This window comes from Thalassospira sp. UBA4513 (assembly GCF_002388495.1).
GTDB lineage: Bacteria > Pseudomonadota > Alphaproteobacteria > Rhodospirillales > Thalassospiraceae > Thalassospira > Thalassospira tepidiphila.
In genome coordinates this window covers 90,547-146,818 of sequence record NZ_DGMR01000019.1, presented here as the reverse complement: position 1 = coordinate 146,818, position 56,272 = coordinate 90,547, and the positions used below count along the sequence as shown (strand labels likewise).

The window sequence follows — 56,272 nt, the reverse complement described above, 5'->3', positions numbered from 1 at the left end:
TGGTGACGGCACATGGACGTTGAGTTCTGATCAGCTTTCAGGTCTGACCATCACGCCGCCAGAAGACTTCAGCGGTTCGTTTGACCTTGGCGTAACGGCGACCTCGGCAGATGGATCGGATGTTGCCACGACGACTGGCAGCATCACGGTTGATGTTGCGGGCGTTGCAGATGCACCGACGCTGGGTTTGTCTGATGCTTCCGGCAACGAAGACAGCGCCATTGCGCTGGACATCGATGCTGGGCTTACCGATAGCTCAGAAACGCTCACGGTAACGATCTCAGGCGTTCCGGGCGGTGCAACCTTGTCGGCAGGTACCGATAATGGCGACGGTACTTGGACGCTGAGTTCTGATCAGCTTTCAGGTCTGACCATTACGCCCCCAGAGGACTTTAGTGGTTCGTTTGACCTTGGCGTGACGGCGACCTCTGCGGATGGCGAAGACGTCGCGACCACGACTGGTTCGATCACAGTTGACGTGAGCGGCGTTGCAGATGCACCGACGTTGGAGGTCAGGAATGCTGCTGGCAACGAAGATTCGGCGATAGCACTCAATCTTGATGCAGGTCTTACGGACAGTTCTGAAACGCTGACGGTTACGATCTCGGGCGTTCCAAACGGCGGGACCTTGTCAGCTGGTACCGACAACGGTGATGGCACATGGACGCTAAGCTCCGAGCAGCTTGCAGGTTTGACGATCGCGCCACCAGAGGACTTCAGTGGGTCGTTTGACCTTGGCGTGACGGCGACCTCTGCGGATGGCGAAGACGTTGCGACCACGACCGGTTCGATCACGGTTGATGTGACCGGCGTTGCGGATGCACCGACGTTGGACGTCAGCAATGCATCTGGTAACGAAGATTCTGCGATCGCACTCAATCTTGATGCAAGTCTTGCGGACAGTTCTGAAACGCTGACGGTGACGATCTCCGGCGTTCCGGAAGGTGCTGTGTTGTCGGTTGGTACGGATAACGGTGACGGCAGCTGGTCGTTGAGCTCTGAGCAGCTTGCAGGTTTGACGATCACGCCACCCGAGGACTTCAGCGGGTCCTTCGACCTTGGCGTGACGGCAACTTCTGCGGATGGCGAAGACGTTTCGACCACGACCGGTTCGATTACTGTTGATGTGACTGGTGTTGCCGATGCGCCGACGTTGGATGTCAGTAATACATCTGGCAGCGAAGATTCGGCGATCGCGCTCAATCTTGATGCGGGTCTGACGGACAGTTCTGAAACGCTGACGGTGACGATCTCCGGCGTTCCGGAGGGTGCTGCCTTGTCTGCCGGGACCAACAATGGCGACGGCACATGGACGTTGAACCCTGAGCAACTTGACGGTTTGACGGTGACCCCGGCTGAGGATTTCAGCGGGTCGTTCGATTTGAGTGTTACGGCGACTTCCGCCGACGGCGAGGATATTGCCAGTGCGAGTGACACGATCACGGTCGATGTTGCCGGGGTTGCCGATACGCCGACATCGGATGTGTCGGATGCGTCGGGTTCGGAAGACAGTGATATTGCGCTTGATATCGAGGCCGGGCTTTCCGATGCATCGGAAGTGCTGTCGGTGACAATTTCAGGTGTGCCTGAAGGTGCGCGCCTGTCTGCGGGTAACGATAACGGCGATGGGACCTGGAGTTTGGCAGCGGCAGACCTTGCAGGGCTGACATTGACACCGGCAGAGGATTATTCAGGCGCGTTCGATCTGGATGTCACTGTGACCTCGACCGATGGCACAGATACCTCGACGATTACCGATACCATTACAGTGGATGTTGGCGGTGTGGCGGATACGCCGAGCCTTGATGTGTCCGATATTTCTGGCAACGAAGACACGGACATCGCGCTTGCCATTGATGCAGGGCTGAGTGACAGCTCCGAAACCATGACGATTACGGTGTCTGGCGTGCCAGACGGGGCGAGCCTTTCGGCAGGTACCAACAATGGCGATGGTACCTGGACCCTGAGTGCTGGCGACCTTGAGGGGCTGACAATCACGCCGCCAGATGATTATTCCGGCGCGTTCGACCTTGCGGTCACGGTGACCTCGACCGATGGCAGCGATACCAGCAGTGTCAGTGATACGATCACGGTGAATGTCGCGGGCGTGGCAGATACCCCGACCCTTGAAGTCGAAGACGCAAGTGGCGACGAAGGAACTGCCGTTGCGCTTGATATTGATGCGGCAGTCACGGATGCCAGTGAGACCTTGACGGTTACCGTCAGTGGCGTGCCAGACGGCGCAAGTCTGTCGGCCGGTACCAACAATGGCGATGGCACCTGGACGCTGACATCGGCACAACTGTCGGGCCTGACGATTTCGGCGGCCAGCGATTATGCCGGCAAGTTTGAACTGACCGTTTCGGTCCAGTCGCGCGATGGCGACGATACCGCAACCACCACAGCCATTCTTGAAGTGACCTTTGATCCCGTTCAGGACGATGATGAAGTCATCTGGGACCCGAACGATGATGGCGTGATTGAAACCGGATCCGGGAACGACACGGTCGGCGGCAATGACGGGGATGACACCATCAGCACCAATGCCGGGAACGACACGATCTGGGCCGGCAACGGTGATGACGTGATCTATGCCGGAGATGGCGATGACAGTGTTACCGGTGATGGCGGTAACGATACGATCTATGGCGGTGGTGGCGATGATACCCTGCACGGTGGAGAGGGCCGCAACACCATCGATGGCGGTACTGGCAATGACTATATTACGGGCGGCAGCGACCGCGACACGATCAGGTCCAGTGCCGGTGACAACATTGTTTATGCCAGCGAAGGCCAAAACTATATCGAAACCGGTGCCGGGAATGACAGCCTCTATGCCGGAAGTGGTGATGACACCATTCTGGGCGGCGATGGCGACAACTATGTCAGTGCTGGCGAAGGTCGCAACGACATCACGACCGGATCGGGGGATGACAGCATCCTCGCCGGGAGTGGCAATGACACCATCAGTGCCGGGGACGGTGACAACTATATAAATGTCGGCGAAGGCAAAAACACCATCGCATCGGGGGTCGGTGATGACACCATCATGACCGGGTCGGGCGACGATGTGATTGATGCCGGCGATGGCAATAACACCATTACCGCTGGCGAAGGCCGCAATACCATCGATACCGGCAGTGGGGATGACAGCATCACCACCGGCAGCGACAAGGACACCATTTCGGCTGGTGACGGTAACGACAGCATCGATGTCGGGAGTGGCCACAACACCGTCTGGGGCGGTGGTGGCGATGACTCGATCCACGGTGCCTGGGGGGATGACACCTTTTATGGTGGCGATGGCAACGATATCCTTAATGCTGATGGCGGTGACAACGTGTTTGACGGCGGTGCCGGGGACGACAACCTCAGCGCCGGTTGGGGCAAAGACACGTTCACTGGCGGTGCTGGTAACGATACGCTTGATGGCGGCGGTGGTGACGACAGCCTTGATGGTGGTGACGGCAATGACCGCCTTCTGGGTGGTGCTGGCGATGACATGCTGCTTGGTGGGGCTGGCAACGACATCCTGCTGGGAGGTGAGGGGGATGACACCCTGATCGGCGGTATTGGCGATGACAGCCTTTATGGCGGGGGTGGATCGGATCTGTTCATCTTCAACATGGGCGATGGCAATGATCATGTTGATGGCGGTGCCAACGGATGGACCACCGACACCATTGAATTGCACGGGGCCGGTGGTGGCAATATCGACTCGAGCGACTGGACCCTTGTCCTTGATGAGGGCGAGATTACCAAAAGCAAGGGACACTCCCTTGAACTCAGCACCGATTCGTCCGGAACAATCGTGTTTTCTGACGGTTCCGAGTTGACATTCTCCAATGTCGAACGTATCGAGTGGTGACGAATTCGCATTTCGGATGCCGTCGGGACGAAATCCCGGCGGCATTGCCGGTTTTCTGGGGGTAAATGCCGTGTCACGAGTTGACAGCTCTGGTGTGAAGCCCTATACAGCGGACCTCGAATTTTATCGGATTACCTTATTTAGAACGGAGTAAGTGCAGTGAAGCGCACCTACCAGCCAAGCAAACTCGTACGGAAACGCCGCCACGGCTTCCGTTCCCGCAGCGCGACCGTCGGTGGCCGCCGTGTGCTGACCGCACGCCGCGCCAAGGGCCGCAAGCGTCTGTCGGCCTAATGTCGTGACCGTTTCGGTGGAACGCCTTAAAAAGCGGGCGGAGTTTCTCCGTGTTGCGGGCACCCGCCGGAAATGGGTTACACAGGGATTGATCCTGCAGGGCGCACCGCGGCCGGGGATCAAACCGGACACAGAATACGCCGGTGAAGACCGACTCGTACGAGTCGGGTTTACCGTCACCAAAAAGGTGGGAAAGGCCGTCGTCCGCAATCGCGTTCGGCGGCGTTTGCGTGCTGTGGCAGAGCAATTGATGAGCGAACACGCATTGCCCGGTTGGGATTATGTTGTGATCGGTCGTGCGCAGACCATTGATCGGCCTTTTGACAAGCTGATTGATGATATGCGTTTTGCCCTGCGTCGGGTTCCTGATGCCAAGCCGTCTGCGCCTGATGCGCGTCGTCCGAAAAAAGGACGCGCCAACAGCAAGTCAGCCGGTTCGACGAAGGCAGGAGGCCCGGGAAAATGACATTCATGCGTGCTCCCGGTTTTTTTGCCCGTCTTCTTCAAGTCGCAGTTCGCGGCTATCAGCTGTTTTTGTCGCCATATATCGGGTGGTCGTGCCGTTATCAGCCGACCTGTTCGGCTTTTATGCTCGAAGCATTGGCCCGTCATGGTGCATTAAAAGGCGGCTGGATGGGAATTAAACGGATAATGCGTTGCCATCCATGGGGTGGTCATGGTTATGATCCCGTGCCCGGATGTGGCTGTGAACAGAACAAAGCGTCGTCGGATGGTGAAAACCGGTCCCCGGCGCTTTCGTCATGTAAATAGAATATGCGGTCGGCAGCTGCTGGCTGAAAAAAGCGGAAAGAGGCGATGAACGAACAACGTAACCTGTGGGTAGCAATTGCATCAGCAGTTGTGATTCTTATCGGGTGGCAATTCTTCTTTGCGCCCGAGCCTGGTCCTCAGGTTCGTGAAGCGCAGGTTCGCGAACAGCTTAATGCGGACGGAACCAACGCGCCGCAGGTATCCGGTCCGGCCGTACCGGGTGGTCAACCCGCTGTTCCGGCTGTTAAGCGCGAAGACGCGCTAGCCAAATCGCCACGAATCAAGATTGATACCCCGCGCGTCGAAGGTTCGATTCGTCTTGTCGGTGGTGTGATCGACGACATTCAGCTTCAGGATTATCGCGAAACCGAAGAACCTGACAGCCCGCTGATCCACGTTCTGAACCCGACCGGCAGCAACGATGCCTATTTTGCGGAGTTCGGCTGGGTCGGTGCGAAAAGCGGTATGGCGCTGCCAAGCAGCGACACCCAGTGGACCGCTGATAAAGAATTGCTGACACCTGACAGCCCGGTCACCCTGACTTGGGACAATGGTGAAGGCCTGACCTTCAAACGTGAAATCGCGATTGACGAGAACTATCTGTTCACCGTCAACCAGTCGGTGGTCAACAATACTGGCGGCGATGTCGTTCTGTATCCGTATGGCCTGATTTCGCGCAAGAACAAGCCGCAGACTGCCGGGTTCTATATCCTGCACGAAGGTCCGCTTGGTGTGATCGACGGTACGCTTACCGAGATCGATTATGACGATCTGGCTGATGACGGTGCGATCGAACAGAAAACCACCGGTGGCTGGCTTGGCATTACCGACAAATATTGGCTGGTTGCGCTGGCACCTTCCTCGGACGAGGAAATGACCACGCGCTTTAGCCACCATGTTGCGGAAAACGCCGACAAGTATCAGACCGACTACCTTGGTGCCCCGCGCACGATTGCGGCCGGTAGTGAAGGTGCTGCCGAGACGCGCCTGTTTGCCGGTGCCAAGGAAGTGACCCTGCTTGATACCTATGCCGAGGATTACGGTATCACCAACTTCGATCTCGCGATTGACTTTGGCTGGTTCTACTTCCTGACCAAGCCGTTCTTCCTGTTCCTGCAGTATCTCTATCATCTGGTTGGCAACTTTGGCGTCTCGATCCTGATCATCACGGTCATCATCAAGGCGATCATGTTCCCGCTGGCCAACAAGTCGTACAAATCGATGAGTGCGATGAAAAAGCTGCAGCCGCAAATCACCGAGATGCGCGAGAAGTTCAAGGACGACCGTCAGCGTCAGCAGCAGGAAATGATGGCGCTTTACAAGCGTGAGAAGATCAACCCGGCTTCGGGCTGTCTGCCGATCATTGTGCAGATCCCGGTCTTCTTTGCGCTGTATAAAGTTCTGTTTGTCAGCATTGAGATGCGCCATGCGCCGTTCTTTGGCTGGATTCAGGATTTGTCGGCACCCGATCCGACCTCGCTGTTTAACCTGTTTGGTTTGATCCCGTGGGATCCGCCGCAGATGCTGATGATTGGTGTCTGGCCGTTGATCATGGGTGTTACCATGTATCTGCAGCAGAAACTGAACCCGGCGCCGGCTGATCCGACCCAGGCGAAGATCATGATGTTCCTGCCGTTCATCTTTACCTTCATGCTGGCAAGCTTCCCGGCAGGTCTGGTGATTTACTGGGCGTGGAACAACCTGCTGTCCATCGCACAGCAGCGCTACATCATGTACAAGATGGGGATTTAATCCCCATCTACCCTTCACGGGTTGACCTTCCCTTCGGGGAGCATCCCCGACAGATCGGGGAAGGAAAGACGATGACACAAGAAAACCTGCCGTCGGCAACTGCAATACCGACGCATGAAGACTCAGTGATCGAAGCCGGGCGGAAGCTTTTTAGCCGCCCGGTTAACTTCGTTCTTGGCGTCGCACAGCTCGAACAACTGCCACCGGAAGACAAGACAGAAATCTGTTTTGCCGGGCGTTCAAACGTTGGCAAGTCCAGCCTGATCAACGCGATCACCGGCCGTAAGGACATTGCGCGCACGTCAAACACGCCGGGCCGGACCCAGCAGTTGAACTATTTCGATCTTGATGGTGCGTGCTATATCGTGGACTTGCCGGGCTATGGCTTTGCCCAGGCACCCAAGGATATCGTCGATACGTGGCATGCTTTGATCAAACAGTACCTGCGCGGGCGTGTAACGCTGCGCCGTGTGTTTGTTTTGATTGATTCCAGACATGGCTTCAAGAAGGCTGATCTGGATATGATGAAGCTGCTTGATGAGGCTGCTGTGCCTTATCAGGTTGTGCTGACCAAGGCAGACAAGTTAAAAAAGGGACAGCTTGAAAAACGCATCAAGGAAGTGGTCGACGGGTTGATCAAACACCCGGCAGCCCTGCCGCAGATTTTTGCGACGTCAAGCGAGAAGAATACCGGCCTTGCCGAATTGCGGGCAGAAATATCCACCCTGCTTTGATCCCGGCAGGCACATAAAGCGACAATATGGGGAAGTGACATGAACGACCAAACCCGTTCTGAAGAAGACCAATCGGAAGCCAGCGCCTATCGCATGCTGGCACGTGCCCAGGTGCTTTCCGAGGCTCTTCCCTTTATGCGCCGCTTTAACGGGCAGAAAATAGTCGTCAAATATGGCGGCCATGCCATGGGTGATCCGGAACTGGCGCGTTTGTTTGCCCAGGACATGGTGCTGCTCAAACAGGTCGGCATGAACCCGATTGTTGTGCATGGCGGCGGACCGCAGATCGGTCAGATGCTCAAGCAACTTAATATCCAGTCGGAATTCGTTGATGGCCTGCGTGTCACCGATCAGCAGACCATCGATGTTGTCGAAATGGTTCTGGCCGGCAAGATCAACAAGGAAATCGTATCAAACATCAATGCCGCAGGCGGCGTTGGCGTTGGTCTGTGCGGCAAGGATGCCAACCTGATTACCGCGCGCAAACTGACGCGGACCAAACGCGATCCGGAAAGCAATATCGAAAAGGTCCTTGATCTTGGCTTTGTCGGAGAACCGGTGAAGGTTGATCCGCACGTTCTTGATTGCTTTATCGATACCGACATTATTCCGGTGATCTCGCCGATCGGCGTTGGTGAAGACGGTCAGACCTATAATATCAACGCCGATACGGCTGCCGGTGCGATTGCAAAGGCCGTTGGTGCCAGCCGTCTTTACATGCTGACCGACGTAAAAGGGATCCTTGATCAGAACAAGAACCTTGTACGGGACGCCGACACCGCCCACATCAATGCAATGATTGCGGATGGCACCATTCAGGGCGGAATGATTCCCAAAACCGAAACCTGCATGGATGCCGTTGAAAACGGGGTCGAAGCCGCCGTGATCGTTGATGGTCGCGCACCACATGCAGTTTTGCTGGAACTTTTCACCGAACGCGGTGCAGGCACAATGATCAGAGGTAACTAAAGGTCGATATCAAACCACCACTTTAGGGTAGTTTATTTCGACCTATATCTGGCTCCGAAGGGCAATTAGGAGTATGTTGAGGCAAATCGGTATGCATTAAGCGCATAACGCATTGTCTTTGCGAATGAAAACAAGCCCGGAGCACCCGTTGTGACCACAGCGGAAAACCAGATTTCCCGTCATTGGGATTTTGCGGATGCGACCCTTAAGGCGTTGCGCGAGCGTGGCCTGCGCCCGACACCCGAACTGTATCATGTTTGGTTTGTCTATTTTGCCGAGGAAAACCCAGAAATCCTGCGCGTCATCGATGCTGTGCAGGCGAGCGGGGAACCCTTGGCCGAGGACACGCTTCTTCAGCTGTATTACCGCTATATCTTTGACCGTCAGGCCGCAGACTTCCTGCAGCGCGGGATGGAAGATTTTTCCGAGCTTGTTGAAAACAGCGATGAATGTCTGACAACCGCGCGAAGCGGTTTTCAGGATTATGGTGCGCTGCTGACGCGGTCTCTTGAGACGCTTAAGGATCATCAACAGGTCAGCCCGGTTCTAAGCGAGATCATTGAAAAGACCGAAGAGATGCAACACACGGTCGAAGGCCTGCATCAGCGCCTTGATCAGTATCTTGGCAACGTCGAACGGTTGCAACGCGAACTCGAAGAAACCCGCCAACGATCCTATACCGATGGCCTGACGCGTGTGTCCAACCGGATGTATTTTGAAGAGCAACTCAACCTGCTTGTTGCAGAGCACGACTCGTCAAAACATCCGGAGCCATTCTGTGTGATGATTGTCGACCTTGACCAGTTCAAGGCGATCAATGACCGGTTTGGACACCGCATTGGCGACGAAATCCTTGTCCTGATTGCGTCCATGTTGAAGGCCAATATCAAGGGGCGCGATCTTGTCGCGCGCTATGGCGGCGACGAATTTGCCATTCTGCTGCCGCAGACGCCGCTGGTCGATGCCATGTCACTGGCAAATGATATGAGTAAACGCATTGCCGAACGTGAAATCAAGGCAAAGCAATCGGGTGTCTCGTTCGGTCAGATGACCATATCGATTGGTGTTGCGCAATATGTCGCCAAGGAAGGCGGCGCGAAACTGATCGACCGGGCCGACGGCGCGCTTTACCGGGCCAAAAAAGAAGGCCGTAACCGCAATTTCGCGGCCTAAGCAGCCTTTTCCAACCTTTGATATCAGTGACCGACGATGATTTGCGCGCCCGATGCATGCGTGCCATGAGGGCCGCGGACTTGCATTGAAGCGTTCAAAAGCGTATGTAACCAGCGCCCGGCAAGGATCAATGTCCTTGCCGGGCGTTCCGCACTTGCAGCATCCTTTTTGAATTGCGCTGGCGGAATAATTCCCAAAACCGAACTTTGGATCGCAGAAGTCCGAGCATGAAAGAGCCGCGCGTCGTCACATTTGGTTGTCGCCTTAACACCTATGAATCCGAGGTGATGCGCGACCATGCCAAAAATGCCGGACTTGATGATGCCATCATCATCAATACCTGTGCCGTCACGACCGAGGCAGAACGTCAGGCGCGTCAAAGCATCCGCCGTCTGCGCCGCGAAAACCCGGACGCCAAAATCTTCGTTACCGGCTGTGCTGTTCAGGTCAATCCCGACAAGTTCGCCAATATGGGCGAGATCGACCGAATCTTTGGCAATGACGCCAAGATGAAGGCCGAAACCTTCATGATGCCCGAACATGAACGCGTCGTGGTCAATGACATCATGTCGGTCGAAGAAACTGCAAGCCATCTTGTGTCGGGCTTTGAGGGCCGTGCGCGCGCCTTTGTGCAGGTCCAGAACGGCTGTGACCATCGCTGCACGTTCTGCATCATTCCTTATGGCCGCGGTAATTCACGCAGTGTGCCGATGGGGGAAATCGTTACCCAGGTCCGTGAACTGGTGGCCAATGGTTATGGCGAAGTGGTTCTGACCGGGGTCGATATCACTTCCTATGGCCATGATTTGCCGGGCAAGCCGACGCTGGGGCAGATGTCGCGCCGGTTGCTGGCTCAGGTGCCGGAACTGCCGCGCCTGCGCATTTCATCAATTGACCCGGTCGAGGTGGACGAAGACCTGTTTCGTTTGATCGAAACCGAGCCCCGCCTGATGCCGCATATGCATATCAGTTTGCAGGCAGGGGACGACATGGTGCTTAAGCGCATGAAGCGCCGCCATCTGCGTCAGGACGTTGTCGATTTCTGTAAAAAGGTCCGCGATCTGCGCCCGGATGTGACGTTCGGGGCTGATATCATTGCCGGTTTTCCGACGGAAACTGATGAGATGGCCGAAAATACCCTGCGTCTGGTTAATGAATGCGGCCTGATTTATCTGCATGTCTTCCCGTATTCCTCGCGCCCGGGAACGCCAGCGGCCAAGATGCCGCAAGTGCCCAAGGACCTGCGCAAGGAACGGGCAAGTGCGCTTCGCGAAGCAGGCGAGATACAGCTGAACAAGTTCCTGCAATCGCGCATCGGCATGACCGAGAATGTGTTGGTTGAAAAGGAAAATACCGGCCATACGGAGCATTTTGCTCCCGTTCTGCTGGATCGCGTGATAGAAGCGGGCACGATAGCAAAGGCCAAAGTCACCGGCCTTGAAGATGGAAAACTGATAGCGGAGCTTGCGGGATGAGTGAAGAGGGGAAAAAAAGCTGGTTTAGCCGCCTGAAAGACGGGCTGAAACGGTCCTCCTCAAAACTGACCACCGGCATTTCCGATATCTTTACCAAGCGCCGTCTTGATGATGACGCGCTTGAAGAATTTGAAGACCTTCTGATCACATCCGACCTTGGCGTGACGACCGCCGCGAAACTGAGCGCGGAACTGTCCAAGACCCGGTTTGACAAGGAAGTCGATTCCGCCGAAATCCAGGAATTCATCGCCGAAGAAGTTGCCAAGATCCTTGAACCGGTCGCGCAGCCGCTGGTGATTGATGCCAACAAGAAACCGCATGTGGTGCTGGTGGTTGGTGTGAACGGATCGGGCAAAACCACAACCATCGGCAAGCTTGCCAAGACATACAAGGACCAGGGCCTCAAGGTCATGATGGCAGCCGGCGACACGTTCCGTGCGGCCGCGGTTGAGCAGCTTAAAGTCTGGGGTGAACGCACTGATTGCCCAGTGATTGCGCGTGACACGGGTGCCGATGCCGCAGGCCTTGCCTTTGATGCGATCGAGCAGGCCCAGCGCGAAGGTTATGACCTGTTGCTGATTGATACCGCCGGTCGTCTGCAAAACAAGGCCCATCTGATGGACGAGCTTAAAAAGATCGTCCGCGTGATCAAAAAGCGCGATGAAACGGCACCGCATGACACGCTGCTGGTGCTCGATGCCACCACGGGCCAGAACGCGCATTCACAGGTCGAAACCTTTGGTCAGGCAACCAATGTGTCGGGTCTTATCGTCACCAAGCTTGATGGCACGGCAAAGGGCGGCGTTGTCGTCGCGCTGGCCGAAAAATTCGGCAAGCCGGTGCATGCGATTGGGGTGGGTGAGTCTGCCGAAGATCTGCGCCCGTTCGAGGCCAAATCCTTTGCCAGAAGTCTTGCCGGTCTGGAAGACTAACCAAGAGATACAACATAAAGCCAAAAAAAGACCGCCATTTGGCGGTCTTTTTGTCTCTCACAGATCCTTGGCGATACGATCCAGCGTTTTGGAAAAATCGACCATTTCCGTTGCCAGCCCGTCGAGGGCCCTTGAGACCTCAGTCGGTTGGCTGTCCAATGAGATCGCATGTATTTCCGTTGTCAGGGTGTCCGCACGTGCTTTCAGGCCATTGGCAAGGCGGGTATCGGCATTGCCCAGCAACCAGCCGATGACCTTGTCGCGGAGTTCTTCAAGGTTCTGAAGATCCGGATCGGGGGAGGCGGCATTGATCCCGAAGGGACGCACGCCCAGTTCAAGCTGGCGGGCATGGCTGCGCAAATGGCCTGCCGCGTCATGGCAAAGCGATTTGAGCGCGCTGTTCTGTGCGACAGGGTAGATCGCCTCAAGACGTACGGCGAAATCAATGGTGTCGCGCATGACGTCATTAATCTCGTTCTGCTGGGGCAAGGTTTTGGTATTTGCCTCGCCGTCATTGATGACCTCGTCGACGAAGCTGTTGGGGGCAAAGACCGGCAGAACCGCCGCACGGATGGCAAATTTGGCCGGAAGTTTGCCGATGATTTCGCCGTCCGCCAGAATGGGCGCACCGTCTTCGCCATCGACCTTGATCGTGTCGCACTGAATTGACGTCGCATAGCTGCTGTCATCGACAGAGCCAAACAACAGCTCGGCTGCGATATCAAGGCCGCTGAGCGTATCGACACTGTCGCGAATGGCAAACATGTGCAAAAGACCGTCTTCCGGGCTTTTGGTTTCGCTCGGTCGCAATCCGCCGCCAAAATATCGGCCATTGGTGATGGTGACCTGACGCAGCTTCATGGCTTGTGGTTCTTCTTCGCCGCACGTGATGGTCAGATCAAGCGGATCCATTTCATGCCAGCTTTGCCAGTTGGCAACCGCATAGCTGATGGCCCCCAAGGTGCGCTTAAGGTCGGGATTGATGCGTTTGCGTGCATCGGCCGGCACGCCAATGCTGGCCGCATTGACAAAGCTTTTGTCATTCACGCTGCCGATATCAAGCATTCTGATCTGGCCGTGGATGGATGCGCGCGCCGCATCAATCAGATCGTCGGGCAATGTCAGGGTGCGGGCAAAATCGTTTGCCGTGCCAAGCGGCACCGGGATCAGAACGACCTTTTGCGAAATCACGGTATCAAGGACCGCATTAATGGTGCCATCACCACCGCCGACCGCGACGATATCGCCCGGTGCACAGCTGGTGCTGATCTGTTCCTTGATGACGTCAGGATTATCGCACAGTGTCAGCTCGGTCTTGTAACCGGCATCTTCAAACACATTGCGCAGCGGCTGTGCGCCGTTATCACGCCACTCGTCGGGGAGTTTCGACTTCGTCAGCAGCAAGTGGACCTTGCCAGTCAGATCAGAGCTTTTCATCATGCTGTACCGTTGGTTTGGGGGCACAAAAAAGAACCGGCACCCGAAGGCGCCGGTTCATCATATCATATTGGCATGATTACGAGATCGTTGCACGTAGCATCCATGCTGCTTCTTCGTGAACACCGATCCGCTCGGTCAGCATGTCGGCGGTTTTCACATCGTCAACTTCCTCGGCGGCAGCCACCCCGTCACGGAGCAGGCGGGCCATTTTTTCGTGATCCTCGACCAGTTCCTTGACCATGTCTTCGGTCGAAAGAAGTTTGGTCTGATCCTTGATGGACGAGTTTTCCATCATCTCGCTGAGACCCGTTGGCGCCGTAAAGCCGATGGCGCGGATGCGTTCCGCCATATCGTCAATCGCGGTATTGAGGTCCTCGTAATGCTCCTCGGTCATGTTGTGGAGCGAATAGAAAGCCGGACCCACCACATTCCAGTGAACACCACGAACTTTGGCATACAGTACATGCGACGAGCCAACGATCTTGGTCAGCATTTTCGCCAGTTCGCGACGATCCTTGCGGTCCACGCCAGTCTCGACGGGAACTTCCTTCGCAACGGTCTGCATACTGCTATGTGCCATAACTAAAACTCCTTTTGTTTACAGCGTGCCCGTGAAATCGGATTGCGCATTCTTTATTGCGCTGTACCCCGTTTCGTTTTGTGGGCGCTTGCAGATGAAACGTGCATTCCGCCAGAAGGTTCCAGAAAATAAAATCAACACAATTGGAACATTCTTTCGCGCCATCCGTTGTGAATGGTAAGCAGCGTGCAAGTAATTGTGCTGTGTTTGTTTAATAAGGAGGTTGTGATGTTGAACAAGAATATGCTGATGATCGGTACTGTACTTATGTCTGTTTCTGTAATGGCGCCGGCTTATGCCGGGTCTGACAGCTCGGACACCATGGCGACCGACGATGCAGTGAAGTCCGACGTCAATGAGCTGGGCAACGAAATTTCAGCCCAGTACGAAGAAGCCAAAGACTTTACGTTCGAGCAGAAAGAAGACTTCCTTGCCTGGGTTGATGCCAAATCCAAACAGCTTGGCGAACAGTACGACGAGGTTTCTGCCGAAGTTAAAGATGACAGCGAAGATGCTGTCGAAGAAATGGCTGAGGCCTGGGACAGCGCAAGCGATGAGCTGAGCGATGCCCTGGAAAATGCCAAGGATGCATCTGCGGAGACCTGGGAAGATGTAAAGGCCAATACTGTAAATGCGCTTGAAGATGCGCAGAAGGCCATCTCGGATACTCAGACCGCCGAATAAGACGTCACAACCTGAACTCGGCGGATGACGTCCGAGGTTAGCAGCCCGCCCGGCTTCGGGCGGGCTGCTTTTATTTTGGGGTAGGACCGCCAACAAGGATCAGAATATGTCGGGTGATAATCAAAAAACAGGAATGCGCATAAAAAACGGGTTGGCATATGCCAAGTCCCGCCTCGCCAAACTTGCAGAGGGACGCAAGGGACTTGGGGGGATATCGGTCGCGTCGTTTCTTGAAACGACGATCATCCCGATTCCGATCGAAGTCATCGTTGCCCCGATCATGGCGGCTTCGCGGACGCGCGGGTTTATTGTGGCATCCGTAACACTGGCAGGCAGTGTGCTGGGTGCGGTGGCCTTATATCTTTTGGCGTGGGTTTTGTTTGATGACCTTGCCCAGCCGCTTATTGATCTGGTCGGCGGGCAGCAGGAATTCGAAGATCTGGAAGGCCGATTTGCCGAAGGCGGATTCTGGGTGGTCTTTGCGATCAGTATTACACCAGTCCCGATGCAGCTTGCTGCCCTGGCCGCAGGGGCGACATCCTATCCGATCTGGTTGTTTCTGATTGCGATCACGGCATCGCGCGCGATCCGATATTACGGATTGTGGTTACTGGTTCTGGGATTTGGCGCAGGAATCGCCCGCATTTTCGAGGGTCGCAAACCCGATTTACGGCAAGATGCGACGTGAAATTGGTCCGAAAACACGCCCAAATGAAAAGGCCCGGCAGTTCGCCGGGTCTTTTTTTTGGAAAAATCGAATTTTTTATTCCGTCTCGATGCGGAAATCAGTGGTGCTTTTACCCTCGGTATCGGGGTCATCGACGTCTTCTGCGACGAGGCCACGACGAATCAGCTCGCGGATTGCGGCAGCTCGGGTCGGCATCCGATGGTCAAACCGCCAGTCATCGATGAATTTCAGTTCTTCATCATCGAGCATGATCTGGAGCTTTTCTGTTCTCTTCGACGTAGGCACGTGGGGTTTCCTGTAAATTTCAGAGGTTCTTAAAGCCGTCCGAAGCCGTTGAAAATCAAAGCGTTCCAAAATTTTGGAGTAACTTACGTTACCGCTGTTTTCTCCGTAATACAACCATCTTGCTGAATTGGCGTAAGTGAGAATACGGACGTAAATGACGTAAAGTGATTATAGTGCGTTATTTGCGTAAATTGAATGGGTGGAATAATAAGAGTAAAATAAGTTTGTTAATGTTGCGATGTATATTATGTGAAGTACTTGTGTTGAATAAGTAGAGCATACGATTTTACTATCAATTATATTTAGCCCTGTTATGGTCAGTGCATCCGAACAAGGAGGTTGTGATGTCTGAACAAGTGATGAATGAAATCGAAAACCATGTGCCTGCACTGCGCCGTCATGCATATCGTCTGACCGGCAGCAACGACATGGCTCAGGATCTGGTCCAGGACACGCTGTTGAAAGCCATCAGCAAAAAGGACCAGTTCGAAGAAGGCACCAGCCTTAAGGCTTGGTTGCACCGTATTCTGTTCAACACGTTCATTTCCGGAAAACGTCGTGAAAAAACGCGTGGTCCGCAGGTCGACTGGGATGATCTTGGCGACGTCTATGGCCATGGCAGCAATCAGATGGCGCGTTTGCAGCTTCGTGATGCTGACCGTGTGCTTGAAGGCCTTCCGGCCCAGGAGCGCGAAGCGATCATGCTGACCGCTGTTGATGATGTGTCCTATCAGGACGCTGCAGATCAGATGTGTGTCGAGATCGGTACGGTCAAATCCCGTGTTGGTCGTGCACGCCGCAAGCTGCGCGCATCGGTTGGTCGAATCGAAGCCCGTGAACACGCATCACGTTATGTCTCGGAGGCCGCATGATATGAGTCTGGTTCTTGCGATATATGGCAAAGATCACATTCTTGGCTATGTACGCGGGACGCTTGAAGACGACGAAGAAAAACAGGACATCGAAAGTCTGGTCGAGAGTGACCCGCGCGCTGCCAAGATTGTTAATAAGCTTGAAGTCACCGAAGTTGGTGACCGATGGGCAACCGACAATTCTGCGCGAAGACGACTCGAAAAGTTACAGCACATCGCCGAGGAGGCAGATGTCCTGGCATAGCGCGAAACCGCAAAATGCCACTTGTGAACAAATAGAATTGACATAAATGACCGCTGGTCATATAAGTACAGTACATCAGGGTTGATCGTCTTTTCCCTCAACGTCTAAGGCCCTTCCCTGAAATTGCCGAAACCGTCCCCCGGTTTCGGCATTTTTTTTGCCCTGTTTTCAAAATACCGGTCGTTTCGCGCCGCCAGCTTTGCGTGCAGACCTTGCGGGTTATGACGGTCTCCTCAAAACTGTCATTTGGAATTTTTGAGAATAGACCCGACATATATTTCATAAGTTTCTGAAAATGCCGGGAAAGGTCCGAATTATAAACTTTCCGATATCCACAAATCAGCGGTTTTGACGTCTGGATTGAAAGTGATGGCAAAGTTTTCGGTTGTCAGAAGCCGGGCGAGCGGTGATAAATCTCTCGCTCCAAGGGGTTTTGTCATTGATCCGTCGCTGTTTTATGCTTCGTGATCTGGCAAAAGACCCAAACAACAATAACAAAAAGGAGCAACCAATATGGTTTCAGAAGTCCATGGATCGGTACGCGATCTGTTTGAATTCACGGACGCCGACCGGGCACTTGCGCGCATCAAGGATATTTATGCGACCGGTGCCAACGCCGTCCAAGAGGCGTTTAACCGTTTCGGTCAAGGCCAACAATCTTCTCCGATACGTGCATATTATCCGTATCTCGGCATCGAAGTGCCGCCGGAAAAGCTGCATGTCGAAAGCACCCTGTCATTTGGCGCACCGCGCGATCCGGGTGTTTATGGAACGACCCTGACCCGGCCCGACCTGTTTGAAGAATATTACCGCGAGCAGATCGAACTTCTGCTCAAAAACCATGACGTTCCGGTCGTGGTGGGGGTTTCGGACCGTCCGATCCCCGTGCCGTTTCTGGTTGAAACGGCGACTGATAGTATCGGTCCGAATGATATCCGCCCGATGCAGCTGATTTTTGATATGCCCGATCTGGCGCGTACCGATGATGATATCGCCAATGGTGTTCATTACGGTGCGAACGCGACCCCGGGGCCAAAGCCATTGTCGCTGTTTTCCGGTGAACGTGTGGATTATTCGCTGGCACGCCTGCGCCACTACACGGCAACAGCCCCCGAACATTTCCAAAAGTTCGTTCTGTTCACCAACTATCAGCGCTATGTCGATGAATTCATCGAGTTCGCCAAGGCACAGCTTGATGACCCGAAAAGCCCCTATGTCGCGTTTGTCGAACCGGGGCCGAAAGTCAGTGTGCGCAAAAACGCGCCCAAGGGCTGGGTTGAAAGCGGTGAGGCGGTCAAGCAACTGCCGCAGATGCCATCCTATCACCTGATCCGCGAAGATGGTCTTGGGGTTACGCTGGTCAATATCGGTGTGGGGCCGTCGAACGCCAAAACGGCAACCGACCATATTGCCGTTCTGCGACCGCATTGCTGGTTGATGCTGGGGCACTGTGCCGGATTGCGGCGTAGCCAGCTGCTTGGCGATTATGTTTTGGCACATGGCTATGTGCGTGACGATCACGTGCTTGATTCGGACCTGCCACTGTGGATTCCGGTGCCGCCAATTGCCGAGGTGCAGGTCGCCCTGGCAGACTCGGTCACCAAAATCACAGGTCTTAAGGGCCGTGAAATGAAGGCCCGCATGCGCACCGGGACGGTGGCAACCACCGATAACCGGAACTGGGAACTGCGTTATAGTGAACTGTTTGTTCGCCTCAACCAGTCACGCGCGATCGCGGTCGATATGGAAAGTGCCACCATTGCCGCCAACGGTTTCCGGTTCCGGGTACCGTATGGCACGCTTTTGTGTGTGTCCGACAAACCGGTCCACGGCGAATTGAAGCTGCCCGGTATGGCGAACAATTTCTATCGCCAGCGTATAGGTCAGCATTTGCAGGTGGGTCTGGATACGATTGATACGCTCCGTCAGGACGTCAATCAGCTCCATTCCCGCAAATTGCGTTCCCTGGATGAACCAGCCTTCCGCTAAGGCGTGAATGATCAAACCAAAACCCCGCCTGCGGTAGATCGCCACAGGCGGGGTTTTGTTATGGAATTGTGACGAATGGCTGTGGTCCCGATTTTGGCTTTGCCGCCTTTCGATGATTGCGTATGGTCAGGCAAAATCAGGGGTAGGGCAGGAAAATCACATGCCAAATGCAACGCCACAAAACAAAACCACAAAAAGTTCCACAGATAACCCGGCTCCTTCATTGCCGATTGGCGGTGTTGGTCTTTGGCAAATCTTCCTGATCTTTCTGCGTCTTGGCTTGACCAGTTTTGGTGGTCCTGTTGCGCATATCGGCTATTTCCGTGAAGAGTTCGTTGCGCGCCGCAAGTGGCTGAGTGACGCGCGCTACGCCGATCTGGTGGCACTTTGCCAGTTCGTGCCGGGGCCTGCCAGTTCGCAGGTCGGTATGGGCATTGGCATGGCGCTTGGTGGTTTGCGTGGATCACTGATTGCCTGGCTTGGATTTACCATGCCATCCGCGATTGTATTGGCCGCCCTTGGTATGGCGTTTGTCGGATTTGATCTTGGCACGGTCGAGGGGATCATTCGCGGCCTTAAACTGGTGGCGGTCGGGGTTGTCCTTCATGCCCTGCTTGGCATGGCGCGTAGCCTGTGTCCCGATGTTCCGCGTGCCATTCTTGCCGTGCTGGCCGCGGCTATCATGATTGCCAGTGAGACGGTGTTAGCACAGTTTGGCGTCATTCTTGGCGGGATGCTGGCGGGCTTTTTGCTGCTTCGCGACAAGGTGGGCGCGGATGCCGATCCCGGCTCTGTGCCGCGCTCGGCCAAGGGGGCTGTTGCGGCCCTTTGCGCATTCTTTGCTCTGCTTGTTCTGTTGCCCATTTTGGCAAAGCTCGATCCCACCGGACTTTTTGCCGTGATTGACGGCTTTTATCGCAGTGGTGCCCTGGTGTTTGGTGGCGGGCATGTGGTTTTGCCCCTGCTGCAAAATGCTGTGGTGACACCGGGCTGGGTTGATGCCGAGACGTTCCTTGCGGGATATGGCGCAACCCAGGCCGTACCCGGTCCGATCTTTACCTTTGCCGCCTATTTGGGGGCAGCCCTGCATACCGGGTCTGGTGGTACGGGAATTTGGGTCAGTGGCATCACATCCGTTGTGACATTGATCGCGATTTTCCTGCCGGCATGGTTATTGGTGGTGGGGCTTCTGCCGTTCTGGGATCGTGTGCGGCATATCCCATCCATGCGGGCCGGGCTGATGGGGGTGAATGCGGCCGTGGTCGGCCTTTTGGCGGCGGTTTTGTATGATCCGATCTGGACCGGTGCCAATCTTGATATCTTTGATATCGGGTGCGTGATTTTGGTTTTCGCAATCCTGCAATGGCGGATTGCCCCGGTCTGGGCCGTTGTCGGTGCTGGTGCTGTGGTTGGGTATCTGACGGGTCTTTTGTGATTACACCAACTGTTGCAATCAGCCGTCATTTGCCCCTGTCGTTGTGGCGTCCGATCCGATCGGCGCATCCGCCGGGGCATCTGAAGTCGCCGGGAAAATGGCACTCAGGTCGGCAATGAACTGACGCAGCTTGAATGCGCCGGAATTGCGGGTGACGCCGAAACGTGCCACCACGAGGTTTCTGGACGGAATGACAGTAAGCGACTGGCCATCATGACCAAGCGCGAAATAGGCGTCCTCGGGGATGTGCGGCACGTCATTACGGGGGGTGCCATCCTCGTTCCGGCTGCCGGGCAGGTCAATCCACCAATGTGCGCCATAAAGACCATACGGGTCTTCTGCGGCGGGGCTGGTGGAATATCCGACCCATCCTTCGGGCAGCAGGCGCTCCCCCTCCCACACGCCATCTTGCAGGAACAACTGGCCGATCTTGGCCCAGTCGCGTGCGGATGCATGCATGAAGCTTGAGGCGATAAAATAGCCTTCCGGGTCGGTTTCGATCACCGCACTGCTCATGCCAAGCGGACGGAACAGAAGTTCTGTCGGTCGGCTGAGATAGGTCGAACGTGACCCGCTCAGATTACGGATGGCTGCTGACAGGATGTTACTTGCCCCGGAATTATAGGCGAAATCACTGCCCGGCGTGTTTTCCAGCGGCATGGATACCGCATAACCCGCCGCCGCAGGTTCGATAAACAGCATCTGCACCACGTCTGATAGCGGATTGGCGTAGCTTTCATCGAACTCAAGGCCGCTTCGCATGCGAAGCAGATCATCGTAATTGATGGTTGCGCGAGGGTCGTTTGGCTCTGCCTGCCATTCGTTGATTAGAACCGGGTCCTGGATGTCTGGCATCATGCCTTCGAACTGCATGCGACCGAGGATGACGTTGAAAACGCTTTTGGTCATCGACCAGCCGGGCAGTGGCGTGTCGGCTGTAATGCCCGCGGCATAGCGTTCCGCGACAACCTTGCCATCATGCAAGATCACCACCGCACGTGTCCGCCGTTCCGGATGCAGGCCCGGCTCATCCATGACGTCAAACAGGATGTTGTTAAGCGCCCGTCGGTCAACATTGGCGGGTGGCGGTGTCGTCAGAAGCGGGCGCGGTGCGACCGGCCGCATCACCGGGGTCGAATTGCGCAACTGGGCGACATGATCCAGATCGTCTGCCAGCGTGCAGCCAAGGTTGGGGCGATAAACGGCAAACCGTTTGCGGAACCCGAAGGCATGCGCACTGACAGTCTGGTTGCGCAGATCCACATTGGTGGTGATCAGGGATAAAAGGGCATTGTTGTCGGCGAGAACATCAACATCGCGCGCCCGTGTGGAGGTCAGGCCATCGACAAAAATGGCGGAGCACATGATCTTGGCGCTATAGGCAGCCCCCACCGGGGCCAGCCAGATGAAGAAGACAGCAAGAACGGAAATGCCGATCAATACCAGTCCGATAAAGATGGCTTTGATCAAATGCATTCCACTTCCCTGAATCTTTTTGATTTGTGTGGGAGGGAAGGGTCGCCTGCTTCGCCGGACAGGTCAAGCCATCGTATCGTATAGTTCTAAGATGAATTTTGTCTAATAGGGGCTGTCACGCCCGGTTTTCGTAATATAATCAGGAAGCCTGCAAAGTAAAAACCACCCAGAACCACAGCCGCCCCGGCCCAGCCATTTTGATCGATCATCGCCCCGGCAAATGGGGGAACAATCACGACAAAAATCTCGGCGAACTGGGCCAGCATGCCCTGCAAGGCGGGCATGGAAAGGCCGTCCTTTGCGATCCTTGGCAAAAGTGCAAAGCAGGTTCCGGCGACCATGCCCTGACAGACATTAAAAATAATCAGCGCGGTGACGCTAAGCGGTAGAGAGGTGCTGACATAGAGGGTCGAAATGGCAGTCGCCATCATCGGCAAAAATATAATCAGAATGGTTCGGCCAGCTACATCACGGCCCAGAACAGTCCCGGCGGCGACACTGCCGACAATATTGCCGGCAATTGCGGTTGTGCCGATGATCCCGGCCGACAGCGTAATGCCAATATCAAGGTTGTCTGCCAGCATGGCCGGCATGAACGCCAAAGCGGCTGATGTCGCACCCGCAAACGCGCCAAAGGTCAGCGCCACCTGAAGGGCGGAACGGGATTTCAAAACACCGACCACCCCGACAACAAGTGATCGCCGCGCCGTTGCGATTTCGGGTTTTTCCATCAGGGCAAGAAGCGGTAGCAAAACCAGAACCGGCAGGGTGCAAACCCCAACAGCGATCCGCCAGTCCATCCATGTCACCGCAGCCGCACTGACCCAGTTGCCAAGGGCAATGCCAACCGGGATAAAGGTGCCCCAGATGCTCATGGCCATGGCGACAAGCTTGGGGTTTGTGAAGGCCGCCATCCAGCTTGGCGCACCGACAACAATCAGAAGATAGCCAACACTGGTGACAATCCGACCAACATATAAAAGGCTGCTCACGCTTGCGGTGGCAAAAATCAGCGCGCCCGCAATCATCATCATACAGCCAAGGACGAGTGACCTCCGCAGCCCGGCTCGTGCCGCCCATACCCCGGCGGGTATGGCACAAAGCGCGCCTGCTGCGGTGATCAGGGAGGCTACCAGTCCGAACTCCGCCTGACTAAGCCCGAAGCTTGCGCGCAAGTCAGGCGCGATCGGGCCAATCAGACCGACCTGCATCGAGGCGGTCAATCCAAGTCCATAAAGAATGATAACGGCGGTGATGGGTGGCATGGATCAGTTCCGGGCAGGACGGTGCACTTGAAGGGACTGATTACCGATATTCTGAGAAGAATGCCACGTATGAAATATGCGCCGGTAAAATATGCGTCGCTGATCCGTATCAGATGTGAACCGGCTTTTGATCAAACCCGGTGGTCAGGCGCACTGCCGTGCCATCAGACAGGAAAAACCGTTCCCAAAGGATATAGGTATCGACAATCCGCAGCGGTGCGCCCTCCCGGCGGGAGTTTTCAAAGGTCAGGTGATCGGTCTGATCCTCGTGCCAGCCAAGGTCATGCAGGCTTTTTTCTGCTGATGCGATTTCCGGGGTAGCAAAGCACCACAACGAGGTGCCAAGCAGCGGCGTGCTGTCACGTTGCCACTCGTTTTCACGCGGGCGCGACAAACAAAGAAGACGGTGCGATCTGTCTTCGATCAGGTGGACACGCTGTGATGACTGCATCACCAGCCGTTTGATCGCCTGATCAAGGCGGAAATTGCGTTTGCGCGTCATCATTTGATGGATCAGGCCATATTGCAGCGGGGCCGGGCTTTGCGCGCCGCTTTCCCACCGTGAAACGGTTGCCTGTGTTACGCCCAGAATATCGGCCAGACGCGATTGTTTGATATCGCTTGCGCGCCGCCACTGGCGCAAAAGGCGACCAAAATCCTTGTCTGGTGAACTATTGGACAGGCGTTTCATGACGATCAACCGGTAGTGCTGGTAGGCAAATCTATCACAGAATTCGGTGTCGGGCAGCTTTGCCGCAATCAGGCGATAAAACGCCCGATATCAATCTGGCAGCGGCCATATTTGCGACTGTCGCACAGATAAAAATCTTCAAGTGCGATTTCCGGATCGCGCGGATCGCGTTCGGCAACAATCAGGGTGTTATCGTCAATCCACCCGGCCTGGGCCAGGGCCGTGATGCTGGGATCGATCAGGTCTTTGCCATAGGGCGGATCGAGAAACACCATGCTGGCGGGCGTGCTGGCGCGCGGTGGCTTGGTGGCATCCGCGCGTCGTGCACTTGCCTGATCGGCAATGCGAAGGGTGTCGATGTTTTGTTCGATGATCGCAATCGCCTTGCGGTCATTGTCAAAGAACACTGCGCGTTCCGCCCCGCGTGAAATGGCTTCAAGGCCAAGCGCACCCGATCCGGCAAAGGCATCAAGGATCACGCCATCATATAGCGGGTTGAAGTCATCCTCATACCAGCGCGATGCGTGTGACAGGATGCTAAACAGGGCTTCGCGCACCCGATCAAGGGTCGGGCGCGTATCGCGCCCTTCCGGTGCGGTCAGAAGCCTGCCACGATGGGTGCCACTGACAATCCGCATTCAGCTTAGTCCTTCTTGCCGCGCGGACGGTTGCCGGACGGCTTGCGGCCGGGCGCACTATGTGTGGTATCGCCGAAACGCCCAGCAGGTTTTCCCGACGGTTTGCCGGTTGGCTTTCCACGACCGCGCCCTTCGATGAAGCCCGGCTTACCTTCGCGGCCGCCAGTGCCCCGTCCGCCATCACGACCACTGTCGCGGCCGCCATCACGCCCACCGGCAGCTTTGCCTTCGGCGCTGTAACGGCCACGGCCCTTGTTGGTCGGGCGCGATGATCCGCGTTCTTCGCGCATATCGCGTTCCTGGCGATCCCCGCCAGAAGCCGGTTTGCCACGGCCACCGGCACGCGGGGCAGCCCCGATGCGCGGGCCTTTCCGTGCAGCACCACCAGACGGACGTTCGCGGGTTTCACGCTGTTGGTCGGCCTCGGCATTCTGGGCTGCGGCGTTCGCGCCACCTTGCGGGCGTTTGCGCTGGGCTGGTTGGCCGAATACGGTGCGCGGGGCTTTCGGGCGCGACGTGCCGCCACGGGCAACCGATTTCTTTTCGGAAACCTTGGAATAGTCGCCCTTGAAGAACGCAGCGAGCTGTTCTTTCATCACCTTGCCGGTGATTTCTTCGCACTCGCCCGGCGCCAGATTGCCCAACTGGAACGGGCCATAGGACACGCGCATCAGGCGCGTGACGGGCCAGCCAAGATGTTCCATGACACGACGAATTTCACGGTTCTTGCCTTCGCGGAGCGTCACTGTCATCCAGGCATTGGTGCCTTTCTGAACATCGACCTCGGCCTGGATGGAGCCGTAATTGATGCCGTCGACCGTAACACCGTCTTCAAGCTGTTTAAGCTTGGCTTCGTCGATCTGACCATGCACGCGCACGCGATAGCGGCGCGCCCAGCCGGTGGCAGGCAGTTCCAGATAACGGGCAAGCTCGCCATCGTTGGTCAGCAACAGCAACCCTTCGGAGTTAAGGTCAAGTCGCCCGACCGAAATCACGCGCGGAACGTAACTTGGCAGATGTTCAAATACCGTGTCGCGTCCCTGTTCATCGCGGTGGCTGGTGACCAGACCGCGCTTTTTAAACAGGCGCCAAAGACGCGGCTTTTCCTTTTCGGGCAGCGGCTTGCCATCAACGATGATTTCATCTTCGTCGGTTACGGTGACGGCCGGGGTATCAAGCTTCTTGCCGTTCAGGCGGACAAGCCCCTCGGCAATCATGCGTTCGGCATCACGCCTGGAACAAACTCCAGATCGCGCAATGCGCTTGGCAATGCGTTCGGGCTTGTTGTCATCCGGGGTGGTGTTCTTGTCGCTCATTTGCGGGCCTCGGAAATCAGGGCGTCGAAAATCTTCGCATCGCCCGAACTGATATGGAATTCGGGATGCCACTGGACCCCGAGACAATAACGATATTTCGGATGCTCAATCCCCTCGATCACGCCATCAGGCGCGTAGGAATTGATGATCACATCCGGGCCAACCCCCGCCACCGCCTGATGGTGGGCGGAATTGACCGAAAGACTTTTCACATCGCCAACGATCTTCGCCAGAAGCGTATCGGGTTCGACCGTGACATTATGGCCGGGCTCGTTGCGCGGGTTCGGCTGTTCGTGGGGCAGGCAGTTTTCAACCGTGTCCGGGATATGCTGGATCAGCGACCCGCCCAGAATAACGTTCAAAAGCTGCTGACCACCGCAAATGCCAAGAACCGGCATGTCGCGCTCAAGCGCGCCTTCGGCCATCGCCCATTCAAATTTGGTGCGCCGATCCTTGGTGACAACCGTGTCGTGCTTTTCCGTCGCACCAAACAGGCTCGGATCCACGTCAAACGCGCCACCGGTCACGACCAGCCCGTCAATCAGATCAAGCAGATCGGGAACCAGTTCCACTTCGTGGGGCAAAGGCATCGGAATGCCGCCTGCCTCGGTCACCGCACCGGCATAGTTTTCACGCAGCGCATACCACGGGAATTTGGAATAGCCCCCCGGTTCTTCGGAATCGAGTGTGATACCAATGATCGGCTTGCGCGTGGTCATGATCGAAATAGCCTTGATGCTGGTGACAGGTTCGCGAATAAAGTCACGCGGAAACTACCTGTGTAACCCTTTAAGGGCAACGGCAATTCACGCGGATGGTCCATGCGTTTCTGCGGGCCCTCGCCAGTAAAGCTTCACCAGCAACCCGCCAGATCATCGCTTGACCGATTATCTGCATGGTAGCACTCTGGATCCTAACGCCCTAAAATGAAGTAAAAACAAGATCAGCCATGACAAACGACCTGATTTGTCAGATGGCCCAAGTGGGATGGAAAGATCATGAGTGCAGACAGCTACATGGATATGGCACTTGAAGAAGCCCGTGCTGCCGCGCGCCGGGGCGAAGTGCCCGTCGGTGCCGTTCTTGTCGATGCTGATAGCGGCGAGGTTTTGGCACGCGCCGGAAACCTGACCGAGGAAATGAACGACCCAACAGCACACGCCGAAATCCTCGTCATCCGGGCCGCTGCCGGGGCCAAGGGCGAACCAAGACTTCCCAATTGCGATCTTTACGTCACGCTTGAACCTTGCCCGATGTGCGCGACCGCCATTTCATTTGCCCGTCTGCGCCGGGTTTATTTCGGGGCTTATGATCCGAAGGGTGGTGGCGTTGATCACGGCCCGCGCGTGTTTGAAAGCACAAGCTGCCATCACCGTCCGGAAGTCTATGGTGGCATTGGCGAGGTCGAGGCTACTAAGCTTTTGAAGGATTTCTTTGGCAGCTTGCGCTAGGGATTTGATTGTTCGGTTGGTCAGCGTCGGAACTTAGTTTTCCGGCACTTCACGGAACATCACCATGCCACCGTGATACAGGACATCATTTTCGAAATAGCCATCGGCGGTAAAACCGGTGTCATCCTGATAGGTGATGTAGTTCCCCGAAACCTGATAGTCGCCCTGATAGGCTGACTTTCGTTCGCCACGGGCCTCGTCATAGCGGCCATCGGCACGCAGTTCCTGGCGGATATGACCATCTTTGGTCACCCACATGCCGACATACGGGTGCGGGGCGATTTCAGCGCTTTTGTTCATACCGGCCTCCTGTTGGGGCCATGCTGGTGATGCGAACACCACCAGCACGGAAAGAAAATACAAGGATTGCAGAATGATTTTCATCAGAACGCCGATGCTGTCGGACGGACGATGACTTCGTTGATGTCGACATCTGCTGGCTGATCAAGAGCATAAAGAACCGCCCGCGCAATGGCATCCGGGCTGAGGGCGATCTGGCGGAACTGGGTCAGGAGCTCCTTACTGTTTGGATCGGAAATATCGTGGCCCAGTTCGGTCTCGACCACGCCCGGCGAGATGGTGGTGACACGGACATTGCTGCTTTCCTGACGCAGGCCTTCGGAAATCGCCCAGACCGCATATTTGGTTCCGCAATAGACAGCAGCGCTTGAATAGACGTTGTGTGCTGCAATGGACGCGGTGTTGATGACATGGCCGCCGCCCTGTTGTTCAAACAGCGGCAGAACCGCAGCAATACCGTTCAGAACACCGCGAATATTGACGTTGATCATGTTGTCCCATTCGTCGGTTTTCAGTGCCGACATCGGGGCAAGCGGCATCACGCCGGCATTGTTGAAAATCGCATCCACACGGCCATAAAGGTTGTTTGCGTTGTAAACCAGTGCCTCGACGCTATCGGCATTGGTGACATCCACCGAACGGGCCATGGCACGGCCGCCGGCAGCTTCGATTTCGGTGGCAATCTCATCAAGGCGTTCTGTGCGGCGTGCGCCAAGAACCACATTCGCCCCGCGGGATGCAAGAAGGCGGGCGGTGGCTTCGCCAATGCCGCTGCTGGCTCCGGTGATGATAACGGTCTTGTTTTCGACATGGTTGATCGGGTTCGACATGACATGCTCCTTGGGTTGGTGTGTCGGTGTTTGTTCGTGGCGCTTACTCTGTCGATAAATCCCCGATTGATGAATACACAGAACTCGAATTGGATTGCCTAATCCTCCAAATCGAAGATTGAGTGCTTTGTCCGTGTGTGGGCGCGTGTATAGTGGTCCTGAGGAAAACAAAGGGTTTTACGATGGATAGCTATCAGAAGCTGTGTAGCCTGATTGACAAATACTGCGAGGCGGATGGCGCTGTGCGCACGGCCGTTGAACCGGTCTGGATGTTCCGATCAACCGGTCCGACCCTTAAGGTGCCAACGATCTACAAGCCTTGCCTGTGTCTGATTATCTCAGGTGCGAAGGAAGTCACGCTGGGGGATGAGCTTTATCGCTATGAGCCCGGTCAACTGCTGGCGGCATCGGTCGATTTGCCACTTGTTGGTCATGTGACCCTGGCGGCCGAGGATGCGCCGTATCGCAGCCTGTCACTTGATCTCGATGCGAAGATCCTTGGCGAACTTGTTGCCAATATGGATATCAAGATGGGCGCAGACGGCGAAAGCACACGCGGGCTTTTTGTCGAAAAGACAACCGAAAGCCTGACCGATGCCGTCTTGCGGGTGGTTGAGCTGCTTGATCGTCCCGATGATGTGCCGGTGATGTTGCCGCTTTTGATGCGCGAAGTGCATTACCGCTTGTTATGTACCGCCAAGGGGGCGGCGATTGCGGGGCTTGCCATCGGCGGCAGCAACATGCAGCGCATCTCGGCCGCCCTTCAACTGATCAAGGATAATTTCGACAAGCCGCTTAAGGTGGAAGACTTGGCAAATCGCGCCAATATGAGCCCGTCTTCCTTCCATCATCACTTCAAGCAGGTGACAGCCATGAGCCCGCTTCAGTACCAAAAGCGGCTCCGCCTGACCACGGCGCGTCAGATCATGCTGGCCGAAATGAAGGATGCCGCATCGGCGGCCTATGCGGTCGGGTATGAAAGCGCGTCACAGTTCAGTCGCGAATATGCCCGCATGTTTGGTGCACCGCCAATCCGCGATGTCATGTCGATCCTTGGGCAGGGCGGGGCCAGCCAGTCTGCTGACATGGCCCCGCATTAACCCTAACCCTGTTGCTGGTTGCCAACGGCCGGCAGGTGCTGGAACATCCAGGTTTCACTGAGCGGTTCATCACCGCGTTTCAGATACATGCGCAGGTCAACCGGGTCTGTGCCCGCGGCCTTAAGGTCAAAGGCCGCCCGCCAGATGCGGGTATCCATGATCGGTTCGATCTTGGTGCGCACAATCTCCCCGCGCGAGGATGTCACAACCACTTCGGGGAATTCGCCGTAGGCAAGCGTTCCCAGAACCTCACCCTCGAACTCGACCGAAAACTTGATTTCGTCCTTGGGCCGGTTGGTGCCGGGTTCGCCACCGCGGCCCATGCGGGTTGCGGTTGCGCGTGCCAGTTCCTTGACCGGGAACGGGTTATGGGCCTGCCAGTAAAGCCGGTATTTGAATTGATAAGAATTGCCCGCCTTGGCTTCGCCATTCGGCACCCAGAAGGCGGCAATGTTATCGTGGATTTCATCGTCGGTCGGGATTTCGATCAACTGAACCGCACCGTCATTCCACTCCCCCTGCGGTTCGACCCACAGGCTGGGACGGCGGTGATAGCGCACACCATCCAGATAGTTTTTCACATCGCGATCACGCTGCATCAGACCGAAACCACGCGGGTTATTGTCACCAAAGGCCGATGCGCGGATGGTTTCCGGGTTATTGAGCTGTCGCCAGATGCGTTCACCGCCGCCAGTCCAAAGCTCCAGCCCGTCGCTGTCATGTACTTCCGGACGCCAGTCAAAGCGGAACGATTTGTTCTGTTCTGAATACCAGAACATGCTGGTCAGCGGTGCGATGCCAAGCCGTTCGATGTCTCTGCGCAAGAACAGATGTTTTTCGACATCCATCGTGACGCCTTCGCCGCGATAAAGCAGGAATTTATAAGCACCGGTGATGCTGGGGCCATCCAGCAGGGCATAGACTGTCACCGGGTCTTCGGGGTTTTTGGCCGGTTCGATAAAGAATTGACGGAAATCTGGGAATTCTTCGGGAACCGAGGTCGCGGTATTGACCGCAATGCCGCGTGCCGACAGTCCATACTGGCCTTCATCGCCAATCGCGCGGAAGTACGATGCGCCAAGAAACGCTGCCCAGTCCTGGGTTTTCCAGTCATCGCGCGCCTGATTTTCATGCAGGCGGAAACCGGCAAAGCCGCTATTGGCGGGCAACTGGCGGGCAATGCTGTCTTCGGGCATGTCAAAGTAATCGGGCTTATAGATCACTTCGCGTGCCTGACCGTTTTCCAGAAGGTACATATGCACCGGTTTGGCGAAATACATACCCAGATGGAAGAAGGTCAGCGGATAGGTGCCCGACCCGTCGGAGAACGGCGAATGGTCGCGTTTGTAATGCAGCTTGCCATGGGTGTCGTAATCGATCTTGCCGACAATTTCCGGGTTTGGCGCAACGGGCGGCTCATAGGCCGATGTGGCTATGGATTTGGCGCGTGCAATCAGATCGGCAAAATCAAACGGTTGTGCCGAACCCAGATCAAGGCCGTCGACATCTGCCAAAGCATGCTGATAGATCGACATTCCCGGCAGGATAAGACCGGCTGCCGCGATGGATTTCAAAAAGCGTCTGCGTTCAACAGAAGTCGTCATGTTCATCACATTCCTGTGGTTTGAGGTGTCGGGAAAGCATACCCGGCAGTGTGGAGGTAATCGGGATGAAACATGGCAAATTCAAGGTCGTATCAATTGCTTTTTATGCATGGAGCCTTGGCGTTAATGCCGCTGGTGGTCTGCCAATTTCCTTGACCGTGTTTTTGGTTTAATCTAACCGTGACGTGTCGGTATCCGAATATCGGATAAAGGGAATTCGATGTGGGCCGAATATTGGCTCATTAACCGAAGCTGCCCCCGCAACTGTAGGCGGCGAGCATTTTTCTGACCAATGCCACTGGGATCAACCCGGGAAGGCCAGGGAAAATGCGTTGACCCGTAAGCCAGGAGACCTGCCGACACGAAGACGACGGACCGGGCGGGGTGCCCCGGAGAATGTCGGTACGTGTCTTGGCCCAATAGTTTAGCCCAGGTTCTCTAAGCTTTAAGGCCGACATCTTCCGTCATCTCCTGACACTTTTGCCAGTCCATTGACAGCAGTAAAAGTGATGTTATGTTATAACATAACATTTGACGATGTGTTGAAACTGGATCATCCAAAACGGTCCCGGATCAGCGCATCAGCAAGAGGGAACTAAAAGTGATTAATCACGATAAACGTGTACTGGCGGTCGGGGTGTTTGCCGCTGGTCTTATTTCATCTGTTTCATTTGCGTCCGCAACCGAATATCCGCTCAGTATCGAGAACTGCGGGACTGTGTTGCAATTTGATGTGGTCCCCGATCGCGTGGTGTCGCTGGGCCAAAGCACGACTGAAATTCTTTATTCGCTGGGCCTGGCCGATAAGGTCAAGGGTACGGGGGTCTGGTTTGGCCCGGTGATGGATGAATTCAAGGATGTGAATGCATCTGTGCCGCGTCTGGCCGACAATGATCCGGGGTTCGAAACCGTTGTCGCGCAAAAGCCGCAACTGGTTGCCACCCAGTATCAGTGGCATGTCGGGCCCAAGGGCACCGTCGGCACCACCGAACAGTTCAACGAATTGTCCATTCCGGTCTACACCGCACCCGCTGATTGTGTGGGCAAGGACAATGCCGGTGGCGGTGACGGGGTGCGCCACGAAGGCTTCACCATGGATCTGATTTATCGCGAGATTTCCGATCTGGCGCAGATTTTTGATGTCGAAGATCGCGGCGACGCGCTGATTACCAGCCTGAAGGAACGTCAGGCGAACTCATTGGAACGTGTGACGGCAAGCGGCCATGACAACGTTTCCGCCGTCTTCTGGTTTTCCAGCCCGGAAATCAACAGTGATCCCTATGTGGCCGGCAAGAACGGTGCGGCGGGCTATATCGCCGGTAAACTCGGTGTTCGCAACATCATCGACAGCAATGAAGAATGGCCGACGGTTGGCTGGGAAACCATTGCGCGTGCCAATCCTGATATCATCGTGATTGGCAAGATGGGCCGTCGGCGTTTTCCGGCCGATGACTGGCAGGTCAAGATGGATTTCCTGAAAACCGATCCGGTCGCAAGTCAGATGAAGGCGGTGCGTAATGGCAATATCGTGGTGATGGACGCCCAGTCGATGGATCCGACCATCCGCCTGATCAATGGTATTGAAACGCTTGCCGAAGCCGTCGAACGACTGAGTGCTTCGAACTGACCTGCACTGCCAAAGGCGCCTGATATGCCCGGAGAATTCAATGTTTGAAACAACGCCAGTGCAGCAGCCGGTTCAGCCACCTCGGCAATCGCTGGCGGGGCGGGCATATCTTGTGCGGGCCGGTGTCAGTATTGGCGCCCTGGTTTTGCTAGTTGCCGTCATAGCGATGGCCGCGGCCAAGGGGGAAACGCACATTCCCCTTGGCACCGTGCTTCAGACCATCGCCAATCATCTTTGGCAGGCGGGCTATGACGTTGATCCGATTGATGCCGGGATCATCTGGAATTACCGGATATCGCGCGCAATGGTGGCGGCGGCCTGCGGTGCATCCCTTGCGCTATCCGGCGCAGTGTTGCAGGCGCTTTTGCGCAATAGTCTTGCGGATCCTTATTTGTTGGGGATTTCGGCCGGGGCATCGACCGGTGCGGTCAGTGTTGCCATTCTGGGGTTCGGGGCAGGCATGGTTTCCCTGTCACTTGGTGCCTTTGTCGGCGCGCTGGTGGCGTTCGGGTTTGTTGCACTTTTGGCCATTCCGGCCGGGCGCGGGGCAGGTGCCATCATTCTGGCCGGGGTTGCCGGGTCGCAACTGTTTAACGCATTGACGTCCTTCATCGTGACCAAGGCCGCCACGGCGGACGAGGCACGCGGGGTGATGTTCTGGTTGCTTGGTAATCTAAGCGGCGTGCGCTGGCCCGATGTCTATCTTGCGCTGCCGGTCGCTGTTATCGGCTTGCTGGTTTGCCTTTGGTATTCCCGTGCGCTTGATGCCTTTACCTTTGGCGTGGAATCGGCGGCATCCCTTGGTGTGCCGGTGCGCCGGGTTTATGTGGTGTTGATTGCCATTGCCGCCTCTATGACCGCGGTGATGGTCAGTATTGTCGGGTCTATCGGCTTTGTCGGGCTGGTCATTCCCCATGCCGCGCGGTTCTTTGTCGGGACACGGCATGGATTTCTGTTGCCGGCTTCGGCCCTGATCGGGGCGGTGTTTCTTGTTGCGGCCGATATTGTATCGCGCATCATCCTTGATGGTCAGGTCCTGCCCATCGGGGTGATCACGGCACTTATCGGGGCACCGGCCTTTGCGATCATCCTCTGTCATGGGCGGGTGTTGCGATGAGCCTTGAATTACGCAATGTCGGCTGGAATGCCGGATTCAAAAAAATCATCAGCGACGTGTCGCTTCGGGTGACACGCGGCGAGTTCCTGGGTGTGATCGGGCCAAACGGGTCGGGCAAAACCAGCATGATGTCGGTTCTGGGCGGCATTCGTGCCCCGTCGACCGGGCAGGCATTGTTGGGGGACCAGCCGATGAAGAAAATCGGTCGGCGCAACCTTGCCCGTCATATCGGCTTTGTCGAACAACAGGCCGATACCATCGACCGCATTACCGTGCGCGATGCCGTCGCGCTTGGTCGAACGCCATATCTTAGTTTGCTGACACCATGGTCAGGGCACGACGACGCCATCGTGTGCGAAGCCCTTGCCAGTGTTGAAATGGGGCCTTTTGCGGACCGGATGTGGCATACGCTTTCGGGCGGTGAAAAGCAGCGCGTTCACATCGCCCGTGCCTTGGCCCAGCAGCCCGACTTCCTGTTGCTTGATGAGCCGACCAACCATCTTGATATCCATCATCAGCTGGGCCTGCTGGAACTGGTGCGTGCACTGCCGGTCACCGTGGTGGCTGCTTTGCACGACTTGAACCATGCGGCGATGTTTTGTGACCGGATTGCGATGATGGATGGTGGCAAGCTGATTGCGCTTGGTACGCCCGAACAGATTTTGACATCGCAAAACCTTCGTGATGTTTTCGGGGTTGCCGCCGATATCGAGATTGATGATCAGGGCCGCTGCCATATCCGTTATCACGCCGGAAACCAGAAATCTTTGGTCATAAAAAAAGACCGGGTTGCGTAACCTGGTCTTTTGATTTTGGTAGCTTGGTTTGCTTGCGGTTTAGCCCTGTTCGCGGGCAACCGCGCGCCAGCCAATATCGCGGCGGCAGAAACCACCATCCCAATCAATCGCATCAACCGCCTCATAGGCGCGTTTCTGGGTTTCGGTCACCGTCGCACCGCGCGCGGTCACACCAAGAACGCGGCCACCGGTTGCAACAAGTTTGTCGCCATCCATCTTGGTACCGGCGTGCAGGACCTTGACCTTGTCCATGGCGTCCGCCGCTAGAACGTTTTTGATCTCGGTCCCTTTTTCGTAGGATCCCGGATACCCCTTGGCGGCCATGACAACGACCATGGCGGTTTCATCGTGCCATTCCGGTTTGACTTGATCGAGGGTGCCGGTGGCAGCACCCTCAAGGATATCAAGCACGTCTGATTTCAAGCGCGTCATAAGCACCTGACATTCCGGATCACCAAACCGAATGTTGTATTCGATCAGCTTCGGGTTGCCCGTATCGTCAATCATCAGACCGGCAAACAGCACGCCCTTGAACGGATGGCCTTCTGCGGCCATGCCCTTGACGGTCGGGATAATGATCTGATCCATGACCTTGGCTTCGACCGCATCGGTAAAGACCGGGGCCGGGGAATAAGCCCCCATGCCACCCGTATTGGGGCCGGTATCGCCTTCGCCAACCGCCTTGTGGTCCTGGGCTGCGACCAGCGGAATGACGTTTTTACCATCACATACGGCAAAAAATGAGGCTTCCTCACCTTTGAGGAATTCCTCAATCACGATTTCCGCACCGGCATCGCCAAACTTGCCGCCGACCATGCATTCTTCAATCGCGGCAAAGGCTTCGTCATTTGTCATACAAATGGTCACACCCTTGCCCGCGGCCAGACCATCGGTCTTGACCACAATCGGTGCGCCCTGTTTTTCGACAAACGCCTTGGCGTCTTTGGGATCGGTAAAACGGCCGTAGGCGGCGGTCGGTACACCGAACTTTGCCACCATGTCCTTCATGAAGCCCTTGGAGCCTTCAAGCTGGGCGGCTGCCTTGGAACAACCGAATGATTTAATGCCCTCGGCATCCAGTGCATCAACAAGGCCCGCAACAAGCGGGGCCTCGGGGCCGACAACGACCAGATCAACCGCGTTGTCCTTGGCAAATTTTACCAGACCATCGATGTCGCCATCGGAAATCGCAACGCATTCCGCCGAATCCGCGATACCGGCATTGCCCGGTGCACACCACAGTTTGGAAATGCGCGGGCTGCGCGCAATTGCCCAGCACAATGCGTGTTCACGTCCGCCGCCGCCAACGACCAGAACCTTCATGACTTTATCCTTCGACTTGTCCGATTGCTTGATGGTCCATGCGCGATGAACTAGGCTAGACCCAATTGCCACCCCGCAAAATTATTAGGCGGGCTTTTAGCATAAAGTACCCTTGATGACGCAAGATTTGTTCGACCCTTATGCCCCGGTTCCCGAAACGCCTGCAAAATCGGGAAATGCGCCCGAATTTTCGGTTTCCGACCTGTCAAACGCGCTGAAGCGGACCGTGGAGGATGCGTTTTCGTTCGTGCGGGTGCGCGGCGAAATTTCCGGGTTCAAGCGCGCCAGCAGCGGGCATATGTACCTTGCGTTGAAAGACGACAAGGCGGTGATTGATGGTGTGTGCTGGCGCGGGCAGGCGGCCAAGCTTGGCCTTGTGCCCGAAGACGGCATGGAAGTCATCGTTACCGGGCGGCTCACAACATTTCCGGGCCGATCAAAATACCAGATCGTCATCGAGACGATGGAAGTCGCGGGTGAAGGCGCGCTGTTAAAGCTTCTGGAAGAACGTAAAAAGAAACTGGCGGCCGAAGGCCTGTTTGATCCCGAACGCAAAAAGCCGATCCCGTTCCTGCCCGATGTCATTGGTATTGTCACATCGCCCACGGGTGCTGTGATCCGCGATATCATGCACCGCCTGCGCGATCGTTTCCCGCGCCGGGTTTTGTTGTGGCCGGTCCTTGTGCAGGGGCAAGGGGCGGCCGATCAGGTGGCCGAGGCGGTGCGGGGCTTTAACGATCTTTTACCCTATGGCCAGATCCCGCGCCCGGATGTGTTGATCGTTGCGCGCGGTGGTGGGTCGCTTGAAGATCTGTGGTCGTTTAACGAGGAAGTCGTTGCCCGTGCGGTGGCCGAGTCCGACATTCCGGTGATTTCGGCCGTCGGGCATGAAACCGACACCACCCTGATTGATTTTGTTTCGGATCTGCGTGCACCGACGCCCACCGGGGCGGCGGAAAAGGCCGTGCCGGTCCGGGTTGAGCTGATTGGTCAGGTCGAGGAAGATGGTCTTCGTCTGGCCCAAGCCGTGCGGCGTTTGGGCGTTGAAAAGAAAACCGCGCTTGAAAGTCTTGCCCGTGGGCTTGGCGATCCCAAACGCATGCTTGAGGAACGCAGTCAGACCCTTGATAACTGGGCAGACCGTTTGCCGCGCGCCGCCGTCAACGTCACGCAACAGGCACGCGCCCGGTTGAACGAGGCGAGTGCACGATTGGTCAGCCCGCGTGAACAGCTTTCGGAAAAGCGCGGGCGTTTGGAAAATGCGGCATTGCGTTTGGATGGTGCGATGAAATCCGCCCTTCAGATGCAGCAATCGCGCCTTGATCGTGCCGCGGCGGGCCTTCGACCTGTTGACGCCAAACGCGACATCGCACGTGCCGACAAACAGATCATGGATCTTGGCACGCGTTTGCAGGGGGCGGTTCGCAATACGCTGACCCGCGAGGCAGAGGGACTTGCCCGCTATGACCGGCTTTTGGAAAGCTATTCCTATCGCAATGTGCTGAAACGCGGGTTTGCCGTGGTGCGCGACGTGGACGGCAATCTTGTTGGTAAATCGTCCGATCTTGTCACGGGTCAGACCTATGATCTTGAGATGGGCGATGGCATTACCCCGGTGACAGCGGGCGAAGGTGTTGCGACCTCAAAGCCAGTGCCGGGCAGGGATGATAGCGCTACCATCGCAGATCAAAACGCAGCCATCTCTGCGCCCGAAAAGGCCGCCAAACCCAAACCGGCAAAGAAGAAAAATCCAAGCCCCAAAGACGACGACAGACAAGGGAGCCTACTGTAATGCGTATGACCATTTCTGGCATGCTGGCCGCAGCGGGCCTTTTGGCGGTTAGTCTTTCCGCACAGGCGGCCGAGCCGATCTATCAGGGGCGGTTTGTTCAGGGCGGGATTGTGTTCGGGCAAACCGATGCCGGATCGGAAGTGCTGCTGGATGACGAGGCGATTGATACCATTGCGCCCGATGGCCGGTTTGTTTTGGGGTTCCCGCGTGATTACGAAGGCCCGGCACGGGTCAGCATCCGGCATGCCGATGGCAGTGTCGAGGCGTTCAGTTACGAGATCGGTGATCGCGAATTTAATGTTCAGCGCATAGACGGACTGGCACCCAAAATGGTGACGCCCGATCCGGAAGTTATCAGCCGCATTCAGGATGATTCACGCCAGGCCCGCGAAGCACGCACCGAACGGTTTACCGAGAATTTCCTGGAAAACGGCTTTATCTGGCCAGCCGTTGGCCCGATAAGCGGTGTTTATGGATCGCAACGCATTCTGAATGGCGAACCGCGCGCACCGCATTGGGGTGTTGATATTGCCCTTCCGACCGGAAGCCCGGTTGTGGCGCCGGCGGATGGCATTGTGACGCTGGCCCATCCCGATATGTATTTTTCCGGTGCGACACTGTTTATCGATCATGGGCTTGGCGTGGTGTCGGCGTTTTTGCATCTGTCTGAAATTGATGTGCAAGTCGGCGACGTCGTCAAACAGGGCGATTTGATCGGCAAAATCGGTGAATCAGGTCGTGCGACCGGGCCGCATCTGGATTGGCGGGTCAATGTCGGTGCGGCACGGGTTGATGCACAGTTGCTGGTGCCACCAATGGAAGAAGCACAAAAGACCGCAAACGCCGGTCAGTAACGGGAAACATAAGCCATGAAAACCCACGGGGCCGTTGCCGCAGGACATGACGTTACCGCAGATGCGGCGGCCCGTGTGCTTGACGAGGGTGGCAATGCCTTTGACGCGGTGATTGCCGCGATGTGGGCGGCCTGTGTGGCAGAGCCGGTCCTAGCATCGCTTGGTGGCGGCGGGTTTGTCATGGCGCGCCCTTCCGGGCAAACGCCACGGCTGTATGATTTCTTCGTTGAAACCCCGCTTGAAAAACGATCGCGTGAAAACCTTGAGTTTGAAAGCCGCCTTGCGACCTTTGCCGGTGGCGTAACCCAGGAATTCCATGGTGGCTATGGTTCCGTGGCAACACCTGGTGTGGTGGCGGGGCTCTTTGCCGTCCATGACGATCTTGCCAAACTGCCGATGGCAAAACTGGCTGAACCGGCGATCCGTGCGGCGCGCGATGGCGTCGAACTTGATGCCTTTCAACGCTATGTCATGGGGATTGTCGAGCCGCTTTTGGGCTTTTGTGCCGAAAGCCGGAAGGTGTTTGGCAAGGTTGGCAAAACCGGTGCCGATGAGTTCGAACTGCTTGATGCCGGTGTGCTTCATCGGCAACCCGATATGGCAGACAGCATCCACTATCTGGTCGAGAACGGGGCAGAGGGATTTTATCAAGGTGACCTTGGTGCCGCCCTTGTGCGCGGATGTGCCGAACACGGTGGCTATCTGACGGCACAGGATCTGGCGGGCTATCGGGTGCTTCTGCGTGATCCGTTGCTGGTGTCCGGACGCAAGGGGCGGTTTGTCCTGAACCCGCCACCGGCATCGGGTGGGGTTCTGGTTGGTTTTGGTCTTAAGCTTGCGCGGGAAATGGCGTTGGGGGCCTTTGGCTCGGAACGTCATCTTGAGGCGGTGTCGCGGATTATTCATGCCACCGGTCTGGCGCGCGGGGAATATGGTGCACGCCCGGCAATCCTGGCGGATGAGCTTTGCGAACGTTATCGTCTGATGATTGGTGAACGCCCGCTTAGTCAGAATGGCACTACCCATATTTCGGTGGTTGATCAGCATGGTAATCTTGCCGCGGCGACGATTTCAAACGGCTCAACATCGGGGCGGGTTGTTCCCGGCACCGGGATCATGATGAACAACATGCTGGGGGAAGCCGATCTGTCGCCGGATGGTTTCCATAACTGGCCGTGTGGTGTTCGTATGACATCGATGATGACCCCGTCGCTTTATCTTGGGCAGGACGGGGCGTCGGTTGCGCTGGGCTCTGGCGGTTCAAACCGGATCCGTTCGACCATGCTTCAGGTGTTGCTTAATATCGATGCGTTTGACATGACCCTGCACGGCGCGATTTCAGCACCCCGCATGCATGTCGAAGATGAACTGTTATCGGTCGAGCCCGGATTTGATGACGCCTTGCTTGATGGGCTCAGCCTTGGCAATCAACAGCGCTGGGATTGCGAGGACATGTTCTTTGGCGGGGTGCATGCCGCCAAGGTCAATCAAGCGGGCGATATGCTTTCGGCGACCGGGGATGGGCGACGCAATGGTCATCAGATCATCGTTTGATTTATCTGAAACGCTGAATAACGGCGAAAATCAGTGAAAAGATCGCGATCAGAATGATGGCAACCGTTGCGATCAGAAGCGCCTGTTTGGTGCGCAGTTCATAGGCCTGCTTGCGTTCGACAAAGACAATCACATCACGGCGCAACTGGTCCATTTCCGGTGCAACATCAAGACTGTTGAGGTAAAGCCTTGCTCCTGCGCGTGCCAGAAGATCATTGGTTTTGTTCATCTCGCGGGTGAAAAGGGCAAACCGTTCTTCGGTGTCGGCCAGATCATCAAGAAGGTTTTTATCATCCTTCCCGGACGAGGCGATTGTGATGGTTGTTCGCGTCAGATCGCGCGCATCTTCTTCGATACATTGCGACAACGACTTTCGGGGTTGATCAGAGGTGCATTCGACTTGCCGACTGCCGAATTCCTCAAGGGCACGCTTCAGATGTTCCTTGAGCTGCTGATCAAGCTCGGAAATCCGCAAGCGGATATCGCGTGCTGTTTCACGAATGGTCGTGTCGTCCTGATCAAGCGCCATTGTCGGCCAGACGACAAAGATCGAGCCGGCCAGAATAAGACAGAAAATGATCAGCAAGCGGCGCAAAAAGGCGGGCTCCGAAGACGCGTTCGACAGCGGACGAAATGCCAGTCTGCGCCAACAGGGTTCCTATTCGGTTAATGCCTGATCAAAACGCCAGTCGGATTTACTTCGGCCAGCGGCGATGCAGCCAAAGCCATTGTTCGGGACGTTCGCGGATCCAGTGTTCCATGGTGGCATTCACATTGGTCATGATTGCCAGAGTATCGGCGCGGCGGTCACCGGTTTTGGTGACTTCAAGTGGCGGATAGAACGTGACGCGGAAATGCGCACCATTCAGGCGTTCTGAACGAACGGGAATGATTGGTGCATCGTATTTAAGGGCAAACTGTGCCAGTGCCGGGGCTGTCATCGCATCCCGGCCAAAAAACGGCACGGCGATACCATCGGTCATCTTTTGATCGACCAGCATGCAGGCATGACCGCCATCTTTTAGATAGCGCGTGAGCTTGCGTGCACCTTCCGGGCCTTTTTTGACCAGTTTCCCCTTAAAGGTTTTGCGGGCCCGCATGAACAGGCCTTCTACCCACGGATTATCCGGCGCGCGATAGACACTCATCATGTCCATATCAAGCACCTCGGCGATACACATGGTCGCTTCCCAGTTGCCGATGTGACCGGAAAAGAACAGGCCGGGCTTGTCGTCGGTCTTGGTGGCAAGGCCATTTTCAATGCCAACGATTTCAATGCGGGGTCCACCCGGGCGCATCTTATGCAGATGGGGAATTTCGGCAGCCGAACGACCAAGATTGTCCCACATGCCAACAATGATCTGCTCGATCTCTTCGGGGGATTTTTCCGGGAACGCCGCAACCAGATTGTTGCGTGCCTTTTTCGTCTGACCGACTTTGGGGCCCAAGGTGCGCATAAGCCAACCGCCAACCGCCGATGCCATGTCCACGGGCATCAGCGCAAACATCCAGTAGACCAGATACGCCCCGAAACCCTGAAGCGGGTGGGAGATGTATTTCTGGCGCATTTTGTAAAGTTGGCTGTTCTTATCCATCGGCAAGTACTGATGTCACAATCTTTGCGAGCTGATCTGGTGCCTCGAACACCAGACGAATGTCGAGACTGCTTATGCCGTCCCGGTCCGTTAATGGCAAGCGCATCAGATCCTTTTGGGTCGTGACAAGTCTGGCATCAAGCCGTGCCGCATCGGCACGCAGATCGCCAAGCTCTTGCGCCGTAAAGGGGTGGTGATCTGAAAAATCACGTGTCTGGATGATTTGCGCGCCAGCCTTTCGGAGGCTGTCATAAAATTTCGATGGTTGGCCAATGCCGGCAAAGGCGAGAACGCGGGATTGATTGAAATCGTCCGCGTTGATCGCCTCGATCGATGCGCGCAACACCGGAACGGAAGCCGGAAGGCGCGTGATGAAGTCGGGCGTCTTGTCGCCGATCAGAATGATGGCGCGCACTTTTTCGAGCCCACTGATCAGGGGTTCACGCATGGGGCCGGCGGGCATGACACGGCCATTGCCAATGCCATAGTTGCTGTCGATCACAGCGAAACTACAATCCTTGATCAGGGTTGGATTTTGCAATCCGTCATCAAGAATGATCGCATTGGCACCGGCATCAACTGCCATTTCGGCGCCAAGGGCACGGTTGCGTGAAATCCACGCCGGGCCATGCTGGGCGAGCAAAAGTGGTTCGTCGCCAACTTTGTCGGCCGTATCAACGCCCGGATTGACCCGGTGCGGGCCTTCAAGGGATCCGCCATAGCCGCGACTGACGAAATGCGGCGTGCGGCCAAGGTTCGTCAGAAGATTGTAAAGCGCAACAGCCGTTGGGGTTTTGCCGGCACCACCGACGGTGAAATTGCCGACGCAGAAAACCGGGCAGCCGGGATGGCGCGGCGTGGTTGTCAGTTTGCGAAAGCAGGTGCCCGCCCGCCAGGCTGCGGAAAGCGGGCTCAGAAGTTTCGGAATGACCCCGTCATGCTGCCAGAATTCCGGATCACGCATCACGGGCCTCCTTGATGCCCTTTTGCGCTAACAAGGGGCGCAAGGCATCAAGCGTTCGATCCAGCACTTCGGCCTTGGAGTTTGCGTAATCAAGCGCTGCTTTGGCGATTTTCCCTGTGGAGTCAGGATCGTGAAGCAGGGCGGCAACCTGTCGTGCAAGATCATCCGCATCGGTCACCGGGCGGCAGGCACCGTTTGCCAACATTTCAGCGCTGATGGCGGCAAAGTTGCTCATATCCGGGCCGTGCAAAATGGCGCAATTCAATCGTGCAGGTTCCAGCGGGTTCTGACCGCCACCCGCAGACAGGGTTTTGCCCATAAAGACGATTGGCGCGATGCGATAAAACAGGCCAAGTTCACCCATGGTATCGGCAAGGTAAACATCAGTGCCCGGTGTGATGTCGTGACCAAGGCTTCGGCGTGATACCTGCAGGCCCTGTGCGACCAGATCGGCTTCAATATCATCGGCGCGATCCGGGTGGCGCGGCACGATGATGGTCAGCACGCCGCTATGATCGCGGGCGAGTTTTTTATGAACGTCGCCGGCAATATGTTCTTCGCCCTTAAACGTGCTTGAGGCGAGCCAGACCGGACGATGACCAATCTGTTCCTGAAGCGTTGCCAGATCAGTTTCATCGGCGGGCAAAGGCGGGGCAGCAAATTTAAGATTGCCAACAGCCCGCACCGATGTCGCACCGAGACTTTCAAATCGCGTGGTTTCGTCACCGCTTTGGGTCAGGATCAGATCAAACGCAGAAATAACCGGCCGGATAAAGGACGGATAGCGTGAGTAACCCTTAAAGCTTTTTTCCGAAATGCGCCCGTTGAGCAATGCAAGGCTGACACCGGCTTTCTTGGCCTTGGTCAGAAGGTTTGGCCAGAAGTCGCTTTCAAGCCAAAGCGCGACATCAGGTTTCCAGTGATGCAGGAAACGCGCGACACAAACCTGACGGTCAATCGGGACAAACTGGTGAATGACGCCCTTGGGCAGGCGGGCATGCATCATGGTGGCGGACGTGACCGTGCCGGTTGTCACCAAAATGGATGCCGACGGATAAAGACGACGGATTTCATCAATCACCGGCAAGGCGGACAGGGATTCCCCCACACTGGCCCCGTGGATCCACACCAGATGTCCCTTGGGGCGGGCCGCACCCGGATGACCAAAGCGTTCCCCAATGCGCCCTGCGTCCTCCTTGCCGCGGTTTTTGCGACGGTTCAGATAAAGGTTTAGCGCCGGACCAAGCAGGCGGGTTGCCGCGCGATAGGCGTAAAACAGGCTCATGACCCGGTTTCCCCCACCGCGATGGCAGATCGCTTTTGTTTGGGCAGCTCATCGGGGGCAGCAGGCGGTATCACCGCAAGACCAAGTTCACGATCGGTTTCCTGGGTGAGCTTGGTCAGGGCGTTTTCAAGCTCGATCCGTTTGGCTTCCATGCCTTCGTCATCAAGCTTGCGGTCGACAAAAATCGGATCGCCCCAGTGAAAAACACCGCGTGAAAAGGGCAGGGGCAAAATGAACCGATCCCAACTTTGAATGACCTTGCGGTTGGAAGCCGAATAGGTCAGTGGGAAAATCGGAACACCGGCCATGCGGGCGGCCTGAATGATCCCGTCGGATGCCCGCATGCGGGGGCCGCGCGGCCCATCCGGCGTCATGCCGACAACTTCGCCAGCTTTCAGCGCCTTGAGAATCTGGCGCAGGGCCGCAGCACCGCCTTTGCCCTTGCCGGTCGACCCGGCGATGGTCTTGATATCAAAGCGTGCAATCGTCCGAGAAATGATTTCCCCGTCACGATGCGATGAAATCAGCATGTTAAACGGGCGGTCCCCGCCGACCGATCGCCACGTATAGGGCATCATCAAAAGACGTTGATGCCAGAAGGCAACAATAAACGGTTTGCCTTCTGTCAGGTAGTGGGCCGGATGGTCACCACCTTTGGTGCGCCAGCGTCCTGTGGCACGCATCAGGCGCACATAAAACGCCGCCAGCCAGCACAGTGTGCTGCGCATTGTATCGCTTTTTATGATCCGTTTATGCCACTGCACGCCCGATATTCCCGAAGTTGTCCGGATCAGTTTCCGTTTTCTTCCGAGAATTGCAAGTTATAGAGGTGCGCATAAGCCCCTCCCAGTGCTAGCAATTCTTCGTGTTTGCCCTGTTCGGTCACGCGCCCATTGCTGACAACGCAAATCTTGTCGGCATCAATGATGGTCGACAGACGGTGCGCAATTACAAGGGTCGTCCGGCCTTTCATCAGTTCGGCCAAAGCCCCCTGAATATGGCGTTCGGATTCCGTATCAAGTGCAGAGGTCGCTTCGTCCAGCAACAGGATCGGCGCGTTTTTCAGCATGGCGCGCGCAATCGCAATACGCTGGCGCTGCCCACCCGAAAGCTTCACACCATGTTCGCCGACAATCGTGTCATAGCCATGTTGAAGCTGTCCGATAAAGTCGTGGGCGGCGGCCTGACGTGCGGCTTGTTCGATCTCGGCATCCGATGCGCCAGCACGACCATAGGCGATGTTGGCCCGTACCGTATCGTCAAACAGGGTGATTTCCTGACTGACGAGTGCGGTTGCCTTGCGCAGGCTTTCAAGCGTCACATTGCGGATATCCTGACCATCAATGGTAATCGCACCCTGATCAATGTCATAGAAACGCGGGATCAGGTTGAGGATGGTCGATTTACCCGCACCCGACGGGCCGACAAGAGCCACGGTTTCACCTGCCTTGATATCAAGATCAATCTCGCGGAGTGCCGTGATTTCAGGGGTATAGGCAAAGGCAACGTTTTTGAAGTTGATGTTGCCGCCCGAAACGGCGAGCTCCTTGGCATCCGGTGCGTCCTTGATTTCAGGTTCAATATCAAGAACCGTGAAGACGCGCTGGGACGCAGCAAGGCCTTGCTGCAAGGTGATGTTGATATTGGCCAAACGTTTGACCGGCTCATAGGCCAGAAGCAAGGCTGTGATAAAGGCAAAGAAGCTCCCGGGGTCGCTTGCCCCGTCGATCACGCGGTTGCCGCCATAAATGATGATGGCGGTGATTGCTGCACCACCAAGTGTTTCCATGATGGGGGACGAACGTGCACTAACCGTCGATGCCTTGAAGCTCAGTTTGAAGACTGTCTCTACCAGCTTGCCCATGCGCGAACATTCATAGGGCTCCATGCCATATGCCTTCACGTGGCGAATGCCCTGGAAGGTTTGTTCAAGCAAGGTGGCGAATTCGCCGATCTGTTGCTGGGTATTGGCGGACACCTTGCGCATACGTTTGCCCAGTCGCGCAATCGGATAGATCGCAGCGGGAAATACGGTAAAGGCGATGATCGCAAGCAACCAGTCCTTGTAGAACATCACGCCGACAAGGACGACAGCGGTCAGAAGGTCTTTGCCAAAACCGGTCAGCGAGTTTGAAACTGCCGCGCGCATCGCGGTGATGTCGTTGGTAAAGCGCGTGATCAGCTTGCCGGTATTCGTGCTGTGGAAAAAGCCGATATCAAGGCGAATGACGTGCTCATACAGGCTGTTTTGCAGATCGGCCAGAATACGCCCACCGACATAGCTCATCAAAACGGTCTGGCCATAGTTGGCAAAGCCTTTGAGGGCAAAGGATCCAAGAACCGCTGCCCCGACGGGCACCAGCATGTTTTCCTTCTTGTTGATGAAAACATCATTGATGATCGGATCCATCAAAAGCGCATACAGGCCGGTCGCCCCGGCCATCAGAGCCATGCACAGAAGCGCGAGCAGTATTTTGCCAAGATAGGGGGCAACCGCATCTCGCACGATACGCTTGACCAGCGGCCAGGTACCCCAGTGTTCTGCAGTATGATCCAACGAATTCTTTGGCAATGATTTGATCCCGGCCTTCTTCGCCATTTCCAGATTGTATCGAATTGATACTATCGTTATGGATACGGCATCATAAAAGTAAAATACTCGCGCTGTTGCTAGCACGCTCGGACAAGGGCGGCAAGCTGCTGAGACGCTTTAACGGACACAAAAATGGTCTGCATAACAGCAGATTGCCAACTGCGACATATAAGACAAATAAATGAACGAGCAACTCCACGCACTTGTCGAACGCACTGTGGCCCTGGGTGTCGGTGCACGGGTTTTCCCGCTGCGCTGGGATAACCGGCGCATTTGGGTCAAACAGGCAGTTCCGGCCAAACATAAAGTCTGGCACAGCGTTCAGCGCTTTGCGGCCAACATTACCGGCATTCCATTGTTGCGCCCGACCGTATCGCCCGGCGGGCAAAAGGGCCTTGAAAGCGAGGCCGCGACGTTGCGCAAGCTTACATCCCTTGGTGTGTTGGTCCCCGATCTGATTGATGTCGGTGAAAACTGGATTGCGATTGGCGATAATGGCCGCATCCTTAAAACCTGCATCGAAGATGATGTCGACAAGGGCAATGATGATGCCATCCGTCGTCATGTTGTTGACGCCGGTGCGGCCCTGGCAAGATTGCATGGCGAAGGGGTTGCGCATGGTGCACCGTTGCTTCGCAACATGACACTGCGCGACGATCATCAGATCGGCTTTATCGATTTCGAAGAAGATCCGAACGCCCGCATGCCGGTGATTGATGCCCAGGCGCGCGACATCTTGCTGTTTGTTTTTTCCATCCAGCGTGAATTTAAAAAACGCCCGGAATTACTGCGCGCCGGATGGCAGGCCTATGTCGAGGCTGCTGGCGAAACCGCACCGCAATTAGTACCGCTGCGCAAGGTGATCAGGCTTTTGCGCCCGGTCTATCTGATGCTCCGCCCGTTCCGTCGCTGGCTGGGCACGGATGCACTGAACGGTCTTTGGGCATATCGCACCTTGCGCAAAAGCCTTTATCGCTGATCAGGCGTGCGGCCTATTGGGCTGGTTGCCCAACAGGTGCCTTGCCTGCCATGGTTTCAGGCGCGTGATCCGGTTCTGCGACCTTTGATTTTGCCGTGCTGGTCTTTGCCGCGTCATCCAGTGAAATACGGGTTGCCTCAACACCATCAAACCCACCGGAAAACGGTGCCAGATTGTGCAGGAACTGGGTGGCGGAATTACGCCAGCTATATTGTTCGGCCAACGCGCGGGCGTCGTCACTTTTAAGTTCCAACGCCGCCAAGGCGGCCTCGCGTAGGTCGGCATCAATGGCGCCAGCCTTGGTGCCGCGCACGATATCGGCTGGTCCCTGAACCGGGAAGACGGCAACCGGGGTGCCCGATGCCAGGGCTTCAAGGATCACAAGGCCAAAAGTATCGGTCTTGCTGGGGAAGACGAAGACGTCGGCCGCGGCAAAGGCCGTTGCCAGTTCTTCACCAATTTTTTTGCCGAGAAACTGCGCGTTGGGATATTTGCCCTTGAGCTCATTTAGCTGCGGGCCATCGCCAACGACAAACTTTGTGCCCGGCAGGTCAAGATCCAGGAAGTGGCCGATATTCTTTTCCACCGCAACCCGGCCGACAAACAGCCAGTGCGGTTTTGGGAAATCGCCAAAACTGGCTTCCGGGCGGGGGCGGAACAGGTCCAGATCGACACCGCGTGACCAGATTTGCAAGTTGTTAAAGCCCCAGTCGGACAGTTCCTGACGAAGGGTTTCGGTTGCCACCATGACGGATTGCGATTTGCCGTGGAAATGCTTCATGCCGCGATAAAGGATCGAAAGCGGCAGGCGCCAGCGGGCATGAATATATTCCGGGAAGCGCGTGTGATAGGCGGTCGAAAACGGAATGCCACGCTTAAGGCAATAGGCCCGTGCGGCCTGACCCAGCGGGCCTTCAGTGGAAATGTGGATGGCGACGGGATGAAGGGCCTCGATCATCTTGGCCATTTTACGTTTGGCAAAAAGCGCCAGCCGGATTTCCGGATAGGTCGGGCAGGGGATGGTTTTAAACTGATCGGGCGAGATGACATGAACGTCATGTCCCATCTCGCCCAACTCGCCGCGTACGGTTTCAAGGGTACGGACAACACCGTTGACCTGCGGATACCAGGCATCGGTTACGATCAGTATTTTCATGCAGTCTTTCCAATCGGTGCATCATTGCCCTTTTTCGAAGAGCCCGATGCAGAGTTGCCCGCTTCATGGGCGATACGAAACATGGAAATCAATTTGCCAAGGCCAAGCGACGGGGCGCTTGCCGCATCGTGGCCGGGGCTTGAATGGCTCACTGCCATCTGGCGCATTTCGGCCCAGTGCAGCAGTTCAAGCTTGCCTTCCTTGTCTTCGACAAGGGCAGTACAACTTTCAACCCAGTCACCATCATTGCAATAGAGCACATCGCCGATCTTGCGTTTTTCGGCGTGATGGATATGGCCGCAGACCACGCCATCCACCTTGCGTTTGGCGGCTTCATGGGCGACGGCGTTTTCAAAGTTGCAGATGAACTGAACCGCGTTCTTCACCCGGTTCTTAAGATAAGCCGAAAGCGACCAGTATCCGTAACCAAGGCGGCGGCGAACGCCGTTGAAATAGCGGTTGAGCGTAATGGCAAGGTTGTAGGCGGTATCACCGAGATAGGCCAGCCACTTGGCGTATTTGACGACGCCGTCAAATTCATCGCCATGGATGACCAAAAGGCGCTTGCCATCGGCGGTGACGTGGATATCGTTCATTTTAACGTCGACATGGCCAAAAGTCATATCGACAAACTCGCGGGCGAATTCATCATGGTTCCCGGGGACGAAGATGACTTTGGCGCCATTCTTTGCCTTTTCCATGATTGTCGTGATCACGGCATGATGACTTTCCGGCCAGTACCAGCTTTTCTTGAGGCGCCAGCCGTCAATAATGTCACCCACCAGATAATAGGTGTCTGCCGTCACTTCATTGAGGAAATCCAATAGAAGGTCTGCCTGACATCCACGTGTCCCCAGATGGACGTCTGAAATCCAGACCGTGCGGTAATGCGGTTGCAGCGTCATCGCTGTCATTGCCGCTCCTCCGTATCCTGCCAAAAGGATGGCTGGAATTCGACAGTTTGTCTTGCCGAATACTGTTCCAAGCCAGTATCGGTTTAAAACAAATCGTTCGATTATATAACCCGTTCACAGAAATTTCGCAGTTCTGTAAAGCAACTGTTACATGTTTTATTTCATATGGTAGGTGCTGTGAAAAATTTATTTCATTTTTATTTCGGAAGTGGGTCCAAATGACCGATGCGGATGTGACTGTCATCTTCAATCCACGTGCCGGTGGCAATAAACAGCGGTTTTTATCCCAGATATTGCAACATGCCGGCATCAAGGTGGAGTTGCTGCAAACCACTCATCCCGGTCACGCCCGCGAACTGGCCCGCAAGGTCCGTGCCCATCAACGCTTGTTTGTTGCCGGCGGCGACGGGTCGCTTAACGAGGCATTAAACGGATTGCTTGATGCCCAGATTGACGGGCACGAGGTCCCGCCACTTGGCATCATCCCGCTTGGAACGGCCAATGTGCTTGCGGTCGAGGTCGGGCTTGAAATCCGCGCACGCGCGATTGCCGACTATATCAATAACCCCGGCATGGTCTGGGTGCGTCCGGGACTGGTTAATGGCCGGGCGTTCTTTTTGATGGTCGGCATGGGGGCCGATGCCGATACGGTCGCCAATGTTTCGCTTCGCCTCAAACGCCTGATTGGTAAGGGGGCCTATGTTTTGGAAGGCCTTCGCAACATCTTTTTCCCGCGTCATCGTGATTTTGAAGTCAGTATTGGCCGGGAAAATTATCGAGTGTCGGGTGTGGTTGTAACCCATGCGCAACATTACGGCGGGGCATTTGTCATATCGCCCGATGCCAGCCTGACGGCCAACAGCCTTGATGTTGTGCTGATGCCGGGCAACGGGATCGGGGCCTTGTCGCGTTATGGTCTGGCACTGACACTTAATCGGTTGCATGCCCAAAGTGACGTTTCGGTGGTCCGGGCGGAGCGCATCACGATCACCAGTCATTGCGGACCAGCCCCGCTTCAGATTGACGGCGAAAGTGCCGGGAAACTGCCGTGTGAAATCAGCTTGTCCCCCTATCCTGTGCGATTGATGGTGCCGCCGGCCTATGCCGCATTGTCTTCAATGACCGATCACCCGTCACCTGATCTGCTTCGGATCGCTGCGGATTAAAAGAAATCGCTTCCAAACTTCATTCCTCTGGCTGTCGGGTTGTCTTGGTCAAACGCCTGGATTTCTGCGCTTTATTACGCATCTGTGATGGAATGCTAGTGGGTTCTTGAAGTTGAACTTCTTTTTTCCAATTTAATTATAAGGGGATAAGTGCGTGCCCCCTCTCCGTTTGAGGATATTGGGCACCGAGACAATTCCGCTAGATCGCATCGGTGAGCGTAGATGGTTGTCTTCGCCTTACAAGGAGTTTGACGATGGTTTCGGGGTCCTCTGCTTTGGTTCTCAACTCAGGTGTGTTGGCTGACATGCAGATAAAAACAAAAATTCTGGCTGGTTTTGCCGTGGTACTGGCAATTCTCATTTCGGCACTTGCCTTTGCGTATTTCACCTTTGTTGCTGTTTCACATGATGTGGATGAATATGCCCATTATGTCGAAGAAGCCGCGCTGATCAGCGAGATTGAGACGCAGTTCCTGCGCTTTAACAGTCACGCGCGTGAATTTGCCAATACGGCTGATCCGGCAGATGCCGAAGCCGTGTTTACCTATGCCAAGCAGCTTGAGCTGATGCTTAAAGACGCGCAGTCGCAATTCATGGTCGAAGAACATCGCAATCGCATTGAACACATCGCCGAAGAGCTTGATGCCTATCTGGCAAGCTTCGCCTCGGCCAAAAACCTGAGCGACGAATACCATTCCCTGATCCTGGATCGCCTTGAACCCGACGGGATCAAGATCGTTGCCGATCTCGACAAGCTTGTTGCCCATGCGCAGAACACCGGCGATCTTGAACTCCTCAAACGTTCAGTCGCGGCACGTGAACATGCGCTTCTGGCAAGGTTGTATGCCAATATCCTGATTGGCCGTCAGGATGACAGCTTTGGCGCGAAGTCCGCCGATGAATTTGCCAAGCTTGAGACCGCACTGGGCAGCATTGGTGATCAACCATTGCCTGGCGAACTTTCCAGTGTTCTGAAGGAAGCCAAGGAACTGTTTGCCGATTATCGTCAGGTCTTTGACAAGGTGCGTGCCGACGAACTGGAAATTGTCGCAACAGTCCACGGGACCATGCGCGAAGCATCCGAGGGCATTATTGCCGATGCCGAGGCCCTGAAACAGGAACTCGCGGTGGCAGAGCACAACATCTTTGAAAAGGTCGTCGCCGAAATCATTCTGGCAGAAAAGGAAATCCTGATCGCATCGATTGGCGGTGCCGTTCTTGGGATGGTTCTGGCCTGGGTCATGGGGGATCGCTTATCGCGTCCGATCACTGCGATTACGACCATCATGCGCAGGCTGGCCAATCATGATCTGGGTGTCGAAATTCCCGGACAGACCCGCAAGGACGAAATCGGCCAGATGGCACAGGCGGTTCAGGTGTTTAAAACCAATGCCATTCGCAATGACGAACTCGAAGCCGAAGCCCGCGCGCAGGAAGAACGATCCAAAGAAGAGCAGCGGCGGTTCATGAACCAGACGGCGGACAGCTTTACGACAAGTGTCGGGACCATTATCGAAGCGGTTGCTGCCGCGGCCGTCGAGTTGCAGGCAACGGCCACTGGCATGTCCCAGATCGCAAATTCGGCGTCAGAGCAAACGACGGCTGTTGCATCGGCCAGTGAAGAGGCAAGTGGCAATGTGGATTCCGTTGCTTCGGCCACTGAGGAGCTCAACAGTTCGATTGAGGAGATCAATCGTCAGGTTGTCTTTTCAAATGAAATCGCCAAGAAGGCGGTTGATCAGGCCCGCGAAACCATGCGCGGTATCAAGGAACTGGTCGAGGCATCCAACAATATCGATCATGTTCTTAAACTGATTACCGATATTTCCGACCAGACCAATATGCTTGCGCTCAATGCAACGATTGAAGCTTCGCGGGCAGGTGATGCGGGCAAGGGATTTGCGGTTGTCGCCAATGAAGTCAAAACCCTTTCGGCGCAAACGGCCAAGGCAACAGAAGAAATCCGCGCCCAGGTCGACAGTGTTCAAAGCCGCACCGGCTTTGCCGCCAACCAGATCGAACTGATAAGCCAAACGATCAGCGAAATGGAAGGCATTGTTGCGACCATTTCCTCGGCGGTGGAGGAACAATCTGCGGCAACCCGTGAAATCGCCTTTAACATAGAACAGGCCGCGACCGGGACAACGGTTGTCAGTTCCAACATTGTTACGGTTTCACAGGCTGTAAACGATGCAGGCACAGCATCAAGCGACGTTTTAACCGCGGTCAGCACTTTGTCCGAAAACTTTGCCACCCTGAAAGGTGCGACGGACAATTTCGTCAATGCCATCCGGTCGGCCTAGACGCACCGGATTTTCAGATACACAAACGCAAAACGCCCGGCCAAAATGGACCGGGCGTTCTTTTTTAATTGGGCAACAGCGAAGGTCGGTTACTGCCCGGCCAGCGTCATGCCGTCAATGCGAAGGGTCGGGGCATTGGTGCCGTATTTGAATGTCAGGTCATTGGCCGGGACAACGGTCTTGAACATGTCTTTGAGGTTGCCCGCCACCGTGATTTCGGACACCGGATAGGCCAGTTCGCCATTTTCAATCCAATACCCCGACGCCCCGCGCGAATAATCGCCCGTCACACCATTCACGCTGCTGCCGATCATCTCGGTGATGTAAAGGCCCGACTTGATGTCCTTGATCATGTCTTCGGGCGAAATGGTGCCCGGTTCCATATAAAGGTTGGTGGTCGACGGCCCAGGCAGGCTTCCGGCCCCGCGCGATGCGTTGCCGGTTGATTTCAGGCCAAGCTGACGGGCCGAACGCAGATCCATGATCCAGGTTTTCAGGACACCGTTTTCGATCAGATGGCGTTTCTGGTTTGCCACACCTTCTGCGTCAAACGGTTTGGACCGCAGGCCGCGTTTGCGATGCGGATCATCAATGATGTTGATATGCGGCGCGAAGATTTCGTTGCCCATGGCATCAAGCAGGAAGCTGGTGCCACGTGCAATGCCGGAACCATTAATCGCCGATGACAGGTGCCCAACGATAGAGGCGGAAACGCGCGGATCAAGGATGACCGGCACCTGCGCGCTTTTGACCTTGCGCGGGTTCAGACGACGCAGGGTTTTCTCGGCGGCCTTCTTGCCGATATCGACCGGATCGCGCAGATCGGTGGAAAACACTGCGCTGTCATAATCATAATCGCGTTCCATGCCTGTGCCGGTGCCCGCCAATACGGAAACCGAGATATGGCTGCCGGACCCGGCATAAGAATTGGCAAAGCCGTTGGTCGCGGCAAGCGTGATCTGATGGCGGCCCCAACCGGCTTCTGATCCTTCGGAATTGGTGATGCCGTCGACCGAACGCGCGGCCTCTTCGCAGGCACTGGCCCATTCGATCAGTTTGTCCTGATCAACTTCGCCCGGCTCGCACAGTTCAAGTGCTTCGACATTGAAGGTTTCGGCAAGTTCACTTGGGTCGGCAATGCCGCAATAGGGATCTTCCGGGGCATTTTTGGCCATCGCAACCGCACGTTCGACCAGCTCGGCAAGGGCCGCGTCGCTGGTATCAGATGACGATACAACTGCCTGTTGCTTGCCAATCAGAACCCGCAGGCCCAGATCAGCCCCCTCGGAACGTTCAAGCTTTTCCATCTTGCCCAGACGTTGGGCAAGCGAAAGCGATGTGCCTTCGACATAAACGGCATCGGCATCGTCTGCACCGGCCTTTTTTGCCTGTGCCAAAAGGTCATTGATGCGATCAAGTGTCATGTCGGTCTTGGGCATGGAGGCTCCCTTGTATCGGAATGTGTTTCTTACGTTATAGGGGGCACGAACGTTTTCGCATAGACCCGAAACAAAAAGCTGGTTTTGGTCTAAAATTCCTGCCTTGTTTCAGAGGTGGCAGGACGAGGGCCGAATGGCAAGGCCCGGTCAATGACAGATTTCAAACGGCTTTCTGTTATAGTCAGACAAACAAGTGCTACTGGCGCCAGATAAACGGGAACGCGATGAACAAGCAGAAAATTCTTTCCGGGCTTAGTGTGGCTTGCCTGATCGGATTGGTCAGCCCTGCATTCGCAGATGACAGCAAGACTGTGATGAAAGGCTGGGATGAAAATGGTGTATGGGAGCTGAATGCGAATGGCGAAACCGATCCGGTTTCAAGCGCACAGTTTTATTACGAAATGCGCTGGCAGGGCGGGAAATATGCCCGAAATTATCGTCATCAGATGCTGACCGGTGATTTTACCTGTGACGGCGTGCTCGATCGCATCGCCGGTTGGGTTGACCTTGATAACCCTGACGGTCCGTTTTTCGCACTGTTGTTTGTGACCAACCATGGTGCCAAAAATCACAGTGAAATCCGTTATATTCCGTTCAAACAGTCCGAGCAGTTTGCGCTCTGTGTCTTTGATGAAGCGGCACCACCGGTGCTGAGCTGGCAGGAAAACAGCACTGAATACATGGCCGAAGTTATGGGGGATGCGGATATGTGCAATTTCGCCATCCGCGTTGATGATTTCATGTGTGATGCGCCGCAGTTTTTCTATTCCGAGAAGCCGGATGAAAATGGCGATCACTGGATGTTCTTCAGAAATTGAGCTTCGCTTCGTTTGCTGATAAAGTATGCGCATAAATATGCACATGGAACTTGCGTAAATGACCGCAGATGTCAAAGCCAAGCAGCGCAAGCCGACAAATGTCAGTCTTGATGCTGAATTGTTGCAAGAGGCCAAAAAACTCGGGATCAACATTTCGCGCTCGGCTGAGTCGGGTTTGCGCGATGCGATTTCGATGAAACGGGCTGAACTCTGGAAAGAGCAAAACAAGGCAGCCCTTGAAGCCAGCAACAGCTATGTCGCGAAGAACGGCATACCATTGGCCAAACATCGGAAATTCTGATGGCCAAGGGGGATATTTGCCGTTTCGAGGATGGCTATGTCGTCGATGTGCAGTCGGATCTGCTTTCTGATTTGCAGACACGGGTCGTCGTGCCCCTGAAACCAATCGCCGAATATACCATGCCCGCCGACCGGCTTAATCCCGTCATCCAGATTAATGGCGACGAATGGGTTTTGTTGCCGCAGTTTATCGCGACAGTTGGGCTGGCGGAAATTGGTGAGAAAGTTGGTGAGTTCGAAGATAGTTTCGGCCTCACCAACGCTCTCGACATGGTCTTTCACGGCTTTTAGCGATCAGTCCCGCCAAATCTTCTTGCCCGTTCCGGGCAGGCCATAGCGTTCCCATTTCTGATCGACACGGTCGATTATGTCATCATCCATATAGATCTTTTCGCCCCATTCGCGGTTGGTTTCGCCGGGCAGCTTGTTGGTGGCATCAAGGCCAAGCTTGCCACCAAGACCCGAAACCGGGGACGCGAAATCAAGGTAATCAATCGGGGTGTCGGTGACGGTTGTGATATCACGCACCGGGTCCATCCGGGTCGAGATCGCCCACATGACATCTTTCCAGTCGCGGACATCAATATCGTCATCCACGACAATGACGAATTTGGTGTACATGAACTGCCGCAGGAACGACCAGACGCCCATCATCACGCGCTTGGCATGACCGGCATAGGCCTTCTTCATCGAGACAACCGCGATGCGATAGCTGCATCCCTCTGGCGGCAACCAGAAATCTACGATTTCCGGGAATTGCTGCTGCAAAAGCGGCACGAAGACGTCATTCAATGCTTCGCCCAGAACCGATGGTTCATCTGGCGGACGGCCGGTGAAGGT

At 55.7% G+C, this 56,272-nt stretch carries 52 protein-coding genes, 1 pseudogene and 1 riboswitch; of the genes and pseudogenes, 30 read left to right on the top strand and 23 right to left on the bottom strand.

The genetic code is table 11. From position 1 onward, the window contains the following. From B2T33_RS07275 to ftsY, 10 genes are all read left to right on the top strand, one after another. On the top strand, positions 1–3,868 hold a 3,868-nt coding region (locus tag B2T33_RS07275), incomplete at its 5' end, for a beta strand repeat-containing protein (protein ID WP_286791607.1). Positions 3,869–4,027: 159 nt separating this feature from the next. Continuing rightward, complete coding sequence (gene rpmH / locus B2T33_RS07270; RefSeq protein ID WP_007091264.1) at positions 4,028–4,162, top strand: 50S ribosomal protein L34; 135 nt, start codon at positions 4,028–4,030, stop codon at positions 4,160–4,162. A 4-nt stretch (positions 4,163–4,166) separates the two neighbouring features. Beyond that, the gene (gene rnpA, locus B2T33_RS07265) at positions 4,167–4,628 is read left to right on the top strand and encodes a ribonuclease P protein component (RefSeq protein ID WP_063087288.1); all 462 of its coding nucleotides are present in this window, start codon (positions 4,167–4,169) and stop codon (positions 4,626–4,628) included. Continuing rightward, positions 4,625–4,933: a membrane protein insertion efficiency factor YidD gene (gene yidD / locus B2T33_RS07260; RefSeq protein ID WP_349678232.1), complete on the top strand. Its 309-nt coding sequence runs from the start codon at positions 4,625–4,627 to the stop codon at positions 4,931–4,933. Before rnpA ends, yidD begins: the two co-directional genes overlap by 4 nt. A 45-nt stretch (positions 4,934–4,978) precedes the next feature. Then, positions 4,979–6,685 carry a membrane protein insertase YidC gene (yidC, locus tag B2T33_RS07255; protein ID WP_286791606.1) on the top strand — a complete coding sequence of 569 codons (1,707 nt, stop codon included), beginning with the start codon at positions 4,979–4,981 and terminating at the stop codon, positions 6,683–6,685. A 71-nt stretch (positions 6,686–6,756) separates the two neighbouring features. Then, positions 6,757–7,419: a ribosome biogenesis GTP-binding protein YihA/YsxC gene (gene yihA, locus B2T33_RS07250; RefSeq protein ID WP_008891491.1), complete on the top strand. Its 663-nt coding sequence runs from the start codon at positions 6,757–6,759 to the stop codon at positions 7,417–7,419. Between the two features lie 39 nt (positions 7,420–7,458). Beyond that, entirely contained in the window at positions 7,459–8,388 is a 930-nt protein-coding gene (gene argB, locus B2T33_RS07245; protein ID WP_008891492.1) for an acetylglutamate kinase, read from the top strand. A 150-nt stretch (positions 8,389–8,538) separates the two neighbouring features. Next, positions 8,539–9,561 carry a GGDEF domain-containing protein gene (locus tag B2T33_RS07240; RefSeq protein WP_286791605.1) on the top strand — a complete coding sequence of 341 codons (1,023 nt, stop codon included), beginning with the start codon at positions 8,539–8,541 and terminating at the stop codon, positions 9,559–9,561. A 227-nt stretch (positions 9,562–9,788) separates the two neighbouring features. After that, the gene (mtaB, locus tag B2T33_RS07235) at positions 9,789–11,036 is read left to right on the top strand and encodes a tRNA (N(6)-L-threonylcarbamoyladenosine(37)-C(2))-methylthiotransferase MtaB (protein WP_286791604.1); all 1,248 of its coding nucleotides are present in this window, start codon (positions 9,789–9,791) and stop codon (positions 11,034–11,036) included. Next, on the top strand, positions 11,033–11,968 hold the full coding sequence (gene ftsY / locus B2T33_RS07230) for a signal recognition particle-docking protein FtsY (protein WP_064782180.1): 936 nt from the start codon (positions 11,033–11,035) through the stop codon (positions 11,966–11,968). Before mtaB ends, ftsY begins: the two co-directional genes overlap by 4 nt. 57 nt (positions 11,969–12,025) lie before the next feature. Here the strand turns inward: ftsY and B2T33_RS07225 are convergent, their stop codons facing one another. Then, entirely contained in the window at positions 12,026–13,405 is a 1,380-nt protein-coding gene (locus B2T33_RS07225; RefSeq protein WP_286791603.1) for a diacylglycerol/lipid kinase family protein, read from the bottom strand. Between the two features lie 79 nt (positions 13,406–13,484). Beyond that, entirely contained in the window at positions 13,485–13,988 is a 504-nt protein-coding gene (locus B2T33_RS07220) for a Dps family protein (protein WP_008891497.1), read from the bottom strand. Positions 13,989–14,216: 228 nt separating this feature from the next. Between B2T33_RS07220 and B2T33_RS07215 the strand changes: the two genes are divergently transcribed. Beyond that, the gene (locus B2T33_RS07215) at positions 14,217–14,672 is read left to right on the top strand and encodes a hypothetical protein (RefSeq protein ID WP_286791602.1); all 456 of its coding nucleotides are present in this window, start codon (positions 14,217–14,219) and stop codon (positions 14,670–14,672) included. A gap of 133 nt (positions 14,673–14,805) precedes the next feature. Next, positions 14,806–15,360: a YqaA family protein gene (locus B2T33_RS07210; protein WP_232308324.1), complete on the top strand. Its 555-nt coding sequence runs from the start codon at positions 14,806–14,808 to the stop codon at positions 15,358–15,360. A 75-nt stretch (positions 15,361–15,435) separates the two neighbouring features. Here B2T33_RS07210 and B2T33_RS07205 read toward each other — a convergent pair whose 3' ends face one another. Next, positions 15,436–15,645, bottom strand: coding sequence for a hypothetical protein (locus tag B2T33_RS07205; RefSeq protein ID WP_157194183.1), 210 nt, complete (start codon positions 15,643–15,645; stop codon positions 15,436–15,438). A 344-nt stretch (positions 15,646–15,989) separates the two neighbouring features. On the opposite strand from B2T33_RS07205, the gene B2T33_RS07200 reads away from it, so the two are divergent. From B2T33_RS07200 to chrA, 4 genes are all read left to right on the top strand, one after another. Beyond that, positions 15,990–16,517 carry an RNA polymerase sigma factor gene (locus B2T33_RS07200; protein ID WP_120225833.1) on the top strand — a complete coding sequence of 176 codons (528 nt, stop codon included), beginning with the start codon at positions 15,990–15,992 and terminating at the stop codon, positions 16,515–16,517. A gap of 1 nt (position 16,518) precedes the next feature. Beyond that, on the top strand, positions 16,519–16,761 hold the full coding sequence (locus B2T33_RS07195; protein ID WP_286791601.1) for a hypothetical protein: 243 nt from the start codon (positions 16,519–16,521) through the stop codon (positions 16,759–16,761). 513 nt (positions 16,762–17,274) lie between these two features. Further along, the gene (locus B2T33_RS07190) at positions 17,275–18,750 is read left to right on the top strand and encodes an AMP nucleosidase (protein ID WP_120225550.1); all 1,476 of its coding nucleotides are present in this window, start codon (positions 17,275–17,277) and stop codon (positions 18,748–18,750) included. Between the two features lie 160 nt (positions 18,751–18,910). Further along, the gene (chrA, locus tag B2T33_RS07185; RefSeq protein WP_286791600.1) at positions 18,911–20,185 is read left to right on the top strand and encodes a chromate efflux transporter; all 1,275 of its coding nucleotides are present in this window, start codon (positions 18,911–18,913) and stop codon (positions 20,183–20,185) included. 18 nt (positions 20,186–20,203) lie between these two features. Here the strand turns inward: chrA and B2T33_RS07180 are convergent, their stop codons facing one another. The 6 genes from B2T33_RS07180 to B2T33_RS07155 form a co-directional block, all read right to left on the bottom strand. Then, positions 20,204–21,661 (bottom strand): serine hydrolase domain-containing protein, encoded by a 1,458-nt coding sequence (locus tag B2T33_RS07180; RefSeq protein ID WP_286791599.1) that lies wholly within the window; start codon positions 21,659–21,661, stop codon positions 20,204–20,206. A gap of 86 nt (positions 21,662–21,747) precedes the next feature. Next, positions 21,748–22,926 (bottom strand): CynX/NimT family MFS transporter, encoded by a 1,179-nt coding sequence (locus B2T33_RS07175; protein ID WP_286791598.1) that lies wholly within the window; start codon positions 22,924–22,926, stop codon positions 21,748–21,750. A gap of 109 nt (positions 22,927–23,035) precedes the next feature. Continuing rightward, the gene (locus B2T33_RS07170) at positions 23,036–23,617 is read right to left on the bottom strand and encodes a helix-turn-helix domain-containing protein (protein WP_286791597.1); all 582 of its coding nucleotides are present in this window, start codon (positions 23,615–23,617) and stop codon (positions 23,036–23,038) included. A 68-nt stretch (positions 23,618–23,685) separates the two neighbouring features. Continuing rightward, entirely contained in the window at positions 23,686–24,255 is a 570-nt protein-coding gene (gene rsmD, locus B2T33_RS07165; protein ID WP_286791596.1) for a 16S rRNA (guanine(966)-N(2))-methyltransferase RsmD, read from the bottom strand. 5 nt (positions 24,256–24,260) lie between these two features. After that, positions 24,261–25,571 carry a pseudouridine synthase gene (locus tag B2T33_RS20365; RefSeq protein ID WP_336233308.1) on the bottom strand — a complete coding sequence of 437 codons (1,311 nt, stop codon included), beginning with the start codon at positions 25,569–25,571 and terminating at the stop codon, positions 24,261–24,263. After that, positions 25,568–26,290 (bottom strand): gamma-glutamyl-gamma-aminobutyrate hydrolase family protein, encoded by a 723-nt coding sequence (locus B2T33_RS07155; protein ID WP_064782171.1) that lies wholly within the window; start codon positions 26,288–26,290, stop codon positions 25,568–25,570. Before B2T33_RS07155 ends, B2T33_RS20365 begins: the two co-directional genes overlap by 4 nt. Before the next feature lie 279 nt (positions 26,291–26,569). On the opposite strand from B2T33_RS07155, the gene B2T33_RS07150 reads away from it, so the two are divergent. Beyond that, positions 26,570–27,022 (top strand): nucleoside deaminase, encoded by a 453-nt coding sequence (locus B2T33_RS07150; protein ID WP_064782170.1) that lies wholly within the window; start codon positions 26,570–26,572, stop codon positions 27,020–27,022. Positions 27,023–27,055: 33 nt separating this feature from the next. Here B2T33_RS07150 and B2T33_RS07145 read toward each other — a convergent pair whose 3' ends face one another. Together B2T33_RS07145 and B2T33_RS07140 are read right to left on the bottom strand one after the other, a co-directional pair. After that, entirely contained in the window at positions 27,056–27,322 is a 267-nt protein-coding gene (locus B2T33_RS07145) for an Atu4866 domain-containing protein (RefSeq protein WP_252724065.1), read from the bottom strand. 83 nt (positions 27,323–27,405) lie between these two features. Then, a complete protein-coding gene (locus tag B2T33_RS07140; protein WP_286791595.1) occupies positions 27,406–28,152 on the bottom strand; it encodes an SDR family oxidoreductase in 747 nt (248 codons plus the stop codon). A gap of 182 nt (positions 28,153–28,334) precedes the next feature. On the opposite strand from B2T33_RS07140, the gene B2T33_RS07135 reads away from it, so the two are divergent. Next, positions 28,335–29,252 (top strand): AraC family transcriptional regulator, encoded by a 918-nt coding sequence (locus B2T33_RS07135; RefSeq protein WP_286791594.1) that lies wholly within the window; start codon positions 28,335–28,337, stop codon positions 29,250–29,252. A 2-nt stretch (positions 29,253–29,254) separates the two neighbouring features. Here the strand turns inward: B2T33_RS07135 and B2T33_RS07130 are convergent, their stop codons facing one another. Then, positions 29,255–30,856 carry a glucan biosynthesis protein gene (locus B2T33_RS07130; RefSeq protein WP_286791593.1) on the bottom strand — a complete coding sequence of 534 codons (1,602 nt, stop codon included), beginning with the start codon at positions 30,854–30,856 and terminating at the stop codon, positions 29,255–29,257. A 172-nt stretch (positions 30,857–31,028) separates the two neighbouring features. Then, positions 31,029–31,231: riboswitch (cobalamin riboswitch) on the top strand. A gap of 226 nt (positions 31,232–31,457) precedes the next feature. On the opposite strand from B2T33_RS07130, the gene B2T33_RS07125 reads away from it, so the two are divergent. From B2T33_RS07125 to B2T33_RS07115, 3 genes are read left to right on the top strand one after another with little or no spacing between them, the layout of a single operon-like run. Beyond that, on the top strand, positions 31,458–32,483 hold the full coding sequence (locus B2T33_RS07125) for an ABC transporter substrate-binding protein (RefSeq protein ID WP_286791592.1): 1,026 nt from the start codon (positions 31,458–31,460) through the stop codon (positions 32,481–32,483). 40 nt (positions 32,484–32,523) lie between these two features. Beyond that, the gene (locus B2T33_RS07120) at positions 32,524–33,600 is read left to right on the top strand and encodes a FecCD family ABC transporter permease (protein WP_286791591.1); all 1,077 of its coding nucleotides are present in this window, start codon (positions 32,524–32,526) and stop codon (positions 33,598–33,600) included. Continuing rightward, positions 33,597–34,397, top strand: coding sequence for an ABC transporter ATP-binding protein (locus tag B2T33_RS07115; RefSeq protein ID WP_286791590.1), 801 nt, complete (start codon positions 33,597–33,599; stop codon positions 34,395–34,397). Before B2T33_RS07120 ends, B2T33_RS07115 begins: the two co-directional genes overlap by 4 nt. Before the next feature lie 39 nt (positions 34,398–34,436). Here the strand turns inward: B2T33_RS07115 and purD are convergent, their stop codons facing one another. Continuing rightward, on the bottom strand, positions 34,437–35,720 hold the full coding sequence (gene purD / locus B2T33_RS07110; RefSeq protein WP_286791589.1) for a phosphoribosylamine--glycine ligase: 1,284 nt from the start codon (positions 35,718–35,720) through the stop codon (positions 34,437–34,439). A 115-nt stretch (positions 35,721–35,835) separates the two neighbouring features. Here purD and xseA point away from each other — a divergent pair, with 115 nt between their 5' ends. The 3 genes from xseA to B2T33_RS07095 are packed head-to-tail and all read left to right on the top strand — an operon-like array spanning position 35,836 to position 39,920. Then, positions 35,836–37,512, top strand: a complete 1,677-nt coding sequence (xseA, locus tag B2T33_RS07105) for an exodeoxyribonuclease VII large subunit (protein WP_286791588.1) — start codon at positions 35,836–35,838, stop codon at positions 37,510–37,512. Continuing rightward, a complete protein-coding gene (locus tag B2T33_RS07100; RefSeq protein ID WP_197146796.1) occupies positions 37,512–38,366 on the top strand; it encodes a M23 family metallopeptidase in 855 nt (284 codons plus the stop codon). The genes xseA and B2T33_RS07100 overlap by 1 nt, the downstream gene beginning before the upstream one ends. Before the next feature lie 15 nt (positions 38,367–38,381). After that, positions 38,382–39,920, top strand: a complete 1,539-nt coding sequence (locus B2T33_RS07095; protein WP_197146797.1) for a gamma-glutamyltransferase family protein — start codon at positions 38,382–38,384, stop codon at positions 39,918–39,920. Position 39,921: 1 nt separating this feature from the next. On the opposite strand, the gene B2T33_RS07090 is transcribed toward B2T33_RS07095, so the two are convergent. The 6 genes from B2T33_RS07090 to B2T33_RS07065 form a co-directional block, all read right to left on the bottom strand. Continuing rightward, positions 39,922–40,515 carry a hypothetical protein gene (locus tag B2T33_RS07090; protein WP_197146798.1) on the bottom strand — a complete coding sequence of 198 codons (594 nt, stop codon included), beginning with the start codon at positions 40,513–40,515 and terminating at the stop codon, positions 39,922–39,924. Between the two features lie 100 nt (positions 40,516–40,615). Continuing rightward, positions 40,616–41,515, bottom strand: a complete 900-nt coding sequence (locus B2T33_RS07085; protein WP_197146799.1) for a lauroyl acyltransferase — start codon at positions 41,513–41,515, stop codon at positions 40,616–40,618. After that, positions 41,508–42,479 carry a tetraacyldisaccharide 4'-kinase gene (gene lpxK, locus B2T33_RS07080; RefSeq protein WP_286791587.1) on the bottom strand — a complete coding sequence of 324 codons (972 nt, stop codon included), beginning with the start codon at positions 42,477–42,479 and terminating at the stop codon, positions 41,508–41,510. The genes B2T33_RS07085 and lpxK overlap by 8 nt, the downstream gene beginning before the upstream one ends. Then, positions 42,472–43,764, bottom strand: a complete 1,293-nt coding sequence (locus B2T33_RS07075) for a 3-deoxy-D-manno-octulosonic acid transferase (RefSeq protein ID WP_286791586.1) — start codon at positions 43,762–43,764, stop codon at positions 42,472–42,474. Before B2T33_RS07075 ends, lpxK begins: the two co-directional genes overlap by 8 nt. Beyond that, positions 43,761–44,492, bottom strand: a complete 732-nt coding sequence (locus tag B2T33_RS07070) for a lysophospholipid acyltransferase family protein (RefSeq protein ID WP_286791585.1) — start codon at positions 44,490–44,492, stop codon at positions 43,761–43,763. Before B2T33_RS07070 ends, B2T33_RS07075 begins: the two co-directional genes overlap by 4 nt. A 62-nt stretch (positions 44,493–44,554) precedes the next feature. Beyond that, positions 44,555–46,363: an ABC transporter ATP-binding protein gene (locus B2T33_RS07065; protein WP_120225515.1), complete on the bottom strand. Its 1,809-nt coding sequence runs from the start codon at positions 46,361–46,363 to the stop codon at positions 44,555–44,557. Between the two features lie 175 nt (positions 46,364–46,538). On the opposite strand from B2T33_RS07065, the gene B2T33_RS07060 reads away from it, so the two are divergent. Continuing rightward, positions 46,539–47,336, top strand: a complete 798-nt coding sequence (locus B2T33_RS07060; protein ID WP_286791584.1) for a hypothetical protein — start codon at positions 46,539–46,541, stop codon at positions 47,334–47,336. A 13-nt stretch (positions 47,337–47,349) separates the two neighbouring features. Here B2T33_RS07060 and B2T33_RS07055 read toward each other — a convergent pair whose 3' ends face one another. Then, the gene (locus tag B2T33_RS07055) at positions 47,350–48,492 is read right to left on the bottom strand and encodes a glycosyltransferase family 4 protein (RefSeq protein ID WP_286791583.1); all 1,143 of its coding nucleotides are present in this window, start codon (positions 48,490–48,492) and stop codon (positions 47,350–47,352) included. Then, positions 48,489–49,406, bottom strand: a complete 918-nt coding sequence (locus B2T33_RS07050) for a UDP-2,3-diacylglucosamine diphosphatase (RefSeq protein WP_286791582.1) — start codon at positions 49,404–49,406, stop codon at positions 48,489–48,491. Before B2T33_RS07050 ends, B2T33_RS07055 begins: the two co-directional genes overlap by 4 nt. 218 nt (positions 49,407–49,624) lie before the next feature. Here B2T33_RS07050 and B2T33_RS07045 point away from each other — a divergent pair, with 218 nt between their 5' ends. Both B2T33_RS07045 and B2T33_RS07040 read left to right on the top strand, forming a co-directional pair. Further along, the gene (locus B2T33_RS07045; protein WP_286791581.1) at positions 49,625–50,572 is read left to right on the top strand and encodes a diacylglycerol/lipid kinase family protein; all 948 of its coding nucleotides are present in this window, start codon (positions 49,625–49,627) and stop codon (positions 50,570–50,572) included. 305 nt (positions 50,573–50,877) lie between these two features. Next, positions 50,878–52,875: a methyl-accepting chemotaxis protein gene (locus tag B2T33_RS07040; RefSeq protein ID WP_286791580.1), complete on the top strand. Its 1,998-nt coding sequence runs from the start codon at positions 50,878–50,880 to the stop codon at positions 52,873–52,875. Between the two features lie 89 nt (positions 52,876–52,964). On the opposite strand, the gene B2T33_RS07035 is transcribed toward B2T33_RS07040, so the two are convergent. Beyond that, entirely contained in the window at positions 52,965–54,314 is a 1,350-nt protein-coding gene (locus B2T33_RS07035; RefSeq protein WP_286791579.1) for a TldD/PmbA family protein, read from the bottom strand. A 224-nt stretch (positions 54,315–54,538) separates the two neighbouring features. Between B2T33_RS07035 and B2T33_RS07030 the strand changes: the two genes are divergently transcribed. The 3 genes from B2T33_RS07030 to B2T33_RS07020 are packed head-to-tail and all read left to right on the top strand — an operon-like array spanning position 54,539 to position 55,723. Further along, positions 54,539–55,132: a hypothetical protein gene (locus B2T33_RS07030; RefSeq protein ID WP_286791578.1), complete on the top strand. Its 594-nt coding sequence runs from the start codon at positions 54,539–54,541 to the stop codon at positions 55,130–55,132. Between the two features lie 58 nt (positions 55,133–55,190). After that, on the top strand, positions 55,191–55,433 hold the full coding sequence (locus B2T33_RS07025) for a type II toxin-antitoxin system CcdA family antitoxin (RefSeq protein WP_064782149.1): 243 nt from the start codon (positions 55,191–55,193) through the stop codon (positions 55,431–55,433). Further along, positions 55,433–55,723, top strand: a complete 291-nt coding sequence (locus B2T33_RS07020) for a CcdB family protein (protein ID WP_197146809.1) — start codon at positions 55,433–55,435, stop codon at positions 55,721–55,723. Before B2T33_RS07025 ends, B2T33_RS07020 begins: the two co-directional genes overlap by 1 nt. Positions 55,724–55,726: 3 nt before the next feature. On the opposite strand, the pseudogene B2T33_RS07015 reads toward B2T33_RS07020, so the two are convergent. Next, positions 55,727–56,272: pseudogene (locus tag B2T33_RS07015) on the bottom strand (UbiD family decarboxylase domain-containing protein); the annotation flags it as partial.

Coding starts and splice junctions, on each gene's coding strand:
- yidD (WP_349678232.1), top strand. CDS start 4,625: ATGACATTCATGCGTGCTCCCGGTTTTTTTGCCCGTCTTCTTCAAGTC.
- yidC (WP_286791606.1), top strand. CDS start 4,979: ATGAACGAACAACGTAACCTGTGGGTAGCAATTGCATCAGCAGTTGTG.
- yihA (WP_008891491.1), top strand. CDS start 6,757: ATGACACAAGAAAACCTGCCGTCGGCAACTGCAATACCGACGCATGAA.
- argB (WP_008891492.1), top strand. CDS start 7,459: ATGAACGACCAAACCCGTTCTGAAGAAGACCAATCGGAAGCCAGCGCC.
- mtaB (WP_286791604.1), top strand. CDS start 9,789: ATGAAAGAGCCGCGCGTCGTCACATTTGGTTGTCGCCTTAACACCTAT.
- ftsY (WP_064782180.1), top strand. CDS start 11,033: ATGAGTGAAGAGGGGAAAAAAAGCTGGTTTAGCCGCCTGAAAGACGGG.
- B2T33_RS07225 (WP_286791603.1), bottom strand. CDS start 13,405: ATGAAAAGCTCTGATCTGACTGGCAAGGTCCACTTGCTGCTGACGAAG.
- B2T33_RS07220 (WP_008891497.1), bottom strand. CDS start 13,988: ATGGCACATAGCAGTATGCAGACCGTTGCGAAGGAAGTTCCCGTCGAG.
- B2T33_RS07215 (WP_286791602.1), top strand. CDS start 14,217: ATGTTGAACAAGAATATGCTGATGATCGGTACTGTACTTATGTCTGTT.
- B2T33_RS07210 (WP_232308324.1), top strand. CDS start 14,806: ATGCGCATAAAAAACGGGTTGGCATATGCCAAGTCCCGCCTCGCCAAA.
- B2T33_RS07200 (WP_120225833.1), top strand. CDS start 15,990: ATGTCTGAACAAGTGATGAATGAAATCGAAAACCATGTGCCTGCACTG.
- B2T33_RS07195 (WP_286791601.1), top strand. CDS start 16,519: ATGAGTCTGGTTCTTGCGATATATGGCAAAGATCACATTCTTGGCTAT.
- B2T33_RS07190 (WP_120225550.1), top strand. CDS start 17,275: ATGGTTTCAGAAGTCCATGGATCGGTACGCGATCTGTTTGAATTCACG.
- chrA (WP_286791600.1), top strand. CDS start 18,911: ATGCCAAATGCAACGCCACAAAACAAAACCACAAAAAGTTCCACAGAT.
- B2T33_RS07180 (WP_286791599.1), bottom strand. CDS start 21,661: ATGCATTTGATCAAAGCCATCTTTATCGGACTGGTATTGATCGGCATT.
- B2T33_RS07175 (WP_286791598.1), bottom strand. CDS start 22,926: ATGCCACCCATCACCGCCGTTATCATTCTTTATGGACTTGGATTGACC.
- B2T33_RS07170 (WP_286791597.1), bottom strand. CDS start 23,617: ATGAAACGCCTGTCCAATAGTTCACCAGACAAGGATTTTGGTCGCCTT.
- rsmD (WP_286791596.1), bottom strand. CDS start 24,255: ATGCGGATTGTCAGTGGCACCCATCGTGGCAGGCTTCTGACCGCACCG.
- B2T33_RS20365 (WP_336233308.1), bottom strand. CDS start 25,571: ATGAGCGACAAGAACACCACCCCGGATGACAACAAGCCCGAACGCATT.
- B2T33_RS07155 (WP_064782171.1), bottom strand. CDS start 26,290: ATGACCACGCGCAAGCCGATCATTGGTATCACACTCGATTCCGAAGAA.
- B2T33_RS07150 (WP_064782170.1), top strand. CDS start 26,570: ATGAGTGCAGACAGCTACATGGATATGGCACTTGAAGAAGCCCGTGCT.
- B2T33_RS07145 (WP_252724065.1), bottom strand. CDS start 27,322: ATGAACAAAAGCGCTGAAATCGCCCCGCACCCGTATGTCGGCATGTGG.
- B2T33_RS07140 (WP_286791595.1), bottom strand. CDS start 28,152: ATGTCGAACCCGATCAACCATGTCGAAAACAAGACCGTTATCATCACC.
- B2T33_RS07135 (WP_286791594.1), top strand. CDS start 28,335: ATGGATAGCTATCAGAAGCTGTGTAGCCTGATTGACAAATACTGCGAG.
- B2T33_RS07130 (WP_286791593.1), bottom strand. CDS start 30,856: ATGACGACTTCTGTTGAACGCAGACGCTTTTTGAAATCCATCGCGGCA.
- B2T33_RS07120 (WP_286791591.1), top strand. CDS start 32,524: ATGTTTGAAACAACGCCAGTGCAGCAGCCGGTTCAGCCACCTCGGCAA.
- B2T33_RS07115 (WP_286791590.1), top strand. CDS start 33,597: ATGAGCCTTGAATTACGCAATGTCGGCTGGAATGCCGGATTCAAAAAA.
- purD (WP_286791589.1), bottom strand. CDS start 35,720: ATGAAGGTTCTGGTCGTTGGCGGCGGCGGACGTGAACACGCATTGTGC.
- xseA (WP_286791588.1), top strand. CDS start 35,836: ATGACGCAAGATTTGTTCGACCCTTATGCCCCGGTTCCCGAAACGCCT.
- B2T33_RS07100 (WP_197146796.1), top strand. CDS start 37,512: ATGCGTATGACCATTTCTGGCATGCTGGCCGCAGCGGGCCTTTTGGCG.
- B2T33_RS07095 (WP_197146797.1), top strand. CDS start 38,382: ATGAAAACCCACGGGGCCGTTGCCGCAGGACATGACGTTACCGCAGAT.
- B2T33_RS07085 (WP_197146799.1), bottom strand. CDS start 41,515: ATGGATAAGAACAGCCAACTTTACAAAATGCGCCAGAAATACATCTCC.
- lpxK (WP_286791587.1), bottom strand. CDS start 42,479: ATGCGTGATCCGGAATTCTGGCAGCATGACGGGGTCATTCCGAAACTT.
- B2T33_RS07075 (WP_286791586.1), bottom strand. CDS start 43,764: ATGAGCCTGTTTTACGCCTATCGCGCGGCAACCCGCCTGCTTGGTCCG.
- B2T33_RS07070 (WP_286791585.1), bottom strand. CDS start 44,492: ATGCGCAGCACACTGTGCTGGCTGGCGGCGTTTTATGTGCGCCTGATG.
- B2T33_RS07065 (WP_120225515.1), bottom strand. CDS start 46,363: ATGGCGAAGAAGGCCGGGATCAAATCATTGCCAAAGAATTCGTTGGAT.
- B2T33_RS07060 (WP_286791584.1), top strand. CDS start 46,539: ATGAACGAGCAACTCCACGCACTTGTCGAACGCACTGTGGCCCTGGGT.
- B2T33_RS07055 (WP_286791583.1), bottom strand. CDS start 48,492: ATGAAAATACTGATCGTAACCGATGCCTGGTATCCGCAGGTCAACGGT.
- B2T33_RS07050 (WP_286791582.1), bottom strand. CDS start 49,406: ATGACAGCGATGACGCTGCAACCGCATTACCGCACGGTCTGGATTTCA.
- B2T33_RS07045 (WP_286791581.1), top strand. CDS start 49,625: ATGACCGATGCGGATGTGACTGTCATCTTCAATCCACGTGCCGGTGGC.
- B2T33_RS07040 (WP_286791580.1), top strand. CDS start 50,878: ATGCAGATAAAAACAAAAATTCTGGCTGGTTTTGCCGTGGTACTGGCA.
- B2T33_RS07035 (WP_286791579.1), bottom strand. CDS start 54,314: ATGCCCAAGACCGACATGACACTTGATCGCATCAATGACCTTTTGGCA.
- B2T33_RS07030 (WP_286791578.1), top strand. CDS start 54,539: ATGAACAAGCAGAAAATTCTTTCCGGGCTTAGTGTGGCTTGCCTGATC.
- B2T33_RS07025 (WP_064782149.1), top strand. CDS start 55,191: ATGACCGCAGATGTCAAAGCCAAGCAGCGCAAGCCGACAAATGTCAGT.
- B2T33_RS07020 (WP_197146809.1), top strand. CDS start 55,433: ATGGCCAAGGGGGATATTTGCCGTTTCGAGGATGGCTATGTCGTCGAT.